The 56702-nt window shown below is 42.3% G+C and carries 59 protein-coding genes and 1 pseudogene; 32 read left to right on the plus strand and 28 right to left on the minus strand.

Going from position 1 to position 56702, the window contains the following annotated elements:
* A partial coding sequence (locus AABK37_RS07450; protein ID WP_432550955.1) for a MutS2/Smr-associated SH3 domain-containing protein occupies window positions 1-1179 on the plus strand: 1179 nt, incomplete at its 5' end.
* On the opposite strand, the gene AABK37_RS07455 is transcribed toward AABK37_RS07450, so the two are convergent.
* The gene (locus tag AABK37_RS07455; RefSeq protein ID WP_432550956.1) at window positions 1157-1339 is read right to left on the minus strand and encodes a hypothetical protein; all 183 of its coding nucleotides are present in this window, start codon (window positions 1337-1339) and stop codon (window positions 1157-1159) included. The two genes, AABK37_RS07450 and AABK37_RS07455, sit on opposite strands and share 23 nt — an antisense overlap.
* Window positions 1340-1793: 454 nt before the next feature.
* Between AABK37_RS07455 and AABK37_RS07460 the strand changes: the two genes are divergently transcribed.
* Both AABK37_RS07460 and AABK37_RS07465 read left to right on the plus strand, forming a co-directional pair.
* Window positions 1794-2399, plus strand: a complete 606-nt coding sequence (locus AABK37_RS07460) for a DUF3038 domain-containing protein (protein ID WP_432550957.1) — start codon at window positions 1794-1796, stop codon at window positions 2397-2399.
* A gap of 117 nt (window positions 2400-2516) precedes the next feature.
* Window positions 2517-4181, plus strand: a complete 1665-nt coding sequence (locus tag AABK37_RS07465; RefSeq protein WP_432550958.1) for a DUF4335 domain-containing protein — start codon at window positions 2517-2519, stop codon at window positions 4179-4181.
* A gap of 538 nt (window positions 4182-4719) precedes the next feature.
* Here AABK37_RS07465 and AABK37_RS07470 read toward each other — a convergent pair.
* From AABK37_RS07470 to AABK37_RS07490, 5 genes are all read right to left on the minus strand, one after another.
* Window positions 4720-5160 (minus strand): globin domain-containing protein, encoded by a 441-nt coding sequence (locus AABK37_RS07470; protein WP_432550959.1) that lies wholly within the window; start codon window positions 5158-5160, stop codon window positions 4720-4722.
* 365 nt (window positions 5161-5525) lie between these two features.
* The gene (locus tag AABK37_RS07475) at window positions 5526-5981 is read right to left on the minus strand and encodes a ferredoxin (protein ID WP_432550960.1); all 456 of its coding nucleotides are present in this window, start codon (window positions 5979-5981) and stop codon (window positions 5526-5528) included.
* Window positions 5981-6367: a DUF1257 domain-containing protein gene (locus tag AABK37_RS07480; protein ID WP_432550961.1), complete on the minus strand. Its 387-nt coding sequence runs from the start codon at window positions 6365-6367 to the stop codon at window positions 5981-5983. The genes AABK37_RS07475 and AABK37_RS07480 overlap by 1 nt, the downstream gene beginning before the upstream one ends.
* 39 nt (window positions 6368-6406) lie before the next feature.
* Window positions 6407-6616 carry a DUF2997 domain-containing protein gene (locus AABK37_RS07485; RefSeq protein WP_432550962.1) on the minus strand — a complete coding sequence of 70 codons (210 nt, stop codon included), beginning with the start codon at window positions 6614-6616 and terminating at the stop codon, window positions 6407-6409.
* A 527-nt stretch (window positions 6617-7143) separates the two neighbouring features.
* Window positions 7144-7707, minus strand: coding sequence for a Uma2 family endonuclease (locus AABK37_RS07490; protein WP_432550963.1), 564 nt, complete (start codon window positions 7705-7707; stop codon window positions 7144-7146).
* Window positions 7708-7843: 136 nt separating this feature from the next.
* Here AABK37_RS07490 and AABK37_RS07495 point away from each other — a divergent pair, with 136 nt between their 5' ends.
* Window positions 7844-8143: a hypothetical protein gene (locus AABK37_RS07495; RefSeq protein WP_432550964.1), complete on the plus strand. Its 300-nt coding sequence runs from the start codon at window positions 7844-7846 to the stop codon at window positions 8141-8143.
* Window positions 8144-8180: 37 nt separating this feature from the next.
* On the opposite strand, the gene AABK37_RS07500 is transcribed toward AABK37_RS07495, so the two are convergent.
* Complete coding sequence (locus tag AABK37_RS07500) at window positions 8181-8420, minus strand: hypothetical protein (protein WP_432550965.1); 240 nt, start codon at window positions 8418-8420, stop codon at window positions 8181-8183.
* 64 nt (window positions 8421-8484) lie between these two features.
* Between AABK37_RS07500 and AABK37_RS07505 the strand changes: the two genes are divergently transcribed.
* Both AABK37_RS07505 and AABK37_RS07510 read left to right on the plus strand, forming a co-directional pair.
* Window positions 8485-8817 carry a DUF433 domain-containing protein gene (locus AABK37_RS07505; RefSeq protein ID WP_432550966.1) on the plus strand — a complete coding sequence of 111 codons (333 nt, stop codon included), beginning with the start codon at window positions 8485-8487 and terminating at the stop codon, window positions 8815-8817.
* On the plus strand, window positions 8817-9188 hold the full coding sequence (locus AABK37_RS07510; protein WP_432550967.1) for a DUF5615 family PIN-like protein: 372 nt from the start codon (window positions 8817-8819) through the stop codon (window positions 9186-9188). The genes AABK37_RS07505 and AABK37_RS07510 overlap by 1 nt, the downstream gene beginning before the upstream one ends.
* 203 nt (window positions 9189-9391) lie before the next feature.
* Here AABK37_RS07510 and AABK37_RS07515 read toward each other — a convergent pair whose 3' ends face one another.
* From AABK37_RS07515 to AABK37_RS07525, 3 genes are all read right to left on the minus strand, one after another.
* Window positions 9392-9793, minus strand: coding sequence for a type II toxin-antitoxin system VapC family toxin (locus AABK37_RS07515; protein WP_432550968.1), 402 nt, complete (start codon window positions 9791-9793; stop codon window positions 9392-9394).
* Complete coding sequence (locus AABK37_RS07520) at window positions 9781-10002, minus strand: hypothetical protein (protein ID WP_432550969.1); 222 nt, start codon at window positions 10000-10002, stop codon at window positions 9781-9783. Before AABK37_RS07520 ends, AABK37_RS07515 begins: the two co-directional genes overlap by 13 nt.
* Before the next feature lie 322 nt (window positions 10003-10324).
* Window positions 10325-10570, minus strand: coding sequence for a sunset domain-containing protein (locus tag AABK37_RS07525; RefSeq protein ID WP_432550970.1), 246 nt, complete (start codon window positions 10568-10570; stop codon window positions 10325-10327).
* Window positions 10571-10834: 264 nt separating this feature from the next.
* Between AABK37_RS07525 and bioU the strand changes: the two genes are divergently transcribed.
* Window positions 10835-11857 (plus strand): (S)-8-amino-7-oxononanoate synthase BioU, encoded by a 1023-nt coding sequence (gene bioU, locus AABK37_RS07530; protein ID WP_432550971.1) that lies wholly within the window; start codon window positions 10835-10837, stop codon window positions 11855-11857.
* Window positions 11858-11953: 96 nt separating this feature from the next.
* Here the strand turns inward: bioU and AABK37_RS07535 are convergent, their stop codons facing one another.
* The 7 genes from AABK37_RS07535 to AABK37_RS07565 form a co-directional block, all read right to left on the minus strand.
* Entirely contained in the window at window positions 11954-12511 is a 558-nt protein-coding gene (locus AABK37_RS07535; protein ID WP_432550972.1) for a hypothetical protein, read from the minus strand.
* A 143-nt stretch (window positions 12512-12654) separates the two neighbouring features.
* Window positions 12655-13875, minus strand: a complete 1221-nt coding sequence (locus tag AABK37_RS07540; RefSeq protein ID WP_432550973.1) for a type II secretion system F family protein — start codon at window positions 13873-13875, stop codon at window positions 12655-12657.
* Window positions 13876-13878: 3 nt separating this feature from the next.
* Complete coding sequence (locus AABK37_RS07545; protein ID WP_432550974.1) at window positions 13879-14052, minus strand: histidine kinase; 174 nt, start codon at window positions 14050-14052, stop codon at window positions 13879-13881.
* 7 nt (window positions 14053-14059) lie between these two features.
* Window positions 14060-15169 carry a type IV pilus twitching motility protein PilT gene (locus tag AABK37_RS07550; RefSeq protein WP_432550975.1) on the minus strand — a complete coding sequence of 370 codons (1110 nt, stop codon included), beginning with the start codon at window positions 15167-15169 and terminating at the stop codon, window positions 14060-14062.
* A gap of 144 nt (window positions 15170-15313) precedes the next feature.
* Window positions 15314-17326 (minus strand): GspE/PulE family protein, encoded by a 2013-nt coding sequence (locus AABK37_RS07555; RefSeq protein ID WP_432550976.1) that lies wholly within the window; start codon window positions 17324-17326, stop codon window positions 15314-15316.
* Window positions 17327-17409: 83 nt separating this feature from the next.
* A complete protein-coding gene (locus AABK37_RS07560) occupies window positions 17410-17550 on the minus strand; it encodes a hypothetical protein (RefSeq protein ID WP_432550977.1) in 141 nt (46 codons plus the stop codon).
* 57 nt (window positions 17551-17607) lie between these two features.
* The gene (locus tag AABK37_RS07565; RefSeq protein WP_432550978.1) at window positions 17608-17838 is read right to left on the minus strand and encodes a hypothetical protein; all 231 of its coding nucleotides are present in this window, start codon (window positions 17836-17838) and stop codon (window positions 17608-17610) included.
* Between the two features lie 92 nt (window positions 17839-17930).
* Between AABK37_RS07565 and grpE the strand changes: the two are divergent.
* The 8 genes and pseudogenes from grpE (at window position 17931) to AABK37_RS07605 (ending at window position 25680) form a co-directional block, all read left to right on the plus strand.
* A pseudogene (gene grpE / locus AABK37_RS07570) lies at window positions 17931-18670 on the plus strand (nucleotide exchange factor GrpE).
* Window positions 18671-19039: 369 nt separating this feature from the next.
* Window positions 19040-20995 carry a molecular chaperone DnaK gene (dnaK, locus tag AABK37_RS07575; RefSeq protein ID WP_432550979.1) on the plus strand — a complete coding sequence of 652 codons (1956 nt, stop codon included), beginning with the start codon at window positions 19040-19042 and terminating at the stop codon, window positions 20993-20995.
* Between the two features lie 28 nt (window positions 20996-21023).
* Window positions 21024-21212 carry a hypothetical protein gene (locus AABK37_RS07580; protein ID WP_432550980.1) on the plus strand — a complete coding sequence of 63 codons (189 nt, stop codon included), beginning with the start codon at window positions 21024-21026 and terminating at the stop codon, window positions 21210-21212.
* 395 nt (window positions 21213-21607) lie between these two features.
* Window positions 21608-22744, plus strand: a complete 1137-nt coding sequence (dnaJ, locus tag AABK37_RS07585) for a molecular chaperone DnaJ (protein WP_039743182.1) — start codon at window positions 21608-21610, stop codon at window positions 22742-22744.
* Complete coding sequence (locus AABK37_RS07590; RefSeq protein ID WP_089125942.1) at window positions 22744-22998, plus strand: sulfurtransferase TusA family protein; 255 nt, start codon at window positions 22744-22746, stop codon at window positions 22996-22998. The genes dnaJ and AABK37_RS07590 overlap by 1 nt, the downstream gene beginning before the upstream one ends.
* Window positions 22998-24212 carry a small ribosomal subunit biogenesis GTPase RsgA gene (gene rsgA, locus AABK37_RS07595; protein WP_432550981.1) on the plus strand — a complete coding sequence of 405 codons (1215 nt, stop codon included), beginning with the start codon at window positions 22998-23000 and terminating at the stop codon, window positions 24210-24212. Before AABK37_RS07590 ends, rsgA begins: the two co-directional genes overlap by 1 nt.
* Before the next feature lie 77 nt (window positions 24213-24289).
* A complete protein-coding gene (locus AABK37_RS07600; RefSeq protein ID WP_432550982.1) occupies window positions 24290-25054 on the plus strand; it encodes a Uma2 family endonuclease in 765 nt (254 codons plus the stop codon).
* Between the two features lie 56 nt (window positions 25055-25110).
* Window positions 25111-25680 (plus strand): Uma2 family endonuclease, encoded by a 570-nt coding sequence (locus AABK37_RS07605; RefSeq protein ID WP_432550983.1) that lies wholly within the window; start codon window positions 25111-25113, stop codon window positions 25678-25680.
* 149 nt (window positions 25681-25829) lie between these two features.
* Here the strand turns inward: AABK37_RS07605 and AABK37_RS07610 are convergent, their stop codons facing one another.
* Complete coding sequence (locus tag AABK37_RS07610; protein WP_432550984.1) at window positions 25830-29558, minus strand: tetratricopeptide repeat protein; 3729 nt, start codon at window positions 29556-29558, stop codon at window positions 25830-25832.
* A 198-nt stretch (window positions 29559-29756) separates the two neighbouring features.
* On the opposite strand from AABK37_RS07610, the gene AABK37_RS07615 reads away from it, so the two are divergent.
* From AABK37_RS07615 to AABK37_RS07630, 4 genes are all read left to right on the plus strand, one after another.
* Window positions 29757-30104 carry a hypothetical protein gene (locus AABK37_RS07615; RefSeq protein WP_432550985.1) on the plus strand — a complete coding sequence of 116 codons (348 nt, stop codon included), beginning with the start codon at window positions 29757-29759 and terminating at the stop codon, window positions 30102-30104.
* Window positions 30101-30373: an HNH endonuclease gene (locus tag AABK37_RS07620; RefSeq protein ID WP_432550986.1), complete on the plus strand. Its 273-nt coding sequence runs from the start codon at window positions 30101-30103 to the stop codon at window positions 30371-30373. The genes AABK37_RS07615 and AABK37_RS07620 overlap by 4 nt, the downstream gene beginning before the upstream one ends.
* A gap of 264 nt (window positions 30374-30637) precedes the next feature.
* On the plus strand, window positions 30638-30925 hold the full coding sequence (locus tag AABK37_RS07625) for a helix-turn-helix domain-containing protein (protein WP_432550987.1): 288 nt from the start codon (window positions 30638-30640) through the stop codon (window positions 30923-30925).
* A gap of 11 nt (window positions 30926-30936) precedes the next feature.
* Window positions 30937-31356 carry a type II toxin-antitoxin system VapC family toxin gene (locus AABK37_RS07630; RefSeq protein WP_432550988.1) on the plus strand — a complete coding sequence of 140 codons (420 nt, stop codon included), beginning with the start codon at window positions 30937-30939 and terminating at the stop codon, window positions 31354-31356.
* Between the two features lie 344 nt (window positions 31357-31700).
* On the opposite strand, the gene AABK37_RS07635 is transcribed toward AABK37_RS07630, so the two are convergent.
* Window positions 31701-32396, minus strand: coding sequence for a hypothetical protein (locus AABK37_RS07635; protein ID WP_432550989.1), 696 nt, complete (start codon window positions 32394-32396; stop codon window positions 31701-31703).
* Window positions 32397-32579: 183 nt separating this feature from the next.
* Between AABK37_RS07635 and AABK37_RS07640 the strand changes: the two genes are divergently transcribed.
* The 5 genes from AABK37_RS07640 (at window position 32580) to AABK37_RS07660 (ending at window position 36536) form a co-directional block, all read left to right on the plus strand.
* On the plus strand, window positions 32580-34169 hold the full coding sequence (locus AABK37_RS07640) for a glycoside hydrolase family 57 protein (RefSeq protein ID WP_432550990.1): 1590 nt from the start codon (window positions 32580-32582) through the stop codon (window positions 34167-34169).
* A 54-nt stretch (window positions 34170-34223) separates the two neighbouring features.
* A complete protein-coding gene (locus AABK37_RS07645) occupies window positions 34224-34520 on the plus strand; it encodes a hypothetical protein (RefSeq protein WP_432550991.1) in 297 nt (98 codons plus the stop codon).
* A gap of 56 nt (window positions 34521-34576) precedes the next feature.
* Window positions 34577-34813, plus strand: coding sequence for a hypothetical protein (locus tag AABK37_RS07650; protein ID WP_432550992.1), 237 nt, complete (start codon window positions 34577-34579; stop codon window positions 34811-34813).
* A gap of 473 nt (window positions 34814-35286) precedes the next feature.
* A complete protein-coding gene (locus tag AABK37_RS07655) occupies window positions 35287-35640 on the plus strand; it encodes a PIN domain-containing protein (RefSeq protein ID WP_432550993.1) in 354 nt (117 codons plus the stop codon).
* 248 nt (window positions 35641-35888) lie between these two features.
* Window positions 35889-36536 (plus strand): histidine phosphatase family protein, encoded by a 648-nt coding sequence (locus AABK37_RS07660; RefSeq protein WP_432550994.1) that lies wholly within the window; start codon window positions 35889-35891, stop codon window positions 36534-36536.
* On the opposite strand, the gene AABK37_RS07665 is transcribed toward AABK37_RS07660, so the two are convergent.
* Window positions 36529-36714, minus strand: a complete 186-nt coding sequence (locus tag AABK37_RS07665; RefSeq protein WP_432550995.1) for a hypothetical protein — start codon at window positions 36712-36714, stop codon at window positions 36529-36531. The two genes, AABK37_RS07660 and AABK37_RS07665, sit on opposite strands and share 8 nt — an antisense overlap.
* A 45-nt stretch (window positions 36715-36759) precedes the next feature.
* On the opposite strand from AABK37_RS07665, the gene AABK37_RS07670 reads away from it, so the two are divergent.
* The 3 genes from AABK37_RS07670 (at window position 36760) to AABK37_RS07680 (ending at window position 39161) form a co-directional block, all read left to right on the plus strand.
* Window positions 36760-37785 (plus strand): glucokinase, encoded by a 1026-nt coding sequence (locus AABK37_RS07670; RefSeq protein ID WP_432550996.1) that lies wholly within the window; start codon window positions 36760-36762, stop codon window positions 37783-37785.
* A gap of 45 nt (window positions 37786-37830) precedes the next feature.
* Window positions 37831-38430 (plus strand): hypothetical protein, encoded by a 600-nt coding sequence (locus AABK37_RS07675; RefSeq protein ID WP_432550997.1) that lies wholly within the window; start codon window positions 37831-37833, stop codon window positions 38428-38430.
* Window positions 38431-38519: 89 nt separating this feature from the next.
* Complete coding sequence (locus tag AABK37_RS07680; RefSeq protein WP_432550998.1) at window positions 38520-39161, plus strand: Uma2 family endonuclease; 642 nt, start codon at window positions 38520-38522, stop codon at window positions 39159-39161.
* An 80-nt stretch (window positions 39162-39241) separates the two neighbouring features.
* Here the strand turns inward: AABK37_RS07680 and AABK37_RS07685 are convergent, their stop codons facing one another.
* Window positions 39242-40099, minus strand: a complete 858-nt coding sequence (locus AABK37_RS07685) for a nucleotidyltransferase domain-containing protein (RefSeq protein WP_432550999.1) — start codon at window positions 40097-40099, stop codon at window positions 39242-39244.
* 47 nt (window positions 40100-40146) lie between these two features.
* The gene (locus AABK37_RS07690; RefSeq protein WP_432551000.1) at window positions 40147-41655 is read right to left on the minus strand and encodes an ABC transporter substrate-binding protein; all 1509 of its coding nucleotides are present in this window, start codon (window positions 41653-41655) and stop codon (window positions 40147-40149) included.
* A gap of 29 nt (window positions 41656-41684) precedes the next feature.
* On the opposite strand from AABK37_RS07690, the gene AABK37_RS07695 reads away from it, so the two are divergent.
* The 4 genes from AABK37_RS07695 to AABK37_RS07710 all read left to right on the plus strand — a co-directional run bounded on the left by AABK37_RS07695 (window position 41685) and on the right by AABK37_RS07710 (window position 45175).
* Window positions 41685-42443, plus strand: a complete 759-nt coding sequence (locus tag AABK37_RS07695; protein ID WP_432551001.1) for a YebC/PmpR family DNA-binding transcriptional regulator — start codon at window positions 41685-41687, stop codon at window positions 42441-42443.
* A gap of 110 nt (window positions 42444-42553) precedes the next feature.
* A complete protein-coding gene (locus tag AABK37_RS07700; RefSeq protein ID WP_432551002.1) occupies window positions 42554-43354 on the plus strand; it encodes an SAM-dependent methyltransferase in 801 nt (266 codons plus the stop codon).
* A 286-nt stretch (window positions 43355-43640) separates the two neighbouring features.
* On the plus strand, window positions 43641-44891 hold the full coding sequence (locus tag AABK37_RS07705) for an FAD-dependent hydroxylase (RefSeq protein ID WP_432551034.1): 1251 nt from the start codon (window positions 43641-43643) through the stop codon (window positions 44889-44891).
* 32 nt (window positions 44892-44923) lie between these two features.
* Window positions 44924-45175, plus strand: coding sequence for a hypothetical protein (locus AABK37_RS07710; protein WP_432551003.1), 252 nt, complete (start codon window positions 44924-44926; stop codon window positions 45173-45175).
* On the opposite strand, the gene AABK37_RS07715 is transcribed toward AABK37_RS07710, so the two are convergent.
* Window positions 45165-45935 (minus strand): SPFH domain-containing protein, encoded by a 771-nt coding sequence (locus tag AABK37_RS07715; protein WP_432551004.1) that lies wholly within the window; start codon window positions 45933-45935, stop codon window positions 45165-45167. The two genes, AABK37_RS07710 and AABK37_RS07715, sit on opposite strands and share 11 nt — an antisense overlap.
* A gap of 356 nt (window positions 45936-46291) precedes the next feature.
* Here AABK37_RS07715 and AABK37_RS07720 point away from each other — a divergent pair, with 356 nt between their 5' ends.
* Window positions 46292-48508 carry a transglycosylase SLT domain-containing protein gene (locus AABK37_RS07720; RefSeq protein ID WP_432551005.1) on the plus strand — a complete coding sequence of 739 codons (2217 nt, stop codon included), beginning with the start codon at window positions 46292-46294 and terminating at the stop codon, window positions 48506-48508.
* A 167-nt stretch (window positions 48509-48675) separates the two neighbouring features.
* On the opposite strand, the gene AABK37_RS07725 is transcribed toward AABK37_RS07720, so the two are convergent.
* The 5 genes from AABK37_RS07725 to AABK37_RS07745 all read right to left on the minus strand — a co-directional run bounded on the left by AABK37_RS07725 (window position 48676) and on the right by AABK37_RS07745 (window position 56488).
* Window positions 48676-48888 (minus strand): DUF6887 family protein, encoded by a 213-nt coding sequence (locus AABK37_RS07725; RefSeq protein ID WP_432551006.1) that lies wholly within the window; start codon window positions 48886-48888, stop codon window positions 48676-48678.
* On the minus strand, window positions 48885-49001 hold the full coding sequence (locus AABK37_RS07730; protein ID WP_432551007.1) for a DUF6888 family protein: 117 nt from the start codon (window positions 48999-49001) through the stop codon (window positions 48885-48887). Before AABK37_RS07730 ends, AABK37_RS07725 begins: the two co-directional genes overlap by 4 nt.
* A gap of 182 nt (window positions 49002-49183) precedes the next feature.
* Entirely contained in the window at window positions 49184-54295 is a 5112-nt protein-coding gene (locus AABK37_RS07735; RefSeq protein ID WP_432551008.1) for an nSTAND1 domain-containing NTPase, read from the minus strand.
* Window positions 54262-55602 carry a P-loop NTPase fold protein gene (locus AABK37_RS07740; protein ID WP_432551009.1) on the minus strand — a complete coding sequence of 447 codons (1341 nt, stop codon included), beginning with the start codon at window positions 55600-55602 and terminating at the stop codon, window positions 54262-54264. Before AABK37_RS07740 ends, AABK37_RS07735 begins: the two co-directional genes overlap by 34 nt.
* Window positions 55603-56254: 652 nt before the next feature.
* Window positions 56255-56488: a hypothetical protein gene (locus tag AABK37_RS07745; protein ID WP_432551010.1), complete on the minus strand. Its 234-nt coding sequence runs from the start codon at window positions 56486-56488 to the stop codon at window positions 56255-56257.
* Window positions 56489-56702: the final 214 nt, after the last annotated feature.

Here is a 56702-nt window from a genome sequence, read left to right on the forward strand (position 1 = left end):
CCTCCCCCCATCCCCCCCTCCCCCCCTCCCCCTATCCCCCCCCTTCCCCCCTCCCTCGCCCTCCTAGACGAAGTGGGTGCGGGAACCGATCCGGCTGAGGGTAGTGCTTTAGCGATCGCTTTGTTGCATTATCTCGCTGACAACGCTCAGTTAACTATGGCGACAACTCACTTTGGTGAACTTAAAGCCTTAAAATACGAGGATGAGCGGTTTGAAAATGCTTCTGTAGAATTTGACGAAAGTACTCTTTCGCCTACGTATCGCTTGCTTTGGGGAATTCCCGGACGTTCCAATGCTTTGGCGATCGCTTTGCGTTTGGGGTTGAAACCAGAAGTTATCGAACAGGCGAAAAGCCAAGTAGGGGAAGCATCAGACGAAGTAAACCAGGTAATTGCTGGTTTAGAAGCGCAACGCCGCCGTCAGGAAACTAAAGCCGCCGAAGCCCAAAATCTGTTGCAGCAAGCAGAGCGTTTATACAAAGAAGTATTGGAAAAATCCGCAAATTTACAGTCAAGAGAGCGCTCTTTGCGGGCTTCGCAGGAAATAGCCGTACAACAAGCGATCGCCAGCGCCAAAGGTGAAATCGCTTCTATAATTCGCCGCTTGCAGAAAGGTACGCCGACAGCTCAAGATGCTCAAGAAGCGACAAACGCTTTAAATCAAATTAATCAAAAGTATCAAGCAGCACAACAGGAAAAACCAAAAGCTGGGTTTATGCCGAAAGTAGGCGATCGCATTCGCATCCCGAAGTTAGGGCAAACAGCGGAAGTTTTAACTGTACCTGATGAAGATGGTGAGTTAAGCGTGCGCTTTGGGATCATGAAAATGACGGTAAAGCTGGAAGATGTGGAATCTTTGGATGGAAAAAAACCGGAAGCGATCGCTCTTCCAGCCAACAAACCCGCCAAGGTAACACCACCACCCCAAAGCGCCCCAGCAATTCGCACATCTCAAAATACAGTAGATTTACGCGGAAAACGTGTAGCGGATAGCGAATTGATTTTAGACAAAGCAATTTCTGAAGCAACCGGACCAATCTGGATTATTCACGGACACGGCACTGGTAAGCTGCGGCAAGGTGTTCACGCCTTTTTGCACCAGCACAAGCGAGTTACCCGTTTTGATGCCGCAGAACAAGCAGATGGCGGATCTGGCGTTACAGTTGCTTACATTGAGTAATGGGGCATGGGGCATCGGGTATGGGGCATGGGGCATGGGGCATGGGGCATGGGGTATGGGGCATGGGGGAGGCAGTGCGTTGGTAAGGCAGCGCGGTCTTGGGGAGGCAGTGCGTTGCGGAGGTTCCCTCCGTTGAAGCACCTGCCGTGGTTCCCCCCATGAGCGACTGCCGCAAGGGTCTCCCGGCAGCCGTGCACCTGCCGTCATGGGGCATGGGGCATGGGGCATGGAAAAAATCTCCCATTGCCTATTGCCCATTAAACAATTGCCCATTGCCATTAAACAATTGCCCATTGCCCAATTCCCAATGCTCACCTCCTGACTTATACTATGTACTTAAGTATCAGTTAACGCAAACAGCAAATCGTGACTGGGGGCATTACCAAAGTAGATGCAAGTCCCTAATATTTATATTTTGTTAAACAGAGACTTTCGTCATAAAGTAAGACAAACACACCTGCTGTTGACCTAACTTATAAAAGCTGCTTCATAGCTGGGAAGAGCGATGTTTTTCAGCTAGTTTCCGGCTTGTAGCTATGGGAAACCAACCTTAATTATTGCGAGTCTGGTTTCAAAATGGGTAACAGCAACAGCCCGAACCCGCCCGATCACTTATGCTAAAAGTTATGCACTCGGCAGCCAACTCAGCCAATCCAAATTCCCAGTGGGAAGACTTAACCCAGCTTTCGGCTCCAAACACAGTTCAGTGGGATAATATCAAAACCCAATTAGACTTAGCACTTTTGGCGCTAGAAACTTTAACTGGTATTGGTTCTGAAGCAATGCTCTCGGCGGCAATTATTCTGAATTTAGAATCAAAAGTGCCAGATCGTGTGGCGTTGTGGCGACTGCGGCAATCGAATCCTCTACGTAAAGGTACTGGAGGGCGAAAAAAACTAGATGTAGAAGAAGCGCGATCGCTAGTTCTTATCATTTGTTACCTTGCAAAAGAGGATCAAGAATTGATTCGGCGTGCTGTAGGGTTATTAGAACAAATGGCTGAAACTAAGCGCGAACCCCATCAAGCTGCTTTATTAGGAGATTATATTGATGCTTTCTGCAACACCTATCAAGAGCGGATGGAGTCGGATGAGCAAATTTCCACAGATGCACTTACCCGCCTAGCATTGAAACTACTGGTAGATTTACTATTTTACAGTAGTCCCGGTGGACATCGCCGGCTCTGGCTAGCACTTATAGATCGTTCCACACAATTTTAGATTTAAGATTTTAGGTTACTAATCACGCATCCACGCATCCCAAATCCACGCATCCCAAATCCCAAATCTAAAATCTAAAATCCACGCATCCTAATTGTCCCCCTCGCACTTTCTGTCATGCCTGTATCAAACCCTGTAATCCGCCGATACACACCTCCCACCTGTACGCTAGAAGTTTTGGCACAAAGCTCATCTTTGTCCGGTTGGATGGGTAAATCTGTGCTAAAGCAGTTAAACTTTGAGCTTCGCTTTGACGATCCGCGACTGCCAGAAGAACGGAGAATATCAATCAAAGGCGATCGCGATCAACTTGAAGCGTTGTATAGTGCAGTGACAAATTACGTGCAGGAATTTCTGCAAAAGTCTCCAGAAAGCTTTTGGGCAAGTTTCTCCGAACCAAATGACTCTACTAAAGTATCAGAACACCCAGAATTAAAAGGCTTTAATCAAATACTGCCAGAACAAACTTTAAAATCTTCCAAATCATTTAACAATTTCCAGATACCACAAGCAGACATACACTTAGAACCAAGCAGTTATTTAATTCACAACTTGTTTCTCGGTTCCCTCGCTAACCAGATATCTGGAAGCGTAATTCAACTTAGTCTGTTGCAACTGTTCGATTTGGCAACCGCTTTAGATGAATATTCAGCTGAGGTAATGGCATTACCTACTCTTAATACAAGAAGCAGTTCAACTTTTAGCTTGCCTAGTTGGACACCTGCTGCCGCCGTGGTATTAATAGCTTTGGGTTTAGCACCATTTACTTGGCAATATGCTAACAATATCAGGCAAAAGCAACAGACAGCCAAAAAAGCAGCTTCTACACAAGAAGTAGCGCAGCAACCTTCGCCCTCAGCTGTTTTGCCAACACCCCAACCTGGACTCATCCCCCCAGATAATTTGTTGCCACCGCTAGGAACTACCCCAGCAGTACCAGGTTCTACGCTGCCTAGACCCCCAGCACCCGGTTCAATACTTCCGGCAACGCCAGTACCCGGTTCGACACTTTCCGCAACGTCTCAACTGCCTGCCGATACCAAAACTGCGCCGGGATCTTTCCCCTCCGCGTCCCAAACAGCGCCGGGGATCTCTACAGCGCCATTACCATCAAGCGGCAGTGCTTTAACTATACCTGGGACAACTGCACCAACTCTTTCTCGGTCTTCAGGGAAAACAGCAACCAGCAAATTACCAGATCCGTTTGCGATTCCCACAAATTCTCAACAAACTAGCCGTACAAGTTCAATTCCTAAGAATCAAATTGCTTTGCCAAGTACAGCAAATTTACCATCAAATTTACCTCCCGCCACGGGTGATATATCCTCCGGTATCTCCGCTGCTCCTCCTCTTGCCACCATACCCAATGACCAGCGTGGTAACACCCGTACCTCAGCTTCCTCACCAACAGATCCCTTGGGAACTAATGATAATTCCTTAGCACAGAGATTGAGGCAAGGGCGCAACACTTCTCCAGAGGTAGCAACAGGCACATTGTTTGATACACCCCAGGTGGCAGAAGCGAGAGACTTTTTGAAAAAGCGCTGGCAGCCACCTACAGGATTAAAGCAAACGCTAGAGTACAGTTTATTAATCGGTGTTGACGGCAAAGTTGAAAGAATTTTGCCTTTAGGAAAAGCCGCCAGAGATTACGTTGACAGCGCCGGAATGCCAGGAATTGGGCAACCTTTTGTCTCGCCCAATAGAAATGGACAAAATGTGAGAATTCGAGCCGTTCTCAGTCCTGATGGCAAAGTGCAGACATTTCCGGAGTCAGAGTAATTGAGCAAAAATATATCTTCCATCGTAGTTAGCGCTTCCGCGCTGTTAGCGGAGCTTTCCCGTAGGGTAGCGCTAATTACATCGCTTTATATATTTCAGAACTTACGCAACTGGCATAAAGCGCGAGTGGGCAGACAGGGCAAACACATCTGAACATGACAATCTTAATAGACTTCTTGCACTTATTTGGGGAAAGGGGTAGGAAAAAAGCTCTCTCACCACAGTCTAAAAAGGACTTTTGCTCATAGGTCTAATGTAGTGAGAGGGATTTGCGCTTCAAGGCATTCTCACACACAGGCGATCGCCAACGCTTTCTGAGATACCACCACAGTCGGTTGCTAACCATATTTGAGATAACCACTGCTTAAGCTACTAAGAGTTCCAGCTTTTGAAGTTATTAGTCTTCTAAAACGCTTAGGTTTTTGTTAGGAATGTACTAACTGTTGTTTTACCTCGGATATATATACAACAAATTGCATTTATAGTGAGGTACAGATAATTGTAGAGGCACAAGATGTTGTGCGCCTAGCCGTGTACTTCATTTACCTGAAATATGCTGTATTTCCTGTTCTCTGTTGATGAAAACCTGAGATAATATTTGATAAGCTTCAGTCCAAGCCGCCATCACTTCCTCTGTTGCTGCTTCTTGCAAAACATCTTTCATTGCTTGCAATAAACTTTCTCCAACAATCGGATATTGTTCTGGTGTTACATGGGTCTGCACGTGACGATGGGCAATGTTTTCTACCATCGATTTTAAGGCAGACAAATTATCAATTTGTTTAGCATAACTATAAACTGCTGTCGCTAATCTCGCAGGCTGAGAACCATCTGCTTGAGCAGACATATCAAATTGTTTTTTGATTTCTGGATGGTTTTGAAACATAATTTCATACATCCGAGTTGTGATTTGCTGACCGTTTTTTTTCAAGACAGGTACTGTAGATTTAATGATATCTATTGAAAGTTGGCTAATCATAGTTTTTTCAACCACTTAGAATATTGGTTGACTTCAACTATAGCAGAATTCAGGAGCAAAGCCCAAGAAGCGCAGCCTCCGGTCAGAACTCACAGGCTCTAGCCTGTGAGGGGGCGTTACCGCTTTAGGCACAATAGTAGAATGCAACTGTCTAAATCGATAATTTATCAGGTAGTAATTTCATCTGCACACAATTAATCAAAAGTCAACTAAAGAGCTTGGGCAGGCGCGATCGCACCTGCCAGTTGCGTAAGTCCTATATTTAAAATAATCCCACCCTACCTGTTTACCGAAGCAATAAATAGTATAAAAAATAAAAAGGCTGTCTAAACAGCCCTTTATATTTGAAATTGAAATTTTATATTTCAATAACGGGATTTTTTAGGGGTTAATCTTCGCTTTTGACGCCGCCGTGCAGCAGCGACAACCGCTTCTTCCACCGGATAACCTACAACAGGAATTACCTGATATTTGCGCTCTTCTTCTAACTTTTTCAATTCAGTGTAATCTACCCAGTGGATGCAATCAACCGGACAAGTGTCAATTGCTTCTTGAATTACTTCTTCCGCGTCCCCTTCTTGTCGAATTACACGCGATCGCCCGTAATCTGGTTCAATATAAAAAGTGTTACGAGCAACATGGGCACAGTGCAAGCAGCCAATACAGGTGATTTCATCTACATAAACACCCTTTTGACGCAGCATTCCCCCCAATTCCGGCTCTAAACCAGACCGTTCCGGCTCATCCCGCAAAAAACCGCCTAATTCTGGTTCTAAACCGGAGCGTTCTTCTTGTTCTTCCTGCGGTAGAAAATCAGACATTACGCACTCCAGCGCTGTACTACTAAGCGAATAGAACCATCTTTATTTTTTTGTTGTTCAGCGACTTGAAAGCCAGCACGAGTAGTTTCTTTCACAACCGTGTGATATGCGTAACGCTGCGTTACTTGGCGCAAAAACCCATCAACTGACAAGTTTTGCTGCCAATATTGCAAATCAGAAACTAATTCGTATTCTTTGCCATTCCATTTAAAGCCAATGTCATAGCCATTGTCTTGTTCAATGGTAACTTCGGCTGCATGAGTTTGACCGCGATAACCGCGAACCTCGCGTGTACCGGGTTTCCAATTTATACCCAAGTCAGTGAGAGCTTCTTTCAACGAGTCAAGATTACGGATTTGCGTCTTAATTTGGCTAAAGTGTGACATGGTGGTTGTGATTTGATGAAACTAAATTTGTTGAAAAACTTACCATTCGCTGAAAGTGGTTTGCGTATTTACCACACTAAAATCCTGCACCTGAGCGGTGAAGAATTCTGAGGTTGGCTCATGACTTAGTACTAGCCCTAGCTGTGCCTCTATTGCTGCCGTAACTTCAGCACAAGAAGCACCAACAATGCCAGTGACTTTCTCTTGTACCCGACCATCTGGAAAAATTATGAATTCTAATGTCTCCATGCTTTTCGCAAACCACGCTCTTTACGTTTGGACAGTACTGTTGTTTTCTTATGGCTAAAATATAGCCATAGGAACATTTTCACGCTTGATACAAACTTGCCATTTGTTAACTAATGTTCCATCTCTCAAAATATATATCTCAGAATCTTTACAAAAATTATTGATTTTATAAGTCTATACGTCTGTCATATGTAAGTTTCCCTTAACCTTCTAAATTAGTCAAGGTGGAAATTAAGCGGCGTTATGTAGTCTCAAAAGCTGTAAAAACGAGCATTATGAAGCATATAAGCAGCAGTGGATGTTAGGAAATCACTAAAAGTGTTGACAAAAGTTATCATTAGTTTGATTTCCGGCAATTCTCAGCAATAGCTGTATAAGTTGGGTTATGGGTAATTTAAGCCAACAGTAAAAATACGATAGCTTGAATTTATCTCTTTGGTTATATAACCAAAGAAGTATATATTATATTTTTTAGAGCGATCGCAGGCGTTGCTGATTGGCAGGTAGGTTTTCAATGTCGGCGATCGCTACTCCAAAAGCCAAGCAAATAAATTTCCCACTGTCAGCTGAACTTCACTTGCAAAACTTGGCACGGGAATTAATGCATCTGGCTCATCAAACACCTCAATTTGTTGGTTCGGACGATAAACAAACACAGTTCGCTCATCTGGATCGATCAACCAACCCATTTCAGTCTCATATTTCAAGCAATGAAGAATATTTTTCGTCACTTTTGTCTGACTTTGGTCAGGTGACAAAATTTCAATAGTCCAATCTGGAGCAATAGAGAATGTGTTAGCAACTTCTCCATTTTCGTCACGCGGAATTCTGTTCCAAACAAAAACGGCGATATCGGGTACAGTTGAACGACCACCAAAAGTGCAACGCAACTCAGGAAAAGCACGAGCTATGCGTTTCGGCTTGACTACAGCATTAATAGTCGGTACAAGTTCACCTTGAATCGTACTGTGTTTGCCCTGTGGCATGGGTTTTTGGATAATTTGACCATCAAGATACTCACTGGCGGGTTTGGTTTCTGGTAATTGCAAAAACTCCGCCAATGTCAGATTTTTGGTTACAGCTTGTACCATTTTGGGGTTGCCTCTTCCTATTGTATTTCTAATCTCAGCACAATGATGCTTGATAAGAGAAAGACCTGAATGTTTTAATGCAATACAGTAGTTGTTGTAAGTTAATAGTTTTGGCTGATTGTTGCAATTGAAAGTTATGCAAAATACATTATTTGATAAAATCTTCCGTGACAGCGATGGCAATATTGTTATAGCTCAGATGCCAAATCTACCAATTATTCTCTGGGTAACAGCTAGTTTGCTCAAACTAGTTTTTCCAACAGGCGAAATTAATACAGGGTTAGACGCACTTGCTTTTGGCTCTTTGTTTACTTGGGCGTGGCTAGAATTATTTCAAGGCGTTAATTATTTTCGTAGGGCACTAGGTCTTGGCGTGCTTATTGCTGTTATGGTGTCAAGAACTGTGGGTATTGATGTACTTGGTTTCTCTCTTTGATGAGAGAGGTGATGATGCGATCGCGCAGCGAAACGCCTTAGTTGATGCGATCGCACGTCAGGTATGTTTGAAACTGATTATAGGCGATTATGCTTGGTAAATCAGCCTTATAGCAAAGCGCGGCGATCGCTATGGACTCTATATCTATGATGCGATCGCGTAGCGAAACAAAATTCAAAACCCAATTTCCTTTCCAGGTGCGATCGCAAGCTACCTGCCCATCTATTGTTAGTAGATCCTTATAAGTAAAAATGGTTGATCGTGTTGGGTTGTGCAAAGCAATTGCCAAAAATATGTTAGTCAGTGCGATCGCTTAGGATAAATAAAAAGAGGATTAAGTGATGCAACTAGAAGAATACTTCAACTTTCTTGCAGCTAATGATATTCGGCTTAATGGTACGCGCATAGGTATTGAAACTATCCTTTACGAGTATATTTATCGCGCCCGCACGCCAGAAGAAATCGCACAAATTTATACATCGCTTACCCTCGAACAAGTCTATGCGACGATTTTGTATTACCTCCACAACAAAGAAGCCGTGAGTAATTATATTACTGACTGGTTAGAGTCGGGACACAGAATGCGAGAAGAACAACGACGCAACCCTTCACCTGTTGTACAGAAATTAATGCAATTCAAAGCAGAAAGAGAAGCGATGAAAAAAGGCAAGTAATGCTTAAGTATTTAATGGATGAAAATGTAAATCCAGTTTATATAAATCAATTACGACGAAGAAAACCTTATTTAGTAATTCGTGCAATAGGAGAACCAGATACACCTTTGAAGGGAACTTTAGACCCGGAAATTATTATTTGGTGTGAAGCACATAATTTTGTATTGGTAACAAATAATCGTACCTCTATGCCTGTACATTTAGTTGACCACATAAATACAGGTCATCATGTACCGGGTATTTTTATACTCAACCCTGATATGGGTATTGGTGAGACAATTGAAGAATTGATTTTAGTTTCTGAAGCTTCTTTTGAAGAAGAATATCAAGACCAAATTGTTAATCTGCCAATTTTGGGAATGAGGTTATGAAGTGAAGATGGTTGATAATGTTGGGTTGCGCTTTGGTGGTCAAAAATAATCGCAGCAAAACAACCACACTTAGGAATATGGATAAAATAAAGTACAAAACTTTAAATTTTGTAGGGTATGTTATCGTACCGAAAGTACCGCATCACCTCGGATTTTAGGTGAGTTTACATGACTTATTCTAACAAGTGATACAAGAATCGTGCCTAGCTCATTAAGTATGTATCAAGTTCTAAATACTGAGAAAATAAGCCATCTATACTAGCTAGTTTCGCTTGATAAACAAGTGCTGTAGCGATAATCAAGCGATCAAAAGGGTCTTTGTGGATAGGAGATAAGCTGACAGCTTTGTAAGCAATTTCAGCAGTTATCGTCAGCAATGTAATTCCAGATGGTTCCAAAGCATCCTGAAGCCAGCGATCAATAGCGCAAGGTAATTCCAGTCGTCCCCGTTGTTGTGCTAAAGCTACTTCATAGCAAGATACGGGTGAAATACCTACTTGATCGGCTGTTTCTATAACTTCTCGCCAGTGGGCTGGAAATCGCTCAAACTCTTGAGTAATAAACCAAATCCAAATATGGGTATCAAGGACAATTATTTGAGACATTCCCAATCTTGTTCCTCAATCATGGGACTGACCAAATCGCCCAAAGTTTTACCTTTCCCCGCGATCGCATCTGGGGGAGTGCGGCGTAATTCTTGTTGTGTAGTATCGGAAATAATCGTCACAATCACACGAGCTTTAGATATTTTTGGCTCATCATTTAGCCACTTAACCTGACCATTTTCAATAATGGCTTCATAGCTTTTAAGCATTGCTTCCTCCGGATTTCAAGCCTAATTAGGCATGACAAAAAGCATCTTTACATCTCCAAAGTTACCATGAAAAATCATCGTTTGAGCGATTGTAAGTATTCTCAGCTTGGCGTTTTGTTCGATTCGCTATAAAATATTATTTTTTTGCTTGAGTTAGGCGATCGCTATGGACTCTATATCTATCATGCGATCGCTCTCAACACCACCATAGGCGTAGGCGTAGCCGCTTTATAATCTATGTGGATGATGCGTAGATGTAGCCCAACCCAGGCATCTTTAGCGCTTGCTTCTAAACCATGTTCCTTGAACAAACCATTTGATGCTACCTTGGCGCTTTACGCCAAGAAGAAGCGATTGCTTCTGACTCTGTACAAAACCATTTCTCTCCCCGTGTTGGATCAATTACTGTTGATTCATAATCCTCTGTACCCGGAACGTGATAAACTTTGGCTCCCGTATTAATGGAGATATTGCCTTTGATATTGCATCCTGGTTTAGTGATAGATGTAATTAGAGATGGAAAGCGACTACCGTTGAGTTCCATTGCAAAAATAGCAATAACAGCCATAACAGTAATACCGATAAACTTTTGCATATGTTATTGTTAACATTTGAGAGAAAGTATATATTAAGTCTTTCATCGTTCAGCTAGCATCTGTATTACCACTGATACCCTTTCGCTGAATGCGAAATCACCAATCAAGACTTTATAGTAAAAAAACCGATCGCAAAGCGGAAGAACCCACGATAATACTAATATTGCTTTTAGCAATCAGCCAGAAGCTGAGATAATGACTGCTCAAGGCTTTTAATTCAACTTAACAAATTGACTATGAATCCAGAACAAGTCAAAAGTTCTCTAAATATTTCGCCAGCGATACGTGTGGGAGTACTGGGTTTTGGCGGTTTAGGACAAGCTGCCGCTAAAGTACTCGCTGGTAAACGAGAAATGATTTTAGTCGCAGCAGCGGACAAAGAAGGCTATGCTTACACCAATGAGGGTTTAAATGCTCAAAATTGTATTACAACTTATAACTCTCAAGGTTCGGTGGGTTATTTAGAACCAACTGGTACTTTAACAAGTCGCAGTATTCAGGAATTAATCGAAAGCGCTGATTCTGTAGATGGGTATTTTCTCGCTTTACCAAACCTACCGAATAACTTTATTGCCTCTGTAACGCAGGAGTTTATTAAATCCGGTTGGCGTGGGGTGTTAGTCGATGCAATCAAGCGAACCAGCGCGGTAGAACAACTGCTGGCGATGAAAGAAGAATTGCAAGCTGCGGGAATTACTTACATGACAGGGTGTGGTGCAACACCAGGTTTGTTAACCGCTGCCGCTGCATTAGCCGCACAAAGCTACGCGGAAATACATAAAGTTGAAATTACCTTTGGGGTGGGAATTGCTAACTGGGAAGCTTACCGCGCCACGATCCGCGAAGATATTGCCCATATGCCAGGTTATAGTGTAGAAACTGCCAGAGCAATGACTGATGCGGAAGTAGAAGCATTGTTGGATAAAACCAATGGCGTGCTTACCTTAGAGAATATGGAACATGCCGATGATGTGATGTTGGAATTGGCAGGGATAGTGGAACGCGATCGCGTTACAGTTGGCGGTATAGTCGATACCCGCAATCCCAAAAAGCCCCTCAGCACCAATGTGAAAATAACTGGACGCACCTTTGAAGGTAAAATTTCCACCCATACCTTCATCTTAGGAGACGAAACCAGCATGGCAGCAAATGTCTGTGGACCCGCTTTCGGCTATCTCAAAGCTGGTATGCAATTGCACAAACGCGGCATTTATGGAATATTCACCGCTGCGGAAATTATGCCCCAGTTCGTCAAGTAATAGTTAGGAGAACGGAGTAGGAGTTAGGAATTTTGAATTTTTCACTCCTTACTTTCGTACAGACGTTCCTCACCGAACGTCTCTACCTAACTTGTTCTAAGTTGGTGGACTTTCTGGAGAGAAAACTTCTAACATATTTTCCTCAGGCAGTGATTCTGGTGTTTGAATTATAAATGGCAAACATGCGCCGATAAGACCGCGCTTAATGCGTTCTGGTGTCTCTGCAAATACTACAAACAAAGGATATATACTATTTATTCCCTCATTCAAAATATGGTTATAGCGGGGAGGCATGAGCCACTGATATTCTTTATCTAGCCAAACTTGAGTTTGTCGCCAGCGTCCCAATAACTCAGAAAAATCTTCGTGGGGACGATGAATGAAAACCAAAATTTCCACACCGCTTTTAATTTTCCACTCCGGGTCGCACATTAAAATTGCCACATCACAAGGTAGGCAAATAGTCGTTTTTTCTGCTGAGGTGTTGCAAAGACGGACAATTGGTAGAGGAATAGTGATAACGCTTTCATCTGGACGGCGTAAACTGGGAATCATTTCCAAGTATGGTCGATGTTGCTTGAGGAGTGCGATCGCCGACAAGGAATTGCTATACTCAGCCAAGCTAGTTTCGTAATAATATTTTTGCACAAGCATAATTTCATAAATTAGTTAGGAGTTAAAAGTGAGGAGTGAGAAGTTAAGAATAAAATTTATTATTTATAAGTTAAAACTTAAAACAAAGAGTTTTTAACTCCTAACTCTTAACTCCTAACTCCTAACTCCCAACTTTTAATCGTCTATCCCAGCTTTTCAAATACCTTAAACAGAGGCAGGTACATCGCCAGCAAAATTGTGCCAACCATTCCCCCCAGAACCACAATCATAAGTGGTTCCAAAATGCTGGTTAGTGCTTTTACTGCCTGCTCGACTTCATCTTCATAAAAATCGGCAACTTTCATCAACATTCCATCTAATTCACCAGTTTCCTCGCCGATACTAATCATTTGAATTGCCATCGGCGGAAAAACTTTTTCTTTTTGCAAGGCAATGCTGATCATACCTCCTTGTTGAATTTCTGCACGCGCTCCATCAATAGCATTAGCAACTACTTGATTTCCTGAAGTGTCGCGGACAATTTCCAAAGAAGTAAGAATTGGTACGCCTGAACGAGTCAAAGCACCAAAAGTCCGGCTAAAACGGGCAACTGCGGATTTTTGGATCAAGTCACCAAATAACGGCATTTTCAGAGAAAGGCGATCGATAGTTTGGCGACCAACAGCAGTTTTGTAGTACTGCTTATAGGCAATTCCCGTACCGATAAAAATGCCAAAAATAAGAAAAATTCGCCAACTTCTAAAAATTTCACTACAAGTCATCAAGAATTGCGTTAGAGGAGGTAATTCAGTGCCTATATCTTTAAAAATCCCCGCAAAAATTGGGATGAGAAAAATCGTCATTCCCAGAAAAATTGCAGTTGCCAAAAAACCTACAACCATTGGATAAGACAACGCTGATTTAATTTGGTTTTGTAATCGGGCAACATCTTCTAATAATTTGGCTAAACGATTCATTACTTCATCTAAAACACCGCCCACTTCACCGGCTTGAACCATGCTGACATACAAACCATCAAAACATTGAGGATGCTTCCGCATCGAGTCAGAAAGATTCATACCGTTTTGGACATCAGCACTAATGTCTATCAGCGATTGTTTTAGTTTAGGATTAGTACATTGCTCAGACAGCACCCCCAGACTTCTGACAATTGCTACTCCCGCATTGATTAGAGCCGCAAATTGACGAGAAAAGACAGCTTTATCCTTAACGGAAACCTTAGTCATTGCTGTCTGTAATTTGTTCAAGTCAAAGCTGCCGAAACCTTGAGCTTGTTTAAGTTCTTGAACTACAAAACCCTGCTGTCTAAGAGTAGTACGTGCTTGCGCTACCGATTCCGCAACAATTTTTTCTGTTCGCGATTTTCCTTGAGAATCTCGAACACGAGCAACAAAGTTTGGCATGGATTATATAGATTTTGGATTGGTAATTGGGCAATGGGCAATGGGCAATGGGCAATGGGCAATGGGCAATGGGCAATGGGCAATGGGCATTGGTAATAATTCTTTTTTTCCCTTTTCCCTTTTCCCTTTCCCCCTTTTCAATTCCCCATGCCCCATGCCCCATGCCCCATTAGCCATTGTTAAATTAATGCGCTTTGACAGCTCCTGCTGCTTGTGGCGGCGCACCTCCAATGAGACGCTGAATTTCATCCGGCTTGGAAGTCTTAGACATTGCCGCTTCAAAAGAGATATTTCCGGCTTTGTACATATCAGCTAAAACCTTCTCTAGAGTTTGCATACCTAACTTACCGCCGGTTTGTATAGCCGAGTAAATTTGTGCCGTTTTACCCTCGCGAATCAAGTTGGAAATAGCAGGAGTAACAATCATAATTTCTTGAGCCATCACCCGACCAAACTCGCCTGGTTTAGGATTTTTTCTGGGAACCAAAGTTTGGCTAAATACAGCGACTAGCGAGTTAGATAATTGCACCCGTACCTGAGTTTGTCTTTCATGTGGAAAAACGTCAACAATCCGGTCAATAGTTTGTGCTGCTGAACTGGTGTGCAAAGTGCCAAATACTAAGTGTCCTGTTTCTGCCGCACTAATAGCCAAAGAAATTGTTTCCAAATCGCGCATTTCCCCTACCAGAATAATATCTGGGTCTTCCCGCAACGCTGCTTTTAAGGCATTAGCAAAACTCTTGGTATCTTCACCAAGTTGCCGCTGGTGAACTAAGCTTTTAATCGGTTCGTAAACAAATTCAATTGGATCTTCAACAGTTAAAATATGTTCTGCTCTGGTGCGGTTAATCAAGTCAATCATTGCCGCTAAGGTCGTGGTTTTACCTGAACCTGTGGGACCTGTTACTAAAATCAATCCTCTGGGTTTTTCTGACATTTCCCGCACTACATTTGGCAGACCTAATTTATCAAAGTTAGGAATTTTGGAACTTAACGCCCGCAAACAAGCAGCATAAGAACCACGCTCTTTATAAACGTTGACACGAAAGCGAGCTAAACCTTTAACTCCATAGCTACAATCGAGTTCCCATGTTTGCTCAAGCGTTTTCCGCTGAGTATTATTCAGCATACTAAAAATCAGCCTTTGGCACTGATCGCCTGTTAATGCTTCATCACCAATAGGTGTCAGTTTGCCGCTGATGCGAAAGTAGGGAGGTAAACCTGCGGATAAATGTAAATCCGAGCCACCCATTTCAATCATCCGCTCCATCAAGTCTTCAATCATCATTTCCATAATTTTGTTTCCTTTTGTTATTTGTTAATTGATAGTTGATAGTTGTTGGTTCTTGGTTGATAGTTGTTGGTTTTTGGTTAATAGTTAACTACTAACTACTAACCACTAAAAAACAACTACTAATTACTAACTACTAACCACTAACTAATCGGCAAAACGAGGTGTCATACAATAGGGACAATCTAGCCATTCCGGTTTTAGTTCGGCGCTACAAGTTCGGCAAGTAAGACCGCTTTTGCGTTTGGCTTTTAACTCTGCTTCTAAACCTGTATCGGTGAAAGTTACACGTTCGACTTCTTCTAAAGTGGTTTGTCCTTGACGCACTAAATCCAAGCTGTAAGCCAGCAAAGTTTTCATTCCCTCTTCTACTGCAACTTCTTTAATGCGTTCTGTTGGTGCTTCTTCGTTAATTAAGGTTTGCAGCTTTTCGGTGATTCGCATAACTTCATAAACACCGCAACGTCCCTTGTAGCCATTGCCGTTACAAGTTGGGCAAATATGACCTTTAGAACTAGCTTGTTGAATTTCCTCTGATGTCAAGGAGTTTGCTTTGTAGAAAGTTATACCGACATCTTGAGAAGCGGATAGACCATAGCGGGCTAATTCTTCGGGTGTGGGAGTATAGGGAATGCGACAATCACCACAAACACGCCGTACTAAACGCTGTGCCAAAACGCCAATGAGAGAACTAGAAACCATGAAAGGTTCAATCCCCATTTCTCCCAAACGAGCGATCGCACCCGGTGCATCATTAGTATGTAAGGTAGTTAATACTAAGTGACCCGTCAAAGCAGCTTCAATTGCTGTTTTTGCCGTTTCCTTGTCTCGCGTTTCACCCACCAACAACACATCCGGATCTTGCCGCAAAAATGCCCGCAAAGCCGTGGCAAAATCTAGCCCTTTTTCCCGAATTACCTGCACCTGAGTAATCCCCGCCAAGCTATACTCAATCGGGTCTTCTACAGTACTAATATTAATTCCCGGTGTGTTGCGTTCTGCCAGTGCTGAATACAGTGTTGTTGTTTTACCAGAACCAGTTGGTCCTGTTACCAAAATCAGACCAAACGGACGGCTAACCATTTCATGGACAATCTGCAAACTTTCAGGATCGGCAATTAACTTATCCAATCCTAGTTGTGTAGAGGAGTTATCCAAAATCCGCAACACGACCTTTTCCCCGTAGCGACTGGGTAAGGTATTCACCCGAAAGTCAACTTTGCGCCCTTCAAACATCCGCCGAATGCGTCCATCCTGAGGTAAACGCCGTTCGGCAATATCTAAGTTGGCAATAATTTTAAACCGAGCCGTCACCGCCGGAATGATTTTTTTCGGCAGAGGGTCAAAAGCCTGATTCAACACTCCATCCTTACGAAAACGAATGCGTAAGTTTTCTTCTTGCGGCTCAACGTGAATGTCAGAAACCTTCTCATGCAAAGCTTTGGCAAGAATTCTATTGACCAAGTTGATAACTGGTGCATCTTCTGCACCCTTCATCGCTGCCCCCAAATCAGCTTCCATATCATCAGGGGCATCGTCTAAGTCAAGATTTCCCAGATTTTCTAAGTCTTGATTAATGTCTGTAGACTTTTGTTTTTCCAGGTGCTTTTGCTTAACAGCTAGTTCATCCAAATATTGATTGATTAGCTGCTGGTAGTCCTCCTGGGTAATTACCATGCGCTGCAATGCCAAGCCTTGCGGACGCAAAATGCGATTCAAATCATCCGAAGCCTCTAGATTATCCGGATCGACCATCGCCACTAACACCGAGGGCGGGTTTTGGTCTTCATGTTTTGACAGCGGCACTAAGCGATGGCGACGACAGGTATCCGCTGGAATGAGGGTATCAATCAGCTTTCCTACCGTGCTGCTGCCTACTTGACTAACTTCCGGATCGATAAACTCAACACCGTATAGTATTTTAAGTTCAAATAACTGCTGTTTTTTATACTGTCTGAGCAACTCAGGTGATAGTTGTTGCCCAGAGATTGACTCAAGTACTTCTGTTAAGGGTACGCCAGACTTGCGGCTTTCAATAAGCGCTTGTCTCATCTGTTCGCTATTGACATAGCCAGATTGCACAAGTTTATTGCCGAAAGGCGAAAATTCTGTTCTTGTAGTAAGAGCGGTACTGCGCCGTTGTTGTGACGAGTAAGTCATAAGTGAGCAATGAGTAGCGGAAACCTCTGGTTAAAGTATTCCCAATCTGGCGAAGAGAATTCTCATGCTTAGTTGCTGAATTTTTACAAATTGAAAATTGGGCAATGGGCATTGGGCAATGGGAATTGGGAATTGGTAATTGGTGAGCCAGTGCGTTGGTTTTGCAGTGCGTTGCCTATTTTCCACTCGCCACTGCGTTGCGGAGGAACAGACCGTTGAAGCATGTGGCGTCCCCGTTGTAGCACCTGCCGTCGGGTCTCCCGACAGTCACGCAACTGGCTCTAGAGTTGGGTAATTGGTAATTGTCCCCCTGCTCCCCCTTGTCTCCCTAGTCTCCCTGCAAGAAAGCCCATTGCCCGATGCCCATTGCCCGATGCCCCATGCCCCATTCCCCATTCCCTATTCCCTACCTTTTTCATTCGGAATGCCGCCATTGGTGCGTCTGGGCTAAGGCGATCGCCATTTGTCACAATAGAGGACGGTGAGATTGCTTCAAATGAAAATTTCGGCAAAAAATACGCCTCACAGTCAGCGCCAAGTACATTTAACGGCTGTTACTATGTGGGGACTAATTGCCGTAAATACCATTTGGAATGATTAGACAATAATGGAAGAGGATAAACAAATAAACAATATAAGCCATCTTTTAGGATGAACACAGAGGTAAAGTAAGCAATGATGAGCGAGTCCCCAGCCCAAATGAACTATAACGAATCTGGTAGCGAGGTTACTGAGCAAGTGACAGCCCAAACCAATACATCAGCAGAGACAGACACACTCATAAATGGTACTGCTGGAACTCCGCAGACTATAACTGATACAGCCGCATTAGCAGAAATGACTCAACAAATAGAGTCACTGAAAGCGCAATTAGAAGAGCGCAACACCCAATATATGCGGATTGGGGCAGATTTTGAGAATTATCGCAAACGCACCAGCAAGGAAAAAGAAGAGCTTGACTTGCTGGTGAAGCGGAATACGATTACGGAATTACTGCCAGTAGTTGATAATTTTGAACGGGCAAGAGCACATCTCAAACCGCAAACTGAGGGTGAATTGACAATTCATAAAAGTTATCAAGGTGTCTACAAGCAACTAGTAGATTGCTTGAAACGCTTGGGTGTGTCACCTATGCGACCCGAAGGTCAAGAATTCGATCCGAACTTGCACGAAGCAGTAATGCGCGAACCTACGGATGAACATCCAGAAGGAACAGTGTTAGAAGAGTTAGTGCGCGGATATTATTTGGGCGATCGCGTGCTTCGCCATGCAATGGTCAAAGTCGCTGCTCCGAAAGAAGACATGCCTCCTATCGAGGAAAATCAGTCTAATTCAGCAATGTAGTTAAACGAACTTTTTTTTCATTCGTCAAAAGTCAAAAGCAACCCGCCTATAGCACTGGTTGCTTTTGACTACTGACTAACTCCTGACTACTGGTAGCTAAAAGTCATTGAACTTCTTGCAAAGGCGAGCATCGCATACCCAAACGCTGGACATGAATATTTACGGTTTTCGCTTAACTTACGCGCCTCTTCCATCGGGAGGAGAATGCTTTTTTTGCGAAAACCGTAAAAAATTTGTCCGTAGTGAAAAAGTTACTCCGCGAAAAATCACGTCTGTAGTTTTGTTAGACAAAAACTTCCACACCAGTCTTGGCAGGAAGCTTATGTCTACATTTTTGTAAGAAGCACTCTGGTAAAAATACCGTTAGTTATGGGAAAAGTTATTGGGATCGACTTAGGCACTACCAATAGTTGCGTCGCAGTATTGGAAGGTGGTCAACCGATTGTCATTGCCAATTCAGAAGGTGGAAGAACCACTCCTAGTATTCTCGGATTTGGCAAAGGTGGGGAGCGCTTAGTCGGTCAATTGGCAAAGCGACAAGCAGTTACAAATGCCGAGAACACAATTTACAGTATCAAGCGATTTATTGGTCGTCGTTGGGATGACACCGAAGTAGAACGCGATCGCGTCCCCTATGCTTGTGTCAAAGGTCGAGATGATACCGTTGATGTGCAAATTCGCGGACGTAACTACACACCGCAAGAAATCTCCGCAATGGTTTTGCAAAAACTCAAACAAGATGCGGAAAATTTCTTAGGTGAAACTGTTACCCAGGCAGTAATTACTGTACCAGCATATTTCACAGATGCTCAAAGACAAGCAACTAAAGATGCTGGTACAATTGCTGGACTTGAAGTACTGCGAATCATCAATGAACCAACTGCTGCGGCTTTAGCTTTTGGCTTAGACAAGCAAGACACTGAACAGCTAATTTTAGTATTTGACTTGGGAGGCGGCACCTTCGACGTATCCATTTTACAACTTGGGGATGGAGTATTTGAAGTTAAGGCGACTTGTGGTAATAACCATCTAGGTGGAGACGACTTTGATAATGCGATCGTCCGTTGGATGATTCAACACTTCTACAAACAAGAAAAAGTTGACCTTTCCCAAGACAAAATGGCGCTGCAACGCTTGCGAGAAGCAGCTGAAAAGGCAAAAATTGAACTTTCCAGCATGGCAAATACTTCAATTAACTTGCCATTTATCACCGCCAATGAAAATGGACCCAAGCATCTAGAAATGGAACTCAGCCGTTCCAAATTTGAAGAACTGGCGAGCCAATTAATTGAAGCTACTATCGAACCGATGGTTCAAGCGCTCAAAGATGCAGAGTTGAAACCACAAAACATAGATAAAATTATTTTGGTGGGCGGTTCTACGCGCATTCCCGCAGTTCAAAACGCCCTGATTAGATTTTTCAACGGCAAAGCACCCGATCGCTCTATCAACCCTGATGAAGCAGTGGCACTCGGCGCTGCTATTCAAGCCGGGGTGTTGGGTGGTGAAGTCGAGAATCTCTTACTTTTGGATGTTACACCTTTATCGCTGGGATTGGAAACTTTAGGAGAAGTGTTCACTAAAATTATTGAACGCAATACTACAATTCCTACCAGCAAGTCCCAAGTGTTTTCCACTGCAATTGATGGGCAAACAAGTGTGGAAATTCATGTCCTTCAAGGTGAACGGGCAATGGCAAGGGATAATAAAAGTCTCGGTAAATTCCTTCTTGCCGGAATTCCCCCCGCATCCCGTGGTGTGCCGCAAATCGAAGTATCATTTGAAATCGATGTCAACGGCATCCTCAAGGTTTCCGCTCAAGACAAAGGCACCGGTAGAGAACAAAGTATTCGGATTACCAACACAGGTGGTTTAAGTACCAATGAAGTGGAACGGATGCGGCAAGAAGCGGAAAAGTTTGCAGAACTTGATAGAAAACGCATACAACTAGTTGAATTAAAAAACCAAGCGGATACTCTGTTGTTAAGTTACGAATCGACTTTAAAGGATAATGGCAACTTAATTGCCGATTCGATGAAAGCTTTGGCTCAGGAAAAAGTCACAAAACTCCAAGCAGCGATAACTCAAGACGGTATCTCACCAGAAGAATTAAAACAGCGCTTGGATGACTTTCAACAAACGTTGTTTGCCATTGGTGCCGATGTATACAACCGAGCCACAGTGCCTAGTGATGAAGTTGCCCAGACTTCAGATATTCCTTTTACTCCTGGTGTTGAACCAGTGAATGGAACGATCGCACCTCAATTCAACTTTGATTTTGAAGACGAGGGTACCTTACAAGCAGATTACGAGGCGATCGATTAAAGGGTAATTGGGCATTGGGCATTGGGCAATGGGCAATGGGCAATTGTTTAATGGGCAATGGGAACGTGAGAATAAAGTCAAATCTTTTTCCCATACCCCATGCCCTATGCCCATTGCCCTATGCCCATTGCCCTATGCCCCATGCCCGATGCCCCATTCCCCATTCCCCATTCCCCCGAAACGTGGTGTTGTACCGCAATGGTTTGTTAGATTGTAGAAGCGAATTACCGTGGACTACACGGTGTGCTATTACAGATGCGATTAAACGTATATGGGGGTTTTCCACACCTCTAGGTGCGGCTAGCTCCTCTGTTGATCGGCGGGGTTTTCCCATCCTGCGTAGCACAATTGTAAAAGAAACAGCCAATTGGCAGTGAGAAGTTTGAGCAAAAAACTTACCAAAGTTAGCTTTCTTTAAGCCTGATGCAGGGGAAGTTACTAATTTTGGGTAGATGATTGTCCTATTTTAGGAGCAAAGCATCTCATGCTCAAAATATAAAGACTGATTTTTGTCAAAGGTAAAAGGTAAAATCAAGTATTAACAAAAATTAACCTTTGCCTTTTTGAAGTTCTGCCTTCCGCTTTCTACCTTCTAACTTTTACCTTTGCTATATGGCTCGCGATTATTATGAAATTTTAGGTGTCTCTCGTGATGCCGACAAAGAAGAAATTAAAGGCGCATACCGCCGCCTAGCCCGGAAGTATCACCCAGACGTGAACAAAGAACCGGGAGCGGAGGATCGCTTTAAAGAAATTAACCGCGCTTATGAAGTGCTTTCTGAGCCGGAAATGCGAGAACGTTACAACCGTTTTGGTGAAGCTGGTGTGTCCGGTGCGGCTGCTGGCGCTGGAGGCTTCCAAGATATGAGCGACATGGGTGGCTTTGCTGATATCTTTGAAAGTATTTTCAGTGGCTTCGCAGGGGGGATGGGTGGTCCTTCTACGCAAAGACGGCGCTCAGGTCCGGTGCGAGGTGATGACCTGCGGCTAGACTTGAAGTTAGATTTTCGAGAAGCGGTATTTGGCGGTGAAAAAGAAATTCGCATCTCTCATCTAGAAACTTGTGAGGTCTGTACCGGATCTGGTGCTAAACCAGGAACTCGTCCCCGGACTTGTTCGACTTGTAGCGGTTCGGGTCAAGTACGCCGCGTCACCAGAACGCCTTTTGGCAGCTTTACTCAAGTTTCGACTTGTCCCACCTGTAATGGTACGGGGATGGTAATTGAAGACAAGTGTGATGCTTGCGACGGCAAAGGCGCAAATCAAGTAACGAAGAAATTGAAAATTACTATTCCCGCTGGGGTGGATAATGGGACGCGCTTGCGAATTTCTAATGAAGGAGACGCAGGTCAGCGCAGTGGTCCTGCGGGAGATTTATATGTTTATTTGTTCGTCAATGAGGATGAGGAATTCCACCGGGATGGAATTAACATTCTCTCGGAAATCAAAATTAGCTACCTCCAGGCGATTTTAGGCTGTCGTTTAGAGGTAAATACGGTAGATGGTCCGGTGGAATTGATAATTCCGGCAGGAACTCAACCGAATACGGTGATGAAGCTGGAAAATCGCGGTGTACCACGCTTAGGAAATCCTGTAAGTCGAGGCGACCACATGCTGACGGTGTTAATTGATATTCCCACCAAGGTGATGCCAGATGAGCGAGAATTACTAGAGAAGCTAGCTAAAATTAAAGGAGATCGCACTGGTAAAGGTGGTCTAGAAGGTTTTTTGGGAAATTTGTTTAAGTAATGAGCGTATCTTCCGTCTCAACTCCCGATGCTCAACTCGATTTGCGCGGCACCCCTTGCCCGATTAATTTTGTGCGGACGAAATTACGTTTAGAACAAATGCCACAAGGAGGTTTGCTAGAAGTCTGGTTAGACCCTGGAGAACCGATTGAGCAAGTTCCTGATAGTCTGACAATGGCAGGCTATCAAGTGGAACAAATTACAGATTGTGCTGGCTATTTTTCTCTGTTAGTTCGCCGTCCGGTTACTGCCTGATGAAAGGGGAAGCTTTTTCAACCACTGGGCAGTTGCTGGGTACTGTGTTAGCTGTGCAAGCGAATTTTTATCGAGTGCAGCTGGATTTAAAAGACAAGGAGACAAAGAGACAAGGAGACAAGGAGACAAAGAGACAAGGAGACAAGGAGACAAAGAGACAAGGAGACAAGGAGACAAGGAGACAAGGAGAATTTTTGAATAGTACTCCCCTTGTCTCCCCCTCCCCTTGTCCCCCCCTCCCCCCCTCCTCTCCTCCCCTCCTCCTCTGCACTCGGAGAACGCGGTTGAAGAAAATTGGGCAACAGGTGATGGTGGGCGATCGCGTTTTGGTTGAAGAACCAGATTGGGCAGGGGGACGAGGGGCGATCGCTTTTGTTTTACCCCGCGATAGTGAATTAGACCGTCCGGCGATCGCTAATGTTAATCAAATTCTCTTAGTATTTGCTGTCGCCGATCCACCTTTAGAACCTTATCAACTCAGTCGCTTTTTGGTAAAGGCGGAATCTACAGGCTTGGATGTGCTTTTATGCTTAAATAAAGGCGATTTAGTTTCAACTCAAGAACAGTCGGAAATAAGCGATCGCTTGCTTGGTTGGGGTTATCAAACGCTATTTATCAGCGTCAATAATAATATAAATATCGACAAACTAAGTTACCAGTTGCAAGACAAAATCACCGTCTTGGCAGGACCTTCAGGAGTTGGTAAATCCAGCTTGATTAATGCATTAATTCCTAATGCTCAGTTGCGCGTGGGTGAGGTTTCTGGTAAACTATCTCGCGGGCGTCACACCACCCGTCACGTAGAATTGTTTGAATTACCATTAGGTGGGTTGCTGGCTGATACTCCCGGCTTTAATCAGCCTGATATTGATTGTACGCCGGAAGAATTAATTAATTATTTCCCAGAAGCAAGGCAGAAATTAGCAGTTGATAGCTGTCGGTTTAGTGATTGCCTGCATCGAGACGAACCTGGTTGTGTAGTTCGGGGTGAGTGGGAACGTTATGAGCATTATCTGGAATTTTTAGAGCAAGCGATCGCTCGTCAAACTCAGCTTAACCAACAAGCCGATCCAGAATCTACCCAAAAGTTAAAAACGAAAGGCAAAGGGCAGACTCAGTACGAACCGAAGCTAGAAAGTAAAAAATATCGTCGTGTTTCCCGCAAGACTCAACAGCAAACATTGCAGGATTTGTATCAGGATAGTGAAGAATGAAATCAAAGCAGATGTCAAGGCTGGTTACAATAGCATAAAGACAAGAAAGTGCGTAGTTTACCGCCGCAGGCATCGCTATGTCTCAATTTGCCACCGCTTCTCAAATCGATGTCATTGATACTATAATTTTCCCACCAGGCGACATCTACAGTGACGAACCACCTTTGGAATCAGATTTACACCGCGAACAAATAGAATTACTCATCCGCCTCATCAAGTGGTGGTGGCGCGATCGCGAAAATTTCTATGCTACAGGCAACTTAACTATTTACTTCAGTCCTAACCAGAAAAAGTCAGAAGAATTTCGAGGACCTGATTTTTTTGTAGTTTTAGATACAGAAAAAAAAGACCGTAAAAGCTGGGTTGTTTGGCAAGAAGATGGCAAATACCCCAACGTGATTATAGAGATGTTATCTGATTCCACTGCCTCAGTTGATAAAGGTGTGAAAAAGCAGATATATCAGAATACATTCCGCACACCAGATTATTTCTGGTTTGACCCGGTAAGCTTAGAATTGCAAGGATTTCACTTAGTAGATGGTCAGTATCAAGACCTTACACCCACTGAGTCAGGTTGGTTGTGGAGTCAGCAGTTAGGGCTTTATTTGGGTGTATATTTGGGCAAATTACGCTTTTTTACACCAGATGGGCAGCTGATAATGTTGCCAGAAGACGAAGCCAATCAACAGTTACAGCAAGCCAACCAGCAGTTACAGCAAGCAAATCAAGAGTTACAGCAAGCCAATCAACAGTTACAGCAAGCCAATCAACAACTAGAACAAGAACGTCAACGGGCTGCAATATTGGCAGAACGCTTGCGAGCCGCAGGTATTGAAGAGTGAGTAAATATTCACAAAAAGAGAATTTTATCTCTAACCAGGCATGGAAAAATATTGCTATGAACCAAATAATCTCTAATCAAATCCGTTGGACAACCTCCGACTTAGAATTACTCGCAACTGACGAATGGAAGCGCTATGAAATTGTTGACGGAGAACTATTTGTGACTAGAGCGCCTCACTGGAAACATCAAGGAACAGCAGGTAACATCAACTTGGAGTTACAAATTTGGTCTCGTTCCAGTGGACTAGGAGAAACCCGTCAAACTCCTGGAATCATTTTTACAGAAGCTGATAATGTCATACCCGATGTAGTTTGGATCAGTCATGAGCGGTTAGCAAAATTGCTAGATGACGAAGGACATTTGAGAGGAGCGCCAGAACTTGTTGTAGAAGTACTTTCTCCTGGAGCAACTAACGAACGTCGAGACAGAGAAGCTAAACTGAAGCTATACTCAGCAACAGGAGTCCAAGAATATTGGATTGCCAATTGGCAGTTACAGCAATTAGAAGTTTATCGCAGAGAAACTGCTCAATTGAAATTAGTAGCAACCTTGCTGGCTGATGACGAAATCACATCACCTGTTTTACCAGGCTTTCGCGTTCGAGTTCAGAGCTTTTTTGTGTAGTCTTAGCGATCGCTTGTCAAACTCAGCTTAACCAACAAGCCGATCCAGAATTTACCCAAAAGTTCAAAACGACCAAGCAAAGGGCAGACTCAGTACGAACCGAAGTTATAAAGTAAAAAATATCTTTTCAGTAAATAAATTTATATAACCTATCGCCACTCGCCCTGTAAAGTGAAAGCAGACCAATAATAAGGATTTTTCAAAGTTGAATTTTCCCATAATTTCAGTTGTGCAGCACGCAAAGCGATCGCAGGTGATTTCCCCTGCTTCAACATTTGCGTGTAAAATTCTTGCATCAATTCTGCCGTCCCCGCATCGTCAACTTTCCAAAGAGACACGGCAACACGTTCTGCACCAGCATACATTAATCCTCTTGTCAAGCCTACTAAGCCTTCACCATTGACATCTTTGCCTAAACCGGTTTCACAAGCACTAAGTACTACCAAATCGGCTGCAAAGTCAAGGTTGAAAATGTCACCTAATCGCAAATAACCTTTATCCGCAGGTTTAGCTTGTTTGTCTAGAAACTGAGATAGAACGATTCCTGAAAGTTCTGGGTTCTTCGGGTCATCAATGCCGTGAGTAGCAAAATGTAAAAAGCGATATTGTGACAATTGCGGGTTTGTTACCCAGTTGTAGTTAGCATCAAAGCCAAAAGCTTGGAGATTATTAGAAGATGGTATGATATTTAAAATTGCCTCTGCTTCAGTTTTTGTACCTTTAAGTCTTTCCCAGCCACTACGATTGAGATTTTTTGCTACCCGCTTCAAGTCAGATTGTTCGATTTGACCGCGAAAGTCTGAGTTATCAACGATACTTTCAGGTTTGCCAGTTATTCGCTCATCTTTAACTTCAAACACCGGATCGGCAAGAATAGCTAGAGTTTTCCGTGCGGTTTTGGGTATTTTGAGTTCTTGTCTTTGGGTAGCGATCGCTGTAACCGAAGGCAAATTAACTATTTCATGATTGACTATCAAAGGTTGATAATTGACCTCTGTCTTGGAAATAACGCCTTTTGTAGAGACGTTCCGCCGGAACGTCTCTACGTCATTTAATGCCGCAAAGGGAATCTTCTGTAAAGCACCATCAGCGACAATCACCAACCGCTTTTGCCCCAATTTATCAGCCACAGGTGCAAGGATGATTTGACTCAGTTTAGTTGCAGAAAAAGCGGTATTTTTCAAAGCTTGAGCTTTTTGTTCTGGTGATAGATACTGACAGCGAGAAAGTGGTTCTTGACATTTAATTAAAAGTCCTTTAAATTCAGTTGCCGCTTCTTCTATTTCCTTGCGCCCGGGGAGTTCGTAACTGTCGATGGAGTTAGGAGTAACAGCCCAAAGATAACTGTGTTTCTCACCCAAAGAATACTCTAACAGTAGCGTGTCTTTATCTAATTGTTGCTGAATTTGCGGTAAAGTCAGGGGTTGGGGATACTTTAGGTTGGCGTATTTCGGACTACTTTGGCGGATTTTCGTTTCCAGTTCCTTTTGTTGGCTGAGTAGTTCATCGATTTGTGTTTGCAATTTTTCAGCGTTAGCTTTATAAATGGGGTCTTTAATTTTATTACTACTAACTATCTCAGTCCGCAGTTTTTCCTTAGCATTAATTAAGGCTTGTAAGCGGCTTTCTTTTGCTAAGAGTTCCGGGTTTGCACCTTTGCGAATATTTGCGCGTGCTTCGGTTAAGAGTTCTACAAGTCCTCTAGCGCGGGAACGTTCGTTGATGTGGAGCGCTACAGCTTTACATTTATCTTTTATTGTGATTTCTTTGTTTGTATTTTGGTCTTTGGTTATAAAATCACATATTTTTGATGGATCTTTTTTGTGCAGTTCCATCAACAGGTCGATGTAGAATTTGTAGTAGCCTTGGACTGTGGCGAAGTAGGATGTACGTAAATCTTGGCTTTTGACGTTACCGCGTATATTTTCTACAATTTTAATTGCTTCTTCGATGTTGGTAAGTGCTGCTTCAAGTTTGCCTAGTTTACGTTGATTGGTAGCGATGAAATAAAGTGTATCTGCTTCTCCTTCAATGTCTTTTAAAGTTCGCCTAATTTTTAGCGCTTCGTTCAGTGTATCTATTGCTTGTTGATGTTGTTTTTGTAAACTGTGGGTGACACTAATGTTATTTAAACTTTGAGCTTCTAATTTTGGGACAAAAATTTGTCTATACAGGGATAGAGCCTTTTGCTGGTGATTTAATGCTTCTTTATAGTTACCTTTTGTTTGATTGATAATTCCAATTAAGTTTAAAGCGCTAGCTTCTGAATACTTATCTTCAAACTTTTGAGACAACGCTAATGCAGTTTCAGCATTTTTTAATGCATTGGGAAAATCCTTCTGTAACTCGTAACTTCTTGCTAAACCCTGAAGTCCAAGTCTTTCAAATTCATTATTCTCTTGTTTCCGTGACAATGAGACACTTTGATTATAATAATTAATAGCTTCTGGGTAATCTCCCTTTGTCAGATACAATTCACTCATCGCAAAAATAATTATAAGTTCATATTGCTTATCTTGTGCTTGTTGATATATCTGTCGTGCTTTTTTGTAAGTTCGGAGACTTAAATCGTAGTTACCCAAAAGTTTATAAGTAGATGCAATATTAGTCAATGTACGAGCTTCTAGATTGCGATTATTTATGGAGATGGCAATTTCTAATGTTTGGCTGTAAATTTCTAAGGCTTTCTGTAAATCTCCTTGCGATGCATAAATATCAGCTTTTTCGTTAAGAGCATTAGCATGTGTTAGTTCGTATCCAATATTTTTGGATAGTTGTATCGCTTCATTAACAAACTCTAATGCTTTCTGATTATTACCAAGAAAATTTTTGTATATGTTGGCACTCGATATCATGTTAATAGCTTCAAAGGCTGTATTACCACTTTTTTTAAAAATAACTCTTGCCTGCTGAAGGAATTCTATTGATTTTTGATAATTTCCTCGTGATTTATAAACCTCAGCAATGCTAATAATAGTTGAACCTTCAGCAACTAAGAAACCTTGCGTTTGTTGAATTTGTCTGGCTTTATTTAAGTATTCAAGAGCTTTGTTGTATTCGCCTGATTTATTGTAAAGAGTGCCAATGTCTCTTAATGTTTCTGCCTGCGCGGGTAATAAATCTTGCCTTTTTTGCTGAATTTCTAGAGCTTGCTGATAGTATTTTAAGGCTATTTTAGGTTGACCCATACTTGAATAGCTATCGCCTATTGTATTCAAAACTTTAGCTTGTTCTGGCAAATCTTTTAATATATCACGGTAAATTTGCAGTGATTGATTGAGTGGTTCAATAGTCTTTGGTATCTCACTTAATTCAATGTATATATTAGTAATATTTCTTAATACTATAGCTAAAATATCAAATCTTTTTTCTGCTCGAGAAATTGACTCAGCTTGCTTTAAAAGAGTGAGAGCTTCTCGTCCTTTACCTATAAAATTATAAGACCCAGCAATACCAGTTAATGCTAATGCTTCAAGCAAAGGTTGTTTCACTTCACGCGAGATTTTGAGAGATTGATTGAAATACTCTATTGCTTCTAGATTTTCTGAACGAATGGCATACACTGTGCCAATACTTTGATATATTAAAGCTTCCTCTTTGCGTAATCCCAATTCCTGAGTAATTTTCAATGCTTGCTGATATTTCTCTAATGCCTGCTGATATCCTTCCTTAGTCCCTTTTTTCTCTAACTCCTGTCCTTCTTGAAATAACTTGACTCCCTCTTGATATCGCTGTTGCTTATCTGGACTCAAGGGAACTGATGAAGGAGGTACTGTCTGCTGTGCTATTTGTAACCCATAACCTCCGACACTGGCGGCTGTTGACTCGGATAGCAAAAGCAGAGAGAAAAATAAAGCTACAGCACGAGATGTCCACATAGGATGGATTTGCCCTATCTATTGAGTTTTAGTTTAAGTTTTCCTAAATGATTATACTGACTTTTATTACTGAAAATTTAATATACTTTCGATGAACGCAGCTTTTGAGTAAGCAAACTGGGGTTTAGCAATACTTCATCTCATAAAGCGATGTATGCTTTAAATTAGAGGAAATAATTACACCTCAAGGTTTAGACCGTGGTCAAAATTACCTTAGAAGTCTCTGAAGAACTATCAGAACAACTCACACAGTTAGGCGATCGCTTACCAGAACTCCTTGCACTTAGTCTTGAGCAACCACCACTGCCAACTCGCGTATATCAATATATTCTTGATTTCCTGGTCAGCAAACCGACTTTAGAGCAAATCTTAGCTTTCCATCCGACAGCAGAAATGCAACAACGAATGCAAACTTTACTTAGACGTAGTAAAGTTGGAGAACTTAACCCTACAGAACAAAAAGAACTAGACGAGTATGAGCGCATTGAACATCTGATTGTCATGCTAAAAACAGGCAATCTACCGTACTTAACTACTAACCCATGAGTGTTAGTTATATCCCTGCTGCACTGCGTCGCCTAGTTGAAGAACGAGCAAGCCGTCGTTGCGAGTATTGTTTACTTACCGAAAATGTTTCTTTCTATACTCATGAAATTGACCATGTAATTCCAGAAAAGCATGGCGGTAAAACTGATGCAGCTAATTTAGCTTTAACCTGTTGGCGTTGCAACCGTCATAAAGGAACAGACCTTGGTTCTTTCGACCCCCAAACAGAACAATTTAGTTTTCTCTTCAATCCCCGGACACAGCAATGATCTGAACATTTTGCTTATGACGAAAGAGCAATTGTTGGCTTAACACCACAAGGACGAACAACAGTGAAGTTACTACAGTTGAATACTGATGAACGGTTAGCAGAAAGAAAGAGATGGTAACGATATCAGGTGGGCGATCGCTTCTTGTAATTGTAGGAGAGCCGCTATGATGGCATTATCAGGTTTAAATTGGTAATCAGAAAACGCCAAATCCCTTATTTATGCTAGGATTCGGTATAATTAGGGCATACTGCGAGTCAGGTTATGGAGCGAGTTACATTACCAGAAGTTCTCACCCTTGAAGAGGTCTCAGAATATTTACGTTTGCCGATGGAAACATTACAGCGTCAAGCCTTACAAGGAAAGCTTCCAGGTCGTAAAATCGAAAACGAATGGAGATTTTTGAAGGTAGCAATTGATGACTGGTTGCGCTCTCAAAGTAGTCGTTCTGCCCTAATTAAACAGGCAGGAGCTTTTGCTGATGATACTTTGCTTACGGAATTGAGAACAACAATTTATCAAGCGAGAGGACGTTCTGAAGTTGATGAATAATTGGAACACTGATGTATTTGCTTGATACTGATACTCTAACCTATCTCTATGCAGGAAATGCAAATGTTATTGCCAGATTAAAAGCTTTAGAAAATTCAGAGGTAGGAATTACCATAATTACAAAAGCAGAAATGCTTCGCGGACGGATCGAGTATCTTCTCAAAGCAGAAACCGGGGAAAGTTTATTAAGGGCACAAGAGCTTTTGTTTCGCACAGAAGAATTATTAGCAGAACTTTTAATTGTTCCTATCAGTCAAAGCGCAGCAGATGAATTTGAGCGTTTACGTATAGTTTCAAAGCTACGCAAAATTGGGCGAGCTGATTTGTTAATTGCGAGTATTTCCTTAGCAAATAGAGCTACATTAGTAACAAGAAATATCAGACATTTTAAACAAATTCCTGGTTTACGGGTTGTAAATTGGGTTGATTGAAATCCAAATAAACCATAAATTAAATTCATGAATCGTAGTGGAGTATATGTAGGGGAGGCAAATTGCAGTGTCGATTTTCCTCCCCTAATATTGCCGTTGTGTTATCGCGCCGAGAGTACGGCACCAAAGCTTTCGGATGGTGCGTTAGCCAAAGGCATAACACACCCTACATGTATTTCTAAATTTGTTGTCTGGGTTTATATAGGTCAAATATTGTTTACATTTAAACATGTATAAATGTGAACATAAAACAAGAGCGATCGCATAATTCTAACCGAAGTTGCGGATGATAAACTTCTACGATCTGTACACCAAGTGGTGCGATCGCTCCTGATTATATCTTGCTATTGAGATGCACTCGGTTCCTTAGTCGAGGAAGGTGAAGATTGCAAGACACGTCCATCTAACTTGGTGGCTACATCCTTCACAGATACAGAAGGTTTATTTCCAGTCAAATATATAACCGCTGTCATTGCACCGACGCTGCTGCGGCGAAAGCTGACGACATCAAAATTTACAGGCATTTCTTGAACAGTTGCATCTAAGGAAAAACCCGAAGATGACTGTGCCAAATTATTCAATTCTGGAAGCGACTTGTACTTTAACACTTTCACTTCTTGACTTGATGGTAGTTTCTGCGCCAGTTTTTTTATCTGTTGCTCAAACTCTGGTTGCCGCGCTTTTTGGAGAGCAGCATCGAATTGACCTTGTTGAGCCTGATTTGATAGCATACCCGTAAAGCCGATAACAACTTCCATCTTTTGCGGTTCTACAAAGGCAAAGAAGTTATTTAGCGGAAAATTATCTTTGATCAGTAACTGCTTGAAAGGTTCTAGTTTAGCAGCAATTTCCGCCTTCATGCTCGGTGGAAGTTCCTGAAACCCTGCTGGTAAGTCTTCTAATGTCAGTGCTGTCGCTTTTGCTGCGGTTTGTTCGGTAGCAGGTTGCGTGGTTTGAGTGGGCAAAGGAGCTGCTTGAGAGACAGAAGCTGTCAAAATAGTACTGGTCAAAATAGACAACACAAAAGCGAGTTGCTTCACTTGGAGAAAATTCCTTTTTTGTGAGAGAGTGCCTTTAATTAAGATAGACGAACATTTTCGCCTCTGGAGTAGCATCAATTAAAAAGAAATACCAAACACTGCTACGCTGCTGATATCTTAAAATATTGTTAAATTCTGCCTAATCCTTCACCTTCAACTTACACGTACCACCCCGGAATTACTATGGCTATCGGCTACGTTGCGCTTGTACTTCATGCACACCTGCCCTTCGTTCGTCACCCTGAAAGTGACTATGTGCTGGAGGAAGAATGGCTTTATGAAGCCATTACGGAAACATACATCCCTTTACTGAAAGTATTTGAAGGATTAAAACGAGACGGCATCGACTTTAAAATCACTATGAGCATGACACCCCCTTTGGTGTCAATGCTGCGCGATCCGCTGCTGCAAGAACGTTATGACGCACACTTAAGTCAACTAGAAGAACTTATAGAACTCGAAGTAGAGCATAATGTCCACAACGGGCATATGCGCTATTTAGCCGAGCATTACGCTACCGAATTCAACGAAGCGCGTCAGATATGGGAACGCTACAAAGGTGATTTGGTAACAGCTTTTAAGCAGTTCCAAGACTCTAACAACCTGGAAATTATAACATGCGGCGCGACTCACGGCTATTTGCCGCTGATGAAAATGTATCCGGAGGCTGTATGGGCACAGATTAAGGTAGCTTGCGAACACTACGAGCAAACCTTTGGACGCCGACCGCGAGGGATTTGGTTGCCGGAATGCGCTTATTATGAAGGTTTGGAGCGGATGCTGGCTGATGCCGGTTTACGCTACTTCCTCACCGATGGACATGGGATTCTTTACGCTCGTCCGCGTCCCCGCTTTGGTAGCTATGCGCCAATTTTTACCGAAACTGGTGTAGCTGTCTTTGGACGCGATCATGAATCTTCGCAGCAGGTATGGTCATCGGAGGTGGGCTATCCTGGTGCGGCTGAATACCGCGAATTTTACAAAGATTTGGGCTGGGAAGCTGAATATGACTATATTAAGCCTTACATCATGCCCAACGGTCAACGTAAAAATACGGGTATTAAGTATCATAAAATTACCGGACGTGGCTTAGGTTTGTCAGATAAGGCGCTTTACGATCCATACTGGGCGCGGGAAAAGGCAGCAGAACACGCTGCGAACTTTATGTATAATCGCGAACGACAAGCTGAACATCTTCATGGTATAATGCAGCGTCCGCCAATTATCGTTTCGCCTTACGATGCGGAGTTATTTGGTCATTGGTGGTATGAGGGACCTTGGTTTATTGATTATCTGTTCCGCAAGTCATGGTATGACCAAAAAACATATCAAATGACGCATTTAGCAGATTATTTAAGGGCAGAACCGAATCAACAAGTTTGTCGTCCTTCGCAGTCGAGTTGGGGTTACAAAGGATTTCACGAGTATTGGTTGAACGAAACGAATGCGTGGATTTACCCACATTTGCACAAAGCAACTGAGCGGATGATTGAGTTAGGACGATTGGAACCGGCTGATGAGTTGCAATGGAAAGCACTCAACCAAGCAGCGCGGGAATTGCTGTTAGCGCAATCTTCCGACTGGGCATTTATTATGCGGACGGGAACGATGGTACCTTATGCAGTGAGAAGGACGCGATCGCACTTAATGCGTTTTAATAAGCTGTATGAAGAAATCAAAATCGGCAAAGTTGACAGCGGTTGGTTAGAAAAAGTCGAGATGATGGACAACATCTTCCCAGAAATCAACTATCGCGTTTATCGTCCTTTATAGTATTGCACTAGACTATGCACTCAAATCCCCGACTTCTTAAAGAAATCGGGGATTTTGTTTTTCACTTGTGGGAATACTAAAAGTAGCAATTTAGGTCATGTACCAAAAGGAATTCGTACAAGGGCAATAAGCAAGACCGAAAAGCAGCGTCAGCGAGAACGCGAATTGAAGGTACTTTGGAGTCATTCACGAGGGACAAGTTACAAAATAGGTAGTAAGTATGTGAGTGAAATGGAATTTATAAACGAAGAAAAAAGACGGCATGAAGAGTATCAAAATGCAATTAAATCTCGAAAATCTCTAAATGAGCTAGTTGATTTAGCTTTAGAAACTTGGCTAAAAAGGCTATAAAGAAAACAACACTCACGTCCCTAGCAATATGTAAGTTTTGATAAAGAGTAAAAACTATGTCTATGTCTTGGCAAGAATTACGCAAAGAAGCATATGGCTTATCGGTAAGCGACAGATTAGCCTTAGTAGAAGCAATTATTCGATCGCTTCAAAATGAACTCAGACCCCGACCAGCAGCATCAGATGAAGTATGGGAACGACTGCGTGGTAGCCTGAAAACAGATGCACCACCCGCAACTGATGACGAAGTTGAGGCTATGTTAGAACAACGACGCGAGGAGAAATACCTTTAATGCGGGTATTGCTAGATACCAATATTCTTTTAGATTTTTTACTACAACGACAGCCATTCTTTACCGATGCTGACGCTGTTAGGACTTACGCACAAAGACCAGAAAACGAACCACAAAGACACGAAGGACACGTTCGCCCTTGGCGTCTCCGAAGGAGAAGGAATAAGAGTTGCAGAGAGTTTTTGCGTAAGTCCTGGCTGTAATACAAACTATCAGATCCGGGCAGGTTCAAGAGGGTGTTTATAAAATAATTCTTAAACCTGTAGGGTGCGTTATAGCGATCGCTTAACGCACCGAATTTTTGGTGCGTTACGGCTCAAAATATATTGTAAACAACCCCAAATATCTATTGAGCCGTAACACACCCTACTTAATATTAGGCGTTGCTGAATCGCGGTATGAATCTAGATGTAGAGACGCGATATATCGCGTCTCTACAAGGGTTTTGAGATTACACAAAATCATTTTCATACATGAAATCAGCAACGCCTAATATTTTATTTATAAACACGCTCCAAGGCTACATAACAGCAACAACCTTAACTGATATTTTTTACATTGCGAAAAAGTCAAAGAAGGCACAGATAGCAAAGCAGTATGTTTCAGATTTATTGACAACCATGCAAGTGTGTACAGTTGACCGCAGTATTTTAGAGGCAGCAATTTCATCGAGCTTACCGGATTTTGAAGATGCGGTGCAGTTAGCTTGTGCAATTTCTGAAAATCTCAACGCAATTATCACCCGCGATTTTAAAGGTTTTGCTGGTGCTACTGTAGCGATTTTATCAGCAAGTGAGTTTGTTTCTCGTTTGTCCTCAGACTCTTAAAAATTTAGTACTATAAGCGTAAATACTTATATAGCAATTCTCCTTTGATGGTGAAATTAGTGCGTATTTGTAGGGACAATTCATGAATTGTCCCTACACGAACGCTCGCTCATGTATTGTACACAACACTTGACCGCTATAATTCGCGCTACACATCCGGCTGACCACGAAAATATATTAAATTAAAAGTCCGTACATACGTACCTTATTTATATAGTCGCGAATTTTCATCGCCTCGATATTGCCGCATGACTCAAATTGTCTGGATTGCAAGACACGCTAACCGTCTTGACTTTGTAAACCCTGATTGGTTTCTCACTGCCGAACGACGTTACGATCCACCGTTGTCTGATGATGGTATGGTGCAAGCGCAGCAGCTAGCTAACCGACTGAAGCACGAAAAAATTAAACATATTTTCGCTTCTCCCTTTTTGCGAACCGTGCAAACGGCAAACGCAGTTGCAGAAGTTCTCGATTTGCCGATTAAATTAGAAACGGGTTTGAGCGAGTGGCTTAATCCAGCTTGGATGACAGAAGAACCAGTAAAGCTACCTACTCGACTGCTAGCCGAATTATTCCCCAGAATTGATATTAGCTACACTCCGCGCATTGCTGCCAACTATCCAGAAACTCGCGAACAAGTGCGATCGCGTTCTGGACAAACTGCCAGATGCTTGTCTACTGAATTCCTTCCAGAGCATATCTTACTTGTGGCACATGGCGCATCTGTATTGGGTGCGGCAATGGGTTTAGTCGGTGAGATTGCCAAAACAGAGGTGAAAGCTTCTCTGTGTTCGTTGGTGAAAGTGGTGCGTGAAGAACCAGAATGGTTATTAGAACTAAAAGGAGATACATCTCATTTAAGTGAGATAGAAGAAGTAATCAGGTTTAATTAAATTGGGGAATGGGGCATTGGGCATAGGGCATTGGGCATAGGGCATAGGGCATTGGGCATTGGGCATTGGGAAAAAGAATTATTTTTTTTAACGCTTTACCCTTTACCTCTTCTTCTAGCCCAATGCCCCATGCCCTATGACGGCAGGTGCTCCACTTGGGGAGACCCCAAGACCGCACTGCCTCCCCAATGCGCTAATCTAAAATCTAAAATCCAAAATAGCTATGACATTACTATTAGCAGGGGACATCGGCGGGACAAAAACGATTTTGCGACTGGTGGAAGCATCGGATTCATCAAAGTTGCATACTATTTCTGAGGAACGTTATCGCAGTGCTGATTTTCCTGATTTGGTGCCGATGGTAAGGCAGTTTTTGGCAAAAGCGAATACATCAACACCAGAAAAGGCTTGTTTTGCGATCGCAGGTCCGGTAGTCAAGAATACCGCAAAGTTGACTAATTTAGCTTGGTTCTTGGATATTCAACGTTTACAACAAGAATTGGATATCGCTCATATTTCTCTCATCAATGACTTTGCGGCGGTTGGCTATGGCATTCTCGGTTTAAACAAACAAGACTTGCACACTTTGCAAGTTGGCAAATTTCAACCGACGGCACCGATTGCGATTCTTGGTGCCGGTACCGGTTTAGGACAAGGTTTTTTGATGAAGCAGCAAGACAAATATCAAGTCTTTCCTTCAGAAGGTGGACATGCTGATTTTGCCCCTCGTACTGAGTTAGAGTTTCAGCTTTTGAAACACTTGCTGATTAAACACGATATCCAGCGCGTTTCTGTGGAAAGAGTCGTTTCTGGTCAAGGTATTGTAGCAATTTATCAATTTTTGCGCGATCGCAAAATACACCGCGAATCACCAGAAATCGCTGAAGTTGTCAGAACTTGGGAACAAGAGGCAGGACAGCAAGAAAAAAGTGTCGATCCTGGGGCAGCGATTGGTAATGCGGCACTTCAAGGAAGCGATCGCTTGTCGGAACAAACTATGCAAATGTTTGTCGAAGCTTACGGCGCAGAAGCTGGAAATCTTGCCCTGAAACTTTTACCATACGGCGGTTTATACGTTGCTGGTGGCATTGCTACGAAAATTCTCCCTTTACTCCAAGATGGTAGGTTTTTGTTGACTTTCACGCAAAAAGGCAGAATGCGAAGCCTCCTCGAAGATATACCGATGCATATTGTTCTTAATCAACAGGTGGGACTAATCGGTGCTGCTTTGCACGCAGTTGGGTTATAACAGCTAGCAGCATAAGTAGTATTAGCATCTCCAAAAGCAAAAACTATGACAATTAAAGTTTTCTTGCCATTAATCGCTGCCGCAACTTTTGTCAGCAGTACATATACGGTAGTTGAAGCGCGTAAACCTCAACTTGCGGTTTCTCAAGCGCAAACAAGCGAATCTCAGGCATCGCAATGGAAATTATTCACCGCACCAGACGGACGTTTTACCGTTTTAATGCCAGGAATGCCCAAAAGAGTCACCCAAACTCAAAAAACATTCATGGGAGAAATTAATTTAGAAGTCTTTCTCGGACAACCACCAAAGCAGGAAGTAGCTTATGTAGTTGCTTTTAATGACTTTCCGCATAGTTATGGTCAAATGACCAATCCTCAAGAAATCCTCAATAATGCACAGGAAATGGCTTTAAAAACTACGCAAAGTAATTTAATTGCAGCGCGAGATATTCGTAGTTCTAACGGTCATCCAGGCAAAGAAATTGAGTATGTAAATTCTGGTGGCAAAATCACCAGAAATAGAATGTATTTCGCTGAGGGACGCTTGTATCAAGTAATGGTGATAACAACTAAAAGGCAGCAAAAGTATTTAGCAAAAAGCATTACGGGGTATTTAAATTCCTTTAATGTCGTATTGCAAAAGTGAGATGATGTTCGTAGTAAGGACTGAAGTCCTTATCTTAGAAGATGAGGACTTCAGTCCTCACTACGAACTTATCAAAGCAGAGGTAACTTATGAGCGAACTACAAACAAAATTACCAACTGATATTTGGGTTACAGCGACTTGGGATGAATATATTCAGACAATTGAGAATCCGGCTTACGAAAAAGCCAAGGGCTACTACCACAATGGACAAATGAGGATTGAAATGGCACCACTAGGTAATGACCACGCTAGCGACCACACTGTTATCATATTTGCTGTTAATTTGTTTGCCAGCATTAAAGGCATTGCTTTAAATGGCAAAGATAACTGTACCTACCGCAAGACAGGTATTAAAGATGCTCAACCTGATGTATCTTACTACATTGGTGAAAACGCTGATGTCATTCCTTACGGAACTTCAATTATTAGCTTAGATATATATCCAGCGCCGACTTTAGCAATAGAAGTTGCTAATACTTCCCTTGCTGACGATAAAGGTGAAAAACGACTGTTGTATGAGGATTTAGGACTAGGAGAATACTGGATTCTCGATGTGCAAAATGTCCAAGTTATTGCTTTTGCTATCGAAAATAATGGTAGTAGACGAATTACGCAATCTCTGGTATTACCTGGATTAGAAATTTCCCTATTAAATGATGCTTTGCAGCGTACTCGTCAGATGAATCAATCTCAAGTTGGTGCTTGGTTATTAAGTGAATTTCAAAAATAATGCTGATTTGCGGTTTATTCAAAAAGGTGCAAGAGATAAGTTATCATAATCCAGCGACAATAGACTTGTTTTGTAAAAAATTACATCGCCAATCGCCGATTTCCATACCATTGGCTCAAATCATCCTCAATCGCCTCAAGAATCGCGATCGCCTCAGTTATTGATTTTGCATCGGCAGCTAAAAGTGCAAACGCTCGCTCAACCCGTTGTTGATAGTTAGAAGGGCAAATAGCAAACGTATTCGCAACTGCCACAGCACCCTTTTCATTCAACAGGTAATCTTCATTGAGTGCGAATAACACCTGATTAATACACGCCACACTGCGGAAACAACAACCTGCTGCGTAAGCAACATCATCGCGTGCGATCGCCTTTTTTGCAACAAACAGCGAGAAACTTATTTCCCAGGCAAAAGTATCAATAGTTGCTTGTTTCAGTTGAACTGGATAGGGCTTTGTTTTTGCCTTCAAAGCTTCTAAAATACCATCAGGATCGAAAAGTGGCTGACAAATAGCAACTTCCCCCATATAAATCGAGGACACAAAGCCGTGAGGATGTCCTGGTTGATAATCAATAGTAATTTGTCCGGCATGGCAATCATCAATCACACGATTGACCTTCGCCAAATCGCGATAGAGAAAATCTACAGCTACACCTTCCACCTTTAGCCAAGCGCCACCGTTAATCCACTTTCCCCATTCTCCAATCGCAGTAACCAAATTTAGGCGATGGTTATCATCAAGCTCAGAGGCGAGGCGATTTAAAGCAATTATATCAGGTGGGTTTTCCCGATTGTAATAAATCCCCAAATCCACATCTGACTTGTTAGTATGGTTGCCCCGTGCCCGTGAACCTCCTAATGTAATAGCTATAATTCCCTTAATTGAGTGCAAACTACAAACAATACGATTAATGAAATGGGGCAATTCCTTATTCATAAAGTGATTTTACATTTGTTTACATACATTGAATTTTTATCACCGACTTACTTGAAAATCACATCCAAACGTTGCTGTGATGCTTTCAATGCTTCTTGGGGTGAACTTTTACCCAACATCACAGATTCTAGCGCTCGACCTAAATTTTCGGAAACTCGATTGTAACCGGCAAAAATCGGACGCGATCGCCCATATTTCGCTTGATCCAAAAATACCTTCACCACTGGTTGTTCTTTGAGAAATTCCTGATATTTTGCACTTTGACGCGATTGCAAATTCACCGGCAAATAACCAGTTCCGATCGCCCACTCTGTCTGAAACTCTTCACTCAAAACATACTCGATAAACTTAAACGCCGCTTTTTCATGTTCTGGCGTAGTCTTAAAAACGAACAGATTCTCACCGCCAATGCCCGTAGCAGGGCGTTCTCCAATCGGCATAGGAAAAACGCCAAAATCCACACCAGCCGCCTGAAATTGCCCTAAAGTCCAGCATCCGGTAAATTGCATCGCCACTTTACCCGCAAGTAAAGCGTCTGTTTCATAACCGCGTTCCGGACTAGATAATATTGCTGAACCGTCAGTAATTAAATCACGCCAAAATTGCAAACCTGCGATCGCCCCAAAATTTTCAGTCAAATCAATCGCCGCCGCATTTTGCGAATCACCACCCACCAATTCCCCCCCAGCACTCCACATAAACGGCAACCAAATAAACACCGTAAAATCACCTTTTCCCAAAGGTAAAAATATACCATGTTGGTCTATCCTTCCATCACCGTTTTTATCAACAGTTAATTTCTGAGCAACTTGCCGTAACTCTTCCCAAGTCCGAGGTAACTTTGTAATACCCGCTTCCTTAAACAAACTCGGACGATAAAAAACGCCAATATTATTAGTAGCAAACGGCACAGACCAAATCTTGCTGTTGAGTTCCATTGTGGCAAACAAAGCCGGGTCAATTTCCTTCTTCACCGCTGAAGTTTCCAGCATCTCATCCAAAGGTAAAAGCGCATTTAGTTCAACTAATTGACCGGCAATTGTCGGATTATACCACAACAAATCGGGTGCGGCATTTCCCACCACCGCAGCCAAAATCTTCGGCATTTGTTGATCTGGTTGTCCCACATAAAGCGAATCGACTTGAATATCAGAATGAGTTTGATTAAACTTATCTACCAGATGCAGCAACACATCTCGATTTGCGGGTGGATTCACTCCTTGCCATAGTGTCACATGAATGACTTTCTCCTGGGTAACTGGTGTAGCCTGACATCCAGTTAAACTGAGAACCGCTACAAGTAAAATTAGCAAAATAGAGATTAGGGACTGGGGACTGGGGACTAGTACTCGACCAACCGAATTTTGATCGGTGAAGGCAAGCAGGGGAAGCGGGGGAAGCAGGGGAGGCAGGGGGAGAAAAGAACTTGGTTTTCTTACCATAAACCCCGCAAAGTTGCCTTGACGGACTACTAATAAAGATAGATTTTCACCGACTTCTCTTAATCTTCTTTGCGCCTCTGCGCCTCTGCGTGAGACAAAATAATATTTATGCATTCTTGTGAGCGTATTAACAAGTTTAAATTATGGCAGGACATAGTAAATGGGCAAATATTAAACGCCAAAAAGCGGTAGTGGACGCAAAAAGGGGTAAAACGTTCACTCAGGTGTCACGGGCAATTATAGTTGCAGCCAGAAGCGGTGTACCAGATCCAGCTCTGAATTTTCAACTTCGCACAGCGATAGAAAAAGCGAAAGCAGCGGGTATACCTAATGAAAACATAGAACGAGCGATCGCCAAAGGTGCAGGTACTTTTGGCGGAGATAACACCAGTTTAGAAGAAATTCGTTACGAAGGTTACGGTCTTGGAGGTGTCGCTATCTTAATTGAGGCTCTCACAGATAATCGTAATCGCACAGCCGCAGACTTACGCGCAGCTTTTAGTAAAAATGGCGGGAATTTGGGTGAAACAGGTTGCGTTAGCTGGATGTTTTCCCAAAAAGGCGTGTGTGTGGTGCAGAATGTAGTTGATGAAGAACAGCTTTTAGAAGCATCTCTCGAAGCCGATGCGGAGTCTTATGAGATGATAGAGGATGAAATGGCGGAGGTATTTACCGAAGTTACAAATTTAGAAAACCTCAGTCAAACATTGAAAGCAAAAGGCTTTTCAGTAACGGATGTAGAATTGCGCTGGATTCCCAGTAATAGTGTAGAAGTTACCGAGCCAGATCAGGCGCGATCGCTTCTCAAATTAATTGATACTCTAGAAGGCTTGGATGATGTCCAAAATGTCACCGCTAACTTTGATATGGCAGAACAACTCATGACTGCGAGTATAACTTAGTTGACCGGAGGTGAAGCGTCTTTGGCTTTGCTCTTGAAGATCGATAACAGAAGATATATGTCCCAGTTACGTAAGTCCTGAGAAAATTACATTTTAGTAACAAAAAAATAATGCCTGAAATTAAAGATCCTGTCGGTTCAAGCTCTCGTATTATAGCGGCAGTGCGGGCTATAGAAACACAAAGACCAGATAGATTATTTGAAGATCCGTTGGCGGCTTTATTAGCTGGAGATGAAATAATTGCAGAAGTTATACCAACAGCAAAAGAATACGAAAATAGAGGCACACCCTTTGTTGCTACACGAACACGATTTTTTGATGATTTTTTGATGTCTGTTGCCCATCAAAGACGTCAAATTGTCATTTTAGGAGCTGGGATGGACACTAGGGCTTTCCGGCTTAGTTGGCATCCTGATACTCATTTGTACGAAGTAGACCAACCCGAAGTCTTGCAATTTAAAGAATCTTTTTTAGAAAATTATCAAGCTTTATGCTATCGGCATTCGCTGTCAATTGACCTTAAACAAGCTTGGCCCGAGCTGCTCATTGCTCAAGGATATCAAATTGATATCCCGTCAGTTTGGTTATTGGAGGGATTATTATACTACTTGAGTGAGAATGAGGTACATGATTTACTCAAGACAATTACTAACTTAAGTGCGCCTACCAGCTGCTTAGGGGGTGATTTATTAAATACAAAACCGATATTACAAAGCAACAGCGAATTATCTAAACATTGGCGTTATGGATGCGACGAGCCAGAAACTTTATTCGCTAGTTATGGATGGAAGGCATCAGTTGTTCAGCCAGGAGACGAACAAGCCCATTTTGGTCGTCATACTTATAAATATCCACCCCGAGATGTTCCAGATGTTGAGCGCGTCTTTTTTGTCACAGCATTGAAAGAATAACTTCATTTATCTAAATATCTGCATTCATATTCCTCTGTACTCCCACATTCTTTCAAGTGATTGCAGCTTCCTTCCACCTTCCCAGCTTATGCACCCCTTTTTCTGTGGGAATGCCTCAAACTTGAGAAAAGTTTATCAATGGATTTCTGGTCGATTCATCAATCTTGCTTAACTTCCGTTTCTCGTTACGGGGAGAATACCCATCGCCACTTGATCGCCCTAGCTGTTATTGTCAAAATGAAGAAAGATGAATAATCTTATCGTTTCTTTAATTTTTCAATCATCTATGACGCTGACTCAAATTACCCCAACCCAAACACCGACGCAAAAGCGGGGATATGAATATGATTTAGTGATTGTTGGCGGTGGGATAATCGGCTTGACTTTAGCCGCTGCGTTGAAAGATTCTGGCTTGAGTGTGCTGCTAATTGAGGCAAAAGTAGAATCAGCAGCAGTTGCCAAAGGACAAGCTTACGCGGTTCACATGCTTTCAGCGCTAATTTACCAAGGAATTGGTATTTGGGAGAAAATATTGCCCCAAATCGCTACTTACCGCCGTGTTCGCCTTTCTGATGCCGATTACCCAAATGTGGTAGAATTTGCCACAACCGATATCGGAACTGAAGATTTGGGTTATGTGGCAGAACACCAAGCACTGTTGCAGCCATTGCAAGAGTTTGTCAAAGAATGCCCAAATGTAACTTACCTTTGTCCAGCGGAAGTGGTAAACACTCAATACCAGCAAAATATAGTCGCGGTTGATATCAAAATTGCTGGGGAATTGCGGACAATACGTAGTAAATTATTAGTTGCGGCAGATGGAGCGCGATCGCCTATTCGCGAAGCCGCAAAAATCAAAACTCATGGCTGGAAATATTGGCAATCATGTATTGTCGCATTTGTCAAGCCAGAAAAACCTCATAACGATACCGCTTACGAAAGATTTTGCTCTAGCGGTCCGTTTGCGATTTTACCTTTACCAGGGAACCGCTGTAGAATTGTCTGGACAGCCCCCCACGAAGAAGCGAAAGCATTGTGTGCTTTAGATGACGAGCAATTTTTAGAAGAATTAAGCCGTCGCTATGGCGATCAAATGGGTAAATTAGAATTATTAGGCTCGCGCTTTGTTTTTCAAGTGCAACTGATGCAAAGTTCGCGCTATGTTCTCCCCAGATTAGCATTAATTGGTGATGCAGCGCATAATTGCCATCCCGTCGGCGGACAAGGTTTAAATCTCGGCATTCGCGATGCAGCAGCTTTAGCGCAGATATTACAAGAAGCGAAAGCAACAAATAAAGATATCGGCGACATTCGCATTCTCAAACGCTATCAAAGCTGGCGTCAGCGAGAAAACCTGACAATTTTAGGTTTCACCGATTTGTTAGATCGAGTATTTTCTAACAACTTCTTACCCATAGTTTTAGTTCGTCGCTTCGGTTTATTAACTATGCAGAAAGTACCTCTCCTAAAAATATTCGCTCTCAAGCTGATGATTGGAATGAAAGGACGTACCCCAGAATTAGCGCGACGCATCTAGGAAAGATGAGGGGGATGAGGGGGATGAGGAAGATGAGGAAGATGAGGGGGACAAGGGGGACAGGGGGACAGGGAGACAAGGAGACAAGGAGACAAGGAGACAAGGGGGATAATTCTTCTTTCTCCCCCTTCGGGTTCGCCAGTCGCCTCAACGGGGGGAACCCCCGCACGGCGCTGGACTCACCATCCCCCCCTCTCCCCATCCCCCCCTCTCCCTTGTCTCCCCCCTCTCCCTTGTCTCCCCCCTCTCCCCATCCCCCCCACTCCCCTCTCCCTAGTCCCTAGTCCCTCTTTCTATAGAATCTGACAAGTTTTTCGCTAAATTCATAAAATCTGAAGGCATCATTACCAAGGTGGTTGTGTTGTTTTCTGCACCTATTTCTGTTAGCATTTGCAATCGCCGCAATTCTAAAGCTGCGGGATTTTCCATAATCGCTTTGGAAGCTTCAGATAACTTAATTGAGGCTTCTTGTTCTGCGGCAGCTTTAATTATGCGAGCGCGTTTTTCGCGAATTGCTTCGGCTTCTTTTGCCATTGCGCGTTGCATTGCTGGGGGAATTTCGACATCTTTCATTTCTACCCGTTCAATGACGATTCCCCACGGTTCAGTAATTTCGTCAACGATTTCTTGTACTTTGGTGTTAATTTTGTCGCGATTTTGTAAAACATCATCTAAGATATTTTGACCCACAACGTTGCGTAAAGTAGTAAGAGCAGTTTGATAAACAGCAAATTCGTAATTTTCTACTTTATTAATCGCTTTGGATGGGTCAAGAATTCGGTAATAAAGAACCGCATTTACTTTAATTGTGACGCTATCTGCCGTCACTGTTTCTTGAGGTTCAATATTCACGGTTTTAGTGCGAATATCAATTTGGGCTTTTTGGTCAACAATCGGTAATATCCAATATAATCCGGGTCCGCGAACTCCATTTATTCTTCCCAGGCGAAAAATAACACCGCGTTGATATTCTCGGTCTAGCTTGAATCCGCTTGCGGCAAGGAATATTAAAAAAGCAAAAAATGTACCTGTAAGTGGTCCCATTTTGTCACCTAACTAATATATAAATAGCTCTATTCTATACCTTTGATAGATGTGGGGAAGGGGAAGGGGGAGTGGGGGAGTGGGGAGTAGGGAATGGAAGGGGGAAAGAATTATTACCAATGCCCGATACACTTCGTAAGCAAAAGCTTAAGGCTAAATTAAATCTCCCCTAAATAGCTAGAGAAATTAACCAAAATCTTTTATCCTGTATCGCTGATAGCTGAATAAATCGGATTAATATAACACAGAAGGTATTCAGACAAAAGAAAAGTCTAAAAAAATTAAGAATTGGTGATTCTGTTCGCTAGTAGTGCTAAAGTTTCAAGAAATTCATCTGAAATTTTCAGCGGGTATCAATGCTGAAGAAGTTACAGAAAAGACAACTTTCTTTAATTGCGGGTGCAGGACTGTGTGCCTTTTTAGCTGGCGCTATGGTTAGTGCTCCGGAGATCGGCAAATCTGTGGGACAATGGATAAAACTGTCCAAAAGTCCACCTGGTCAGATATCTGAAGCAAGCAAAGCCAAATCAGTGGTGCTACCGCTGGTGTCACAATCGCCACAACAACGAGCCGGAAAACTAGAGGCGATCGCCAAAGACTCAAATTCGCCAGATAGAAATCGCGCTCGTTATCTTTTGGTAAGTGATTTGATTGAAAGCAAAGAAGCGAAAAAAGCGCTATCGTTACTCGAAGGACTGGAAAATGATTATCCACAACTAGCACCCTATGTTTTGCTCAAACAAGCACAGGCACAGGAATTATTAGGTAAAGACGGTAATGCCTCAGATATTAGGCGAAAAGTGCTAAAGCAGTATCCTAAAGAAGCAGCTTCAGTCAAAGCTTTGTATCTGATTGCCCAACCGGACACCCAAGAAGCAGCGATCGCTCAATTTCCTTCCCATCCCCTAACCTGGGAAATCATTCGCAAGCGGTTAGATGAAAATCCCAATCAGCCAAAATTGAAATTAATCCTGGCAAAATTCGCTTTTGACCAACCAGGAATAGTTGGGGTGTTGGATCAGTTAGTTAGTAACTCTACAGATCCGACACAAGTAGAAGCGGAAAGTTCCCTCAAACCAGAACATTGGGAAATAATCGGTACAGCTTACTGGGAAAACAACGAATTTACCAAAGCAGCGGCAGCTTATGCCAAAGCAGCCAAAACACCGCGCAACCTCTACCGCACTGCACGGGGATTGCAAGTACGCGGACAAAAAGAGCAAGCGCAAGCTATCTATCAGCAACTGATACAGCAATTTCCCGAAGCGACAGAAACCGGTACTGCTTTGATGCGTCAAGCAGAAATGGTAAAATCATCTCAAGATGCTTTACCATATCTTGACCGAGTAATTGCTAAATTTCCAGATAAAGCTGGTGCCGCACTGATAGAAAAAGCGAAAATTCTCGACAACAGCGATAAAAAAGCAGCAGAGGCAGCGCGGCAATTACTGATAACTAAGTATGCCAATTCCGAAGAAGCCGCAGAATATCGTTGGAAAATGGCTCAAGATAAAGCCAAAGCAAAAGATTACAAAGCCGCATGGCAATGGGCAGAACCAATTACTACCAGCAACCCAGACAGCATTTTAGCACCAAGAGCAGGCTTTTGGGTAGGTAAATGGGCTACTTTACTAGGCAAACAACAAGAAGCCAAAGCCGCTTATGAGTATGCGATCGCTCATTATCCATACTCTTATTATGCATGGCGATCGGCAGCAATTTTGGGGCTAAATGTCGGCAACTTTAACAATGTTCGCTCCTTAAACCCAGAAGTAGCTTCACCCCAGCGTCCAGTACCTCCCGCAGGTTCGGAAACCTTCAAAGAATTATATCTGTTAGGTCAAGACCGTGATGCCTGGTTGCAATGGCAAACAGAATTTCACAACAAAATGCAACCAACTGTAGCAGAACAATTTACAGAAGGTTTAATGCGGCTAGCGCAAGGAGATAATAAAGTAGGAATTGACAAAATTTCTAAATTAGAAGACCGAGAAACACCAGAAGAAAAAGCTCAATATCAAGCTCTCAAACAACAGATTAGCTACTGGCAAGCTCGTTATCCCTTTCCTTATCTCAACGAGGTTGAGAAGTGGTCGCAACAGCAGAAAATGAATCCTTTGCTGGTGACTGCTGTGATGCGTCAAGAGTCGCAATTTCAACCAAAAGTTAAATCCACCGCTGGTGCTACTGGGTTGATGCAAGTTTTACCAAGTACAGCCAAATGGATTGCACCACAAATCAAGATGGATAGTCAAAAAATTGATTTGGAAAATCCTAGTGACAACATCATGTATGGTACTTGGTATTTGGATCATACGCATGAGCAATATCAAGATAACTCGCTGTTAGCGATCGCTTCTTACAATGCAGGTCCTGGCAACGTCAGCAAATGGCTGCAAACTTTACCAAAAGACGATCCAGATGAATTTGTCGAAGCAATTCCCTTTGACGAAACCAAAAATTACGTGCGTCAAGTGTTTGGTAACTACTGGAATTATCTGAGACTTTACAACCCCGAAGTTTCTGCCACAGTTAGAAAATACTCAACCGTACACCCGGAATTGCCGAAGTAGGAAAGTGGGGAGACAAGGAGATGGGGAGACAAGGGGAGGGGGGGATGGGGGGAGTGGGGGAGTGGGGGAGTATTATTCAAAAATTCTCCTTGTCTGCCTTGTCCTCCTTGTCTCCTTGTCCCCTTGTCTTCCCCTCTCCCCTGCCCCCTGCCTGCGGTAAGCTGGCTTTATCCTTGTTTGCGCTGCCGATCAAGGTGTTCGCGGTGAATTTCGGGAAAATTCTCTAAATCTTCTAACGACTTTGGTGCTGGGTAAATTTTGGCATTGGGGTTTTGGAACCTGTCAATGTAGATTTGAAGCGCTTGTTCATCTTCCCTATGCTCAAGGATATATTGACGAAACTGGGGACGGGTCATTGTTGTAAAATCAGGTTTGCTCATAAATACCTCCAATATCCGTTAATGTTAATGACGATTTCTGTTTCTTCCCCAGCAAAGATAAATACGTCTTTTGTATGGCTATCTACAGTTACTAAATATATTGGTACATACATTGCCCGTTAATCTGTAGCTGAGAATGAAACAGGCTTCGATTTGTTCTTGCGTTGGCATATCCTTATTTTATTTTTTGGATAAAAACCTACCTAGAGTATGATGCAGCATCCTTCGTGAGTTCGACGGTTGATTTAGGTACAAAATTCCTTGGCAGAATTCCGAGCTCACCCACTTTTCGATTTCACGAACGAGGACATAAAGCGCGATCGCTTTTTGTCACTTTCGGGTTAGTCTTGAGATAGTCATGTAGCAAATCGCAACTTTGTGACAGTAAATTTTCTAGTTTAATATCTGCTAAATTCTGAAGAATTAATTTACCTTTAGTACTAGCGATCGCTAACTGTCGTCCATCTGGACTGAAAATTGCACTGCTGAAGTTTTCATTATCTGCTTTCAAAGCGATTAGCAAAGTGCCATTTCGATTCCAAAGCTTAATATTATCATCACTAGCTGCTGCCAAAGTCTTACCGTCAGCGCTAAAACTAACGCTTTTGAAGGAATCCCCAGTTCCCAAAAGAATTTTAAATGGCGTACCATCCAACCGCCACAGCCTCACCGTGTTATCATCACTAGCTGATGCTAACAGTTCACCGTCAAGGCTGAAACTCACCCAATTAACGACGTTTTCATGTCCCTCCAAGGTCTTAAGCAAGCTACCATCTCGGTTCCACAGCAAGACTTTTTTATCATCACTAGCTGATGCTAACAATTGACCATCGGGGCTAAAGCTTACCCAGTTGACTGCGTTATTATGTCCGGTTAAGGTTCTTAAGAGTTTACCATCAACACTCCTCCAGAGTTTGACGGTTTTATCTTTACTAGCGGAAGCGATAATTTTACCATCCGGCGACCAAGCTACGCCTAATACTGCATCTTGATGACCGATGAAAGTGTTAATAAGTTTACCGCTTATGCTCCATATTTTCACGGTTTTATCTTTGCTGGCAGAAGCGATAAGCCCTCCGGACATGGCTTCGCTTACCGCCTTTCCATCGGGGCTAAAACTTACACCCCAAACTTCACCTTTATGACCAATCATTGTACGAATCGGTTTACCATCGCGATGCCAAAGTTTGATGGTGTTGTCTCGATTTGCGCCGGCGATCGCACTACCATCAGGACTGTAACTGATATTAGTAATCGAATCATTAACAGTTTTCGGGTTTCCTTGCCGCAAATCGTCCCAATTCCAAAGTTTGATAGTTTTGTCGCGACTGGCAGAAGCAATAATGCGATCGTCTGGACTAAAACTAACGCTATTCACCCAATTGCTATGTCCCCTTAAGGTTCCTAATTGCACTCCATCATAAGTCCAGAGTTTGATCGTTTGGTCGCTACTGGCTGAAGCGATAACTTGACCATCGTGGCTAAAACTGATACCAATAATTCCCCCATTGTGTCCCGGCAAAGTTTGCAGTAGTGTACCTTCACGACTCCAAAGTTTGATGGTTCTGTCTTTGTCCAAACTACCGGAGGCGATTATTTTACCATCCGGCGACCAAGCGAGGCTCTTGACTGCATCGCTGTGTCCTGATAATGTTTTTATCAGCTTCCCGTCTAAATTCCAGAGTTTGATAGTTTTGTCAGCGCTTGCAGAAGCGATTATTTTACCATCTGGCGACCAAGCTACGTCTAAAACTTGTTTTTCATGCCCTAATAAAGTTCTCAGCAGCTTACCGTTTCGATTCCACAGCTTGACAGTGCTATCGTTACTTGCAGAAGCGATTATTTGACCATCGGGGCTAAATGTAACGCTATTTACCCCAGCTTTATGTCCTGATAAAGTGATTGGTTGTAAGGTGTTTAGATTCCACAGTTTCACTGTTTTATCTTGACTTGCAGAAGCGATTATTTTACCATCTGGGCTAAAATTAACGCTATTAACTACGTCGGAATGTCCCGACAAAGTTTTAAATATTCTACCATCTGGATGCCAGAGAATAATCGTTTTATCAGCGCTGGCAGAAGCGATTATTTGACCATCAGGGCTGTATGTGACGCTATTTACCCCAGATCGATGTTTTTCTAAACGGTTGCGTTCTCCTACCTCATTAACTGCCTGATAAAGCGCTGTTTTTACCTGCTGTCTGGTGTCGGAATCTACCAAAATTGCTTTTTGCAGTTTTCTACCTGCATTTAAAGCTTCTTTTAATGCATCAATACCCTTATCCGAAGCAAACAGCGCTTCAGAGGATGCACTGATGGTTTTAATTTCGCTATTGACGATTGTAAATAACGAACCGATTAAACCTAACATGGCGACGAATAAAGCCGCAAGTCCAAATTTGAGATAAAAATTTACTCTGACTTCACTTTGCTTTTGTTTTTCTTTACTTTCTGCTAACTGAGTTGTTAATTGTTTTTCCTTTAATTCTGCTTGTAATTGTTCAATTTCTACGCGACTCATTTCTTCGCGCTTGCGTAGTTCTTTCAACTCGCTAAGTAAATCTAATCCTTGCTGCAAATGGCTACCTACCAATTTTGCTTGCTGCTTGTTTTGTCTGAGTTCGCTATTTAGTCGCTCAATTTCACTTTGACTTTGTTCTACTTTAATGCGTAGTTGATTCAATTGAATCTGCAAGCTTGATTCTTGTTGTTGCAAATGGCGAATCAAATCTACTAAATAATCATGAATTAGTTGATAGCGTTCGGGAACATCAGGAAATAAAACTACTAACCCGGAACGCACTAATATTTCTAATATCAAATCTAATTTTTCTACATTTTCTAATTCTTCCAACTCTATCGCTAATTGGGCGCGACTTTTAAAAGGTCTTTGATTGTTTTCATCTGTTAATAAATATAAAACAAGCAGCGCTGCACGTTCATTTTCTCTACCGCAATCTTGGATAAGTTCTTTAATATATCGTTCAATTAAGCGATTTGGTCGATATGGTTGATATCTTTCTAAGCTGGTAATTCTTTCATCTTGAAGTTGCGCTCCTGCTACCTGCAATTCTATCGGACGAACTTCTCCTAATTCTGCCGATAAATCTTCTATCAATGCATCAATTAAAGCAGGTTCTAAATAAATGTGCGATCGCTCTGTTAAACGCTGCATCACCATCTTTGCATCTGCTGGAGAAAAATTATTTAATGCATAGCGAATATTTTTATCGAGAATGTTCTTATTAATCGCTTCTAATGCCGATAAATGCTTAAATTCTAATAAACGATGCAAATAATCTTCTCGCAAAGAAAGAATAACTTTGACAAAAGGTATATTTAAAACTTGACTAATAAATATATCAAACTCTTGCTTTTTGTTTCTATCTGTGTATCCAAAGAAAAATTCTTCAAATTGGTCGAAAATTAAAACTGTGATTAAATGGTTGTTAGCATTTTCTTGTAATTGTTGTTGAATTTCAGCAATTGTCATTGGTGCCACAGGAAAAGGTAAAACTTCTGGATCGATGACAACTTCTTTTTTAGTTTGCGTCTGTGCTTCGGATAAAGATTTTCCTAATTCTCGCACCCAATCATCATAAAGTTGCAATACCACAGGTACGGCAATTTGATCGCCGATCGCTCGATTTTGCAATGCAGGTACTAAACCGGCAGTCACGGTAGAACTCTTACCCACACCAGACGGACCGTGAATCACCGTCAGCTTTTGGTCAGCACGGCTAATTCTACCAATCAAGTTATTTATATCACCTTCGCGACCAGAAGCGGCAATTTCTAACGCGACACTGCTACCTCCAGCAGGTGATAGCAAAGCTGGGTTTGTCGCTTGTCTTTGCGGTTGCAAACGTCCGGCACCGATAAAAGCGCGAAAACCATATTGCTGTTCGACAGAACGGCGTTTTTGACGAATAGTAAAAGCTTCTAAATAGCGACCTTCTTCAAAATAAAGCGATCGCAAAGACCGTAACATGCGAATATAACGATGAGCATCATAACGATGGTCGCTAAATTCCAACGCCTCGTCAAGATTCTCACTCGCCATTTTTAACTGTTCTAAAGCGATTTTTTCTTCACCTAATTTTCGCTGTGCTTTCGCTAAAAGCAAGCGATAAGTTTGCGCTAAAAGTAAAGGAAATATGCCTTGATGAGAGTCGCTATTATCTTTCGATTCGTATAACTTCCACAAACTAACTCGTGCATATTGACTCGCTTGTGCCCAGCGGAATTCTTGCACGGCAACTTGTGCTAAAAAACCATAATCACAAGCTAATTGTATTTGCGTTCCATAAGTTTGATGCAACTCCAAAGACTTTTGAGCAACCATTTGCAATTCTTGCCATTCTTGCAGATGTTGCAAAACTTCCGCCAAATCGCCAATAAATTGCGCTGCTACATCCGGACGACCACTTACTTGCAAAACATTCAAGCATTCTTGAAAATACAATTTAGCTGAATGCCAATAACGGCGATTTTCTGCATAATTTCGTTCCGCTAAACGACAACAACACAATCCAATATAAAATAATAACACCCCTTGTCGTAGTAGGGGTGAAGCGTGGTTGTTAACGATATCTAACTGCGAACCGAATAAATCGGGAATTCTAAATTTATCGCTTTCTCTATTTTGTACCGATAATTCCCGCCAACACCTTAAACTTTCTTGGAAATGGTCTATAGCGGAATTTATGCGATCGCTTACATAATCGTCTAAACCGAAAACAAATTCTAAACTAGCATTTAATTCTGGTTTTAAAGAGATACCATGATTTTGCAACTCTTTAATCGCATAGTGAAGTTCATAACTATGCTCCCAAACTTGCTCTATGGTACAATGTTGGTCTGCTTCACGTTCTTGACGTTGTGTAGCACGAGTATTTAAAACTGTAGCGAATAGAGAATCAGTTTCTTGTTGCAGAAATTGTAGCAACTGAGTTGAGGTCATTTCAAACCTAATTGGTGTCGCTGCCCAACTTGCGAAATCTGGTGCTAAACGTAATAGCTTTTGCTGTACTTCATCATTCACCCAAAACACCATTGGAAATGCATGTCTTTTGCGAAACTCATCGCGGATATGATTGATCGCACGCAGTAAATCATCGAGTCCTTCTACTGACTCTAAACCCAAAATCATCAATGCTGAAGGCTGTTTTGTCAGTTGTGCATGAAGAGTTGTGTAGAGACTTCTGGCATTAGAAGGCAAAACTAGCTTTTGAATGTCATATGTTTCTTCAAGTCGTTGTAAAATTTGCTGTTGCAAAACTTTATAATTGCAGCAAACTACAACCACGGAAAATTGATTGTAAGAGAGAGCGATCGCCCTCCCCAAACTTCTAAATGAACGATCGTTATCTGTTATGATGCTTGTTTGCGGTTTTCGTTCAACCATGATTGAAATTTTTGCGTTTCTGCTAAAACTGGATTGACCGCAAACCAAACTCCCTGATGATCGCGGTATTCAAAGACAAACAAACTTCTTAACAAAGTGTGATATTCTATATCACCTCGAACCCGCTGCTGTTGCACCACTTGAAAAATTAATTCCCACTCGTGCGGATCGATGGGGTTCGCACGGTAGTCCCGCTGTCTTTGAATCACAAGTTCCACACAACCGCGATCGAAAGGTGGATCTTGTTCTCGCAAACAGTCATACAACAATCCTAACAAGTCGCGTACATGACCACCGCTGATCAGACACAACCGATCTAAAGTTTCCGGACTGTCAAACACCTCTGTTATTAAGTTTAACCTTTCTTCTGGGTAAATATCAGGGAAAGCTCTCGCTAACACCATTTGACGCATCAAAGTTAATCCGGGAGTGTAAACTTCTCCACTCCGCGAGCGCACGGGTATCATCGGTAACACTTTAGGCGCGACACCACCACCTAAACGTTGCTGTAGTTCAGCGCTATCGTTAGAGAAAGTTAAAGCTAAAGGAATAGTGTAAACTACATGACAGTTGAGTTTACGTAACTGTTCACCCCGCTGGATAAATAAATATTCTGGCAGCGATCGCCCAGATGGTAAAGGTCTAATTGCCACTCTGTCCAAATTATCGACAATGACAACTAATCCTTTTTTACCTCTAGCTTTCAATTCGGTGTTCGCACGGTCTAGCAGTTCTTTATTAATTGACTGCAAAATATTTCCCGTGCGGGGTTCGAGATAATCGCGTAAACGTCGTCTTAATTGCGGACTTTCTTTGGTTTTTGCGGTAATTTTCCCAATACCAACAGACAATTCAGCTTCATAGTCTAGGTCAATCGGTGTTTGCATGAAGTCTATAACTTCCGTAAACAACTTAGTAAAATAGCTAGGTTTGATGCGGATTTTTAGCGTTTCTAGGCTTTCACTCACCTGACCGGCGATCGCTAGTAAAATATCAGTTACATCTACATCAGCCATTTCTAGGACATGAGTAGACTCAAAATAAACCACATGAAATTTTTGCTCTTCTAACTCAGCTTGAAGTCGCAACAACTCGGTTGACTTTCCACAGCCAAGATGACCTGTAAATAACTGACAGGTTGGGACATCCGGTGATATCCGCGTAATGGTACGCTGTAAAGCTTCGATGATTTTACCACCCCGCACTGAGGCAAAATCAATATAATATCGGCGATCGGCAGGATTTCCCATCATTAGAGGTCTGCTCGGATTGCACGCTTGATAAAATCTTTCTAAATCTAAGAGCATAACTACTAATCCATTTCACTTAGGGAAAGACGGGGATTGCGAAAACGTCTGGATAACTAACTATATTTATATCTGTTGAGTAGTAATTCTTGCCTAGTCTGCGAATATCCCTATCAAAATACAAACTATATTGACATTCTTCCGGATGATTTTTCCGATAAATTTGTCAATTGCAACACTTTCTTGGGATACCTTTTAAGTAATAATACTGTGGTTATTTTCAGCTAAAATAATTTTCAAGAGAGAAAAAGCTTCTCCTAGAAATTCTAAAAATATCCACTAGAGAAAAAGGTTATACTCATTACAATTTACAAGTATTCCTTCAGATACCCGACTTCTCGCTCGAAGTCGGGTATCTTGTAAATCATCAACACAGGTGAAATTAATTTCTAGTATCTAAGTTGACAGTAGTTGACAGTAGGGGAGGCAAAAAGCGGTGTGGATATTCCTCCCGCTTTATTGCCGTTGCGTTATGCTTTTAGAAGAGCGCACCAACGACTGTGCAAGGCGCCTTGTGCTGCACGACTTGGTGCGTTGCGCTGCACGACAACGCACCCTACAGTTAAGAAACTAACTGTATTTACCACTAACAACGCTCCCACTAACCACTAACAACTAACAACTAACAACCAACCACCAACACCCATACTTATCAATATTTACAGTCTCCTGCCCGAAGACAATCTTCTGTTTGGTCATCTCTAGCTGATAGTTGAAACGGCATTATATGTATTAACTCTTTTAAGTTGCTAGTAATTAAATCAGTGTTTGGTAAAAACTTATTCGGTAATATCGGCACGTCACGATTAGCAGCCAAGCTAGAACTTACATTACCTAAAAAAACAGGTAATGATACCATCAAACCAATAAAAATTACCCTACTCATACAAACCTCAGTTAAGAATTTCCGATTGCGTTACCGTAAATAGCACCTTGATAAACCGGAGTTTAAAAACTGAGCATTATTATGTTTATTTTTAATAAATTTAAACTAAATGCTTTTTTTTGGAGACTTGATATATAATTATCAGTTCCACCCTTTTAGGGTTAGGCAACGCCTAAAATATAACTTCCTAGTCACATATTCATATTAAGCTTTA

Origin of the sequence: Tolypothrix sp. VBCCA 56010, from assembly GCF_050875635.1 — a bacterium.
GTDB lineage: Bacteria > Cyanobacteriota > Cyanobacteriia > Cyanobacteriales > Nostocaceae > Hassallia.

Excerpts from the sequence above, each read along its gene's own strand:
- AABK37_RS07560 (WP_432550977.1), bottom strand. The coding sequence starts at position 17,550 with ATGCTTCAACGGTCTGTTCCTCCGCAACGCAGTGGCGAGTGGAAAATA.
- AABK37_RS07655 (WP_432550993.1), top strand. The coding sequence starts at position 35,287 with ATGAAATCAGCAACGCCTAATATTTTATTTATAAACACGCTCCAAGGC.
- AABK37_RS07710 (WP_432551003.1), top strand. The coding sequence starts at position 44,924 with ATGAGGAAGATGAGGGGGACAAGGGGGACAGGGGGACAGGGAGACAAG.
- AABK37_RS07495 (WP_432550964.1), top strand. The coding sequence starts at position 7,844 with ATGCAAAATACATTATTTGATAAAATCTTCCGTGACAGCGATGGCAAT.
- AABK37_RS07625 (WP_432550987.1), top strand. The coding sequence starts at position 30,638 with ATGGAGCGAGTTACATTACCAGAAGTTCTCACCCTTGAAGAGGTCTCA.
- AABK37_RS07455 (WP_432550956.1), bottom strand. The coding sequence starts at position 1,339 with ATGGGGGGAACCACGGCAGGTGCTTCAACGGAGGGAACCTCCGCAACG.
- AABK37_RS07555 (WP_432550976.1), bottom strand. The coding sequence starts at position 17,326 with ATGACTTACTCGTCACAACAACGGCGCAGTACCGCTCTTACTACAAGA.
- AABK37_RS07660 (WP_432550994.1), top strand. The coding sequence starts at position 35,889 with ATGACTCAAATTGTCTGGATTGCAAGACACGCTAACCGTCTTGACTTT.
- AABK37_RS07525 (WP_432550970.1), bottom strand. The coding sequence starts at position 10,570 with ATGGCTGTTATTGCTATTTTTGCAATGGAACTCAACGGTAGTCGCTTT.
- AABK37_RS07740 (WP_432551009.1), bottom strand. The coding sequence starts at position 55,602 with ATGCTCTTAGATTTAGAAAGATTTTATCAAGCGTGCAATCCGAGCAGA.
- AABK37_RS07705 (WP_432551034.1), top strand. The coding sequence starts at position 43,641 with ATGACGCTGACTCAAATTACCCCAACCCAAACACCGACGCAAAAGCGG.
- AABK37_RS07515 (WP_432550968.1), bottom strand. The coding sequence starts at position 9,793 with ATGTCTCAAATAATTGTCCTTGATACCCATATTTGGATTTGGTTTATT.
- AABK37_RS07535 (WP_432550972.1), bottom strand. The coding sequence starts at position 12,511 with ATGCTTGTGCAAAAATATTATTACGAAACTAGCTTGGCTGAGTATAGC.
- AABK37_RS07510 (WP_432550967.1), top strand. The coding sequence starts at position 8,817 with ATGCTTAAGTATTTAATGGATGAAAATGTAAATCCAGTTTATATAAAT.
- AABK37_RS07675 (WP_432550997.1), top strand. The coding sequence starts at position 37,831 with ATGACAATTAAAGTTTTCTTGCCATTAATCGCTGCCGCAACTTTTGTC.
- AABK37_RS07470 (WP_432550959.1), bottom strand. The coding sequence starts at position 5,160 with ATGATTAGCCAACTTTCAATAGATATCATTAAATCTACAGTACCTGTC.
- AABK37_RS07485 (WP_432550962.1), bottom strand. The coding sequence starts at position 6,616 with ATGGAGACATTAGAATTCATAATTTTTCCAGATGGTCGGGTACAAGAG.
- AABK37_RS07685 (WP_432550999.1), bottom strand. The coding sequence starts at position 40,099 with ATGAATAAGGAATTGCCCCATTTCATTAATCGTATTGTTTGTAGTTTG.
- AABK37_RS07695 (WP_432551001.1), top strand. The coding sequence starts at position 41,685 with ATGGCAGGACATAGTAAATGGGCAAATATTAAACGCCAAAAAGCGGTA.
- AABK37_RS07670 (WP_432550996.1), top strand. The coding sequence starts at position 36,760 with ATGACATTACTATTAGCAGGGGACATCGGCGGGACAAAAACGATTTTG.
- AABK37_RS07630 (WP_432550988.1), top strand. The coding sequence starts at position 30,937 with ATGTATTTGCTTGATACTGATACTCTAACCTATCTCTATGCAGGAAAT.
- AABK37_RS07580 (WP_432550980.1), top strand. The coding sequence starts at position 21,024 with ATGGGCAATGGGCAATTGTTTAATGGGCAATGGGAACGTGAGAATAAA.
- bioU (WP_432550971.1), top strand. The coding sequence starts at position 10,835 with ATGAATCCAGAACAAGTCAAAAGTTCTCTAAATATTTCGCCAGCGATA.
- AABK37_RS07620 (WP_432550986.1), top strand. The coding sequence starts at position 30,101 with ATGAGTGTTAGTTATATCCCTGCTGCACTGCGTCGCCTAGTTGAAGAA.
- AABK37_RS07745 (WP_432551010.1), bottom strand. The coding sequence starts at position 56,488 with ATGAGTAGGGTAATTTTTATTGGTTTGATGGTATCATTACCTGTTTTT.
- AABK37_RS07680 (WP_432550998.1), top strand. The coding sequence starts at position 38,520 with ATGAGCGAACTACAAACAAAATTACCAACTGATATTTGGGTTACAGCG.
- dnaK (WP_432550979.1), top strand. The coding sequence starts at position 19,040 with ATGGGAAAAGTTATTGGGATCGACTTAGGCACTACCAATAGTTGCGTC.
- AABK37_RS07480 (WP_432550961.1), bottom strand. The coding sequence starts at position 6,367 with ATGTCACACTTTAGCCAAATTAAGACGCAAATCCGTAATCTTGACTCG.
- AABK37_RS07650 (WP_432550992.1), top strand. The coding sequence starts at position 34,577 with ATGTCTATGTCTTGGCAAGAATTACGCAAAGAAGCATATGGCTTATCG.
- AABK37_RS07735 (WP_432551008.1), bottom strand. The coding sequence starts at position 54,295 with ATGGTTGAACGAAAACCGCAAACAAGCATCATAACAGATAACGATCGT.
- AABK37_RS07720 (WP_432551005.1), top strand. The coding sequence starts at position 46,292 with ATGCTGAAGAAGTTACAGAAAAGACAACTTTCTTTAATTGCGGGTGCA.
- AABK37_RS07590 (WP_089125942.1), top strand. The coding sequence starts at position 22,744 with ATGAGCGTATCTTCCGTCTCAACTCCCGATGCTCAACTCGATTTGCGC.
- dnaJ (WP_039743182.1), top strand. The coding sequence starts at position 21,608 with ATGGCTCGCGATTATTATGAAATTTTAGGTGTCTCTCGTGATGCCGAC.
- AABK37_RS07600 (WP_432550982.1), top strand. The coding sequence starts at position 24,290 with ATGTCTCAATTTGCCACCGCTTCTCAAATCGATGTCATTGATACTATA.
- AABK37_RS07465 (WP_432550958.1), top strand. The coding sequence starts at position 2,517 with ATGCCTGTATCAAACCCTGTAATCCGCCGATACACACCTCCCACCTGT.
- AABK37_RS07475 (WP_432550960.1), bottom strand. The coding sequence starts at position 5,981 with ATGTCTGATTTTCTACCGCAGGAAGAACAAGAAGAACGCTCCGGTTTA.
- AABK37_RS07605 (WP_432550983.1), top strand. The coding sequence starts at position 25,111 with ATGAACCAAATAATCTCTAATCAAATCCGTTGGACAACCTCCGACTTA.
- AABK37_RS07730 (WP_432551007.1), bottom strand. The coding sequence starts at position 49,001 with ATGTATGTACCAATATATTTAGTAACTGTAGATAGCCATACAAAAGAC.
- AABK37_RS07550 (WP_432550975.1), bottom strand. The coding sequence starts at position 15,169 with ATGGAAATGATGATTGAAGACTTGATGGAGCGGATGATTGAAATGGGT.
- AABK37_RS07610 (WP_432550984.1), bottom strand. The coding sequence starts at position 29,558 with ATGTGGACATCTCGTGCTGTAGCTTTATTTTTCTCTCTGCTTTTGCTA.
- AABK37_RS07725 (WP_432551006.1), bottom strand. The coding sequence starts at position 48,888 with ATGAGCAAACCTGATTTTACAACAATGACCCGTCCCCAGTTTCGTCAA.
- AABK37_RS07690 (WP_432551000.1), bottom strand. The coding sequence starts at position 41,655 with ATGCATAAATATTATTTTGTCTCACGCAGAGGCGCAGAGGCGCAAAGA.
- AABK37_RS07545 (WP_432550974.1), bottom strand. The coding sequence starts at position 14,052 with ATGGCTAATGGGGCATGGGGCATGGGGCATGGGGAATTGAAAAGGGGG.
- AABK37_RS07540 (WP_432550973.1), bottom strand. The coding sequence starts at position 13,875 with ATGCCAAACTTTGTTGCTCGTGTTCGAGATTCTCAAGGAAAATCGCGA.
- AABK37_RS07640 (WP_432550990.1), top strand. The coding sequence starts at position 32,580 with ATGGCTATCGGCTACGTTGCGCTTGTACTTCATGCACACCTGCCCTTC.
- rsgA (WP_432550981.1), top strand. The coding sequence starts at position 22,998 with ATGAAAGGGGAAGCTTTTTCAACCACTGGGCAGTTGCTGGGTACTGTG.
- AABK37_RS07715 (WP_432551004.1), bottom strand. The coding sequence starts at position 45,935 with ATGGGACCACTTACAGGTACATTTTTTGCTTTTTTAATATTCCTTGCC.
- AABK37_RS07490 (WP_432550963.1), bottom strand. The coding sequence starts at position 7,707 with ATGGTACAAGCTGTAACCAAAAATCTGACATTGGCGGAGTTTTTGCAA.
- AABK37_RS07700 (WP_432551002.1), top strand. The coding sequence starts at position 42,554 with ATGCCTGAAATTAAAGATCCTGTCGGTTCAAGCTCTCGTATTATAGCG.
- AABK37_RS07520 (WP_432550969.1), bottom strand. The coding sequence starts at position 10,002 with ATGCTTAAAAGCTATGAAGCCATTATTGAAAATGGTCAGGTTAAGTGG.
- AABK37_RS07505 (WP_432550966.1), top strand. The coding sequence starts at position 8,485 with ATGCAACTAGAAGAATACTTCAACTTTCTTGCAGCTAATGATATTCGG.
- AABK37_RS07460 (WP_432550957.1), top strand. The coding sequence starts at position 1,794 with ATGCTAAAAGTTATGCACTCGGCAGCCAACTCAGCCAATCCAAATTCC.